A 49,752-nucleotide genomic window follows, 5' to 3' on the forward strand; every position below is an offset into this window, starting at 1 on the left:
GCCGTTTGTGATAGGTCGCAAGAACTTCCTGTTCGCGAATACACCGCGCGGGGCAAGGGCGAGCGCCATTGCCTACAGCCTGGTGGAGACAGCCAAGGAGAACGGGCTGGACCCGTATCTGTACCTGGAATACCTGTTCGAGCGGTTGCCCAACATCCGAACGGACGACCGGGCGGCGATGGATGAGTTACTCCCGTGGTCGGACCGCCTGCCGGAACGGATCCGCAGGCGCGGGAAAAAAGCATAGCATGAGAAATCGCCCCGCTGGGTTCCCTGGCGGGGCTGATTGTTGCTGTGCATGACTCTCGCACGAAGTCTGGAGAAGCGCAAGGTGTGAGGGGTTTGACGCTTACCAAGACACGACGTTGATAATTGCGGCATGTATAACGAAGAAATCAGGCAGGCATTACAAGAATTTTTCCCGTCCATACCAAGCCGTTGCGAGGAATTGGGTGTAAAAATCCACTTTGCTGCGATGGGTCACCCAGACCATGTTTTCTATTTGCTTGTCGAAGCTGACAATTTAACCTCCGTATGTGCATTATTGAGTGCAGTCCCGATGAAGCAGGAATTTGATATTAAACCAGTGCGCTTGATGGAATTAGGGATGCCGAAATACTGAGGTCAATGCGTTCAGCAACGATACATTCTTCCGTCTGACATCAAAAGGTGCTGTCTGCGTCTTTCGGCAACTCCCTCAACCGCAGCAGGTAGTTTGTCACGTTTTCGTCATCCGTCACCGGATAATCGTAGCCAAACCGATGGCCCACAGCCGTCGCGAGCTTCCGAAAGAGGCCGCACAGGACGAACAAGGACCTCCACATGTTTTCGTATGTCCCATTGGGGAATGTCTGAACATATTCGGTCCAGATGCGCGGATCGAGATATTTTTCAAAGTATTTGCCGCAGGCGCCAACATTCACCGCAAAGTTGGTCTGCATCCCGATATACCATTTCAGCATCAACGAAAGCATGCTTCGGACGGGATGCTCCAGCATGAAGTTCGCATAGGGCAGTTGCTCACGCCACACTCCTTTCGCGACATATGTACAGGTCCACCAAAATTCATTACAGCAGCAAGCGAATTGCTCCTTTGTCGGTGGTGAGATTCTGTAATCGAGGTCACTGGGTTCTGGAAGAGGATGCAGAAGGTTGTCCTTATCCATCAGCACCACGCTGAGACTGTCGGGCACGTACTGGTCTTTTTTCTCCACCGGGTATAGGGTGAGGTCAATACGATTGCCATCTTCAAAAAGCATGAGAAACGCAAAACCGTCTCTGTTGTTTGGAAACAGTACGTTCTCATCGGGCGTTTGCATGATGATCAGTTTTCCAAAATGCTGAATCCAAGTCCGATCACGGATGAAGGCATCGAGGCGGGACACGAGGAAGACGACGTCGTAGTCTTGCAAAATATCGCGGGGGATGCTCGAATTCACCCTCGAACTGTTCATGATGACCGCCCTAACCCGCTCGTCTTGTTCGGCGAATGTGCGTATCAGACCCATCATTTCTCGTTCATTTCTCACAGTGCAGTCCCCCTTGACGTCACTACACAGACTTTCCACACCTTCCCGTCTGTTCCTGTCGGTTTGCATGGGTTGTCGCGCATCGTTTCCGTTCGGGGGGAGTCAGCGCATGCTCGACAGAGACCGCCCGCGCCGACGGCATCTGTGCGACCCGTCATATCAGAGGCAGACCGGTGATGCGGGCGACGTCGGGATCCCATGCCACGAGGTCGTCCGCTGTCACCTCGTGAAGTGAATGCTTGCCGAGCGCCCGGGCGCCCACCTTCATCTCTTCCACACAGCTGATGAGGAATTTGTGCAGGCTCTGTGCGCCCTCGTCTTCATCAAACCGGTGTCTGAACCGGCCTTTGGCCCAGGCCAATGCGGTGGGGGGTTCAAAAGGAATGGATTTCACAATCTGCGTATGCGTCGCGGCAAATAGTGCAGCGGTGCCAATGTACACCGCGTCGGCGCCGAGCGCCAACGCTTTGAGCATATCGCCGGGCGTCCGCAGACCACCGGAAATGACGAGGTCGACGCGATGTCGCAGCCCTTGGCGGATTAGGTAGCGCTGTGCCCGGCAGAGGGCGGCCAAGGTGGGAAGGCCGAAGTCATCGACCAGGATGGCCGGGGAAGAATGCGTACCTCCCTGTGCACCGTCAATGACGATAACATCCACCCCAGCGGAGACCACCAGTTGCAGGTCGCTTTCCAATGCATGTCCGGCCGGAATTTTTACGGCCACGGGGACCCCGCCGCTCATACGCCGCAGTGAATTGACCAGCTTTCGCAGGGAACGCGAGTTATGCACGCCGGGGATGCCGGCTGGAATATAGCTTCCGGTGTTCATCGCATCAGGGACTCCCATATCCTGGGCGATTTCCGGGGTCAGGTCGGAACTGTGCACAACCGTTCCGCAGTTGACGTTGGCACCCTGGCCGAAGCGGATTTCAATCATGTCGGCGGACCGGAAGGCGACTTCCGGCGGACACCAGGGGGCGGCGTGAAATTGAACCACCAAACGGTGCGCGAGCTCCCGAAACTCCGGCAACCAGGGGCCCTGTCCGGAATTGGCCGAGGTACCGGCCAAGGCTGCGCCCTTCATCAATGCTCGGACAAACGGTTTGCTTAAGGCTACGCCATATCCCATGGCGGAGATCATGATGGGCATGGACAACACCATGGGGTGGCGCGCTCGCTTCCCGATGATGGTCTCCGTCGCAACCGGCTGCCCATGGTCCACGGCCCTTCCCGGGAGGGGGACGGGGGAAAACAGCAATCCGTCGAAGTGCGGAAAATGCCGTGTGGTTCCGATGGGCTTTGCCAGTGGCACGCCCTCGTGAGACCGCAGTTCGTTTTCAATGACCCACTGGATACCAAATTTCCGTACACCGGTGAGACCTTCCGCAATGTTGTCCGTATACGGTTCTTCAAACAATTTTCTGACGGCGTCTCGGAACACACGTAGGAAAATCCACCGGCCCCAGAGGGGGGCGGTGAGCAACGCGAGCAGTCCCAACGTCGCCCATATCACCAGCTGCATCCCCACGAACCAAATCATGTGCACAGGCCTCCGCGTCTGAATACATTCAACCTTCGCGCATGGACAGGGTGTTTCCCACATGCGAATCATTCCTGGATAGTTTGACCCACATGCTGCGTTACACACATCGGGACAAGATGGCTCTTTGATACAGATTGGGGAGGACGGATGTGCCGGCGATGGAAGTGAAGGGACGACGGGGGTTTGAGGAAAATTGCGCCGGAGGTATCCCGCCATGGAGGATGCCTCCGGCGGTGTCACCGACTGCTGAGCGGCTGCGGACCTTCCGGCTCGGACGGTGTGTCACTGTCCTTGACCAGGCTGGTATACCAGCCGTAGCTTGTGTCTGTCGCGTGCATGCGTTCAGCATTTCGACGAGGCCCGCACTCTGCAGAGCTCCCTCTGACTTGGGGGTGTTCAGCGGCCATGTCGTCAGGATCTCCGACAGCATGAAAGGGCTTGACAATCACGCTGGTCGTCCGCGCATGGATTCCGCGTTGCTCGTTGTCTGTAAACGAATCGGACATCATCCGCTCCCTCCTTTGACTCGTTTGCTATCTTCGCCAAAGCGAAGCGGGTCCATGCAGGGAATGGTGTGGAGATGGGAGAAAGACATGCATCACGCGAGACGAATCAGGAGCGGTCCGATTTCTACCGTCGACGGGAGGGGAAGGATTGTCCGATGCGGCCAGTGGGGCAGTACCACATTGTCAGAGCACTGAACAACAATGTTCTCGTCGTTTTGACCGAGGGGCGAGAGGAACAGATTCTGATTGGCAAAGGGATTGGCTTCGGGGCGAAACGTGGACAGTACATCGACGGTACGGATCCGCGAATTGAGAAACGTTTTTCCCTGATGACTCAGGACAACAAAGATCACTTTGAACAACTGTTCTCCGTCGTTGCTCCGGAGGTCGTGGGGGTGGCGGAGGAACTCATCGCGCTGACTTTGCACGTCCTGCAAAGACCGCTGCATGAACACATCCACGTGGCGCTTCCGGATCACATCGGGTTCGCCCTGACCCGGTTGCGGGGCGGCCTGAACATTGAGAATCCGTTTCTGGATGAGATTCGTCTTTTGTATCCCCAGGAGTGGAACATCGCAAAAACCGGAGCGGAGTGGATTGCGGAACGGTTTGGCGTTCCCATCCCCGATGAAGAAGTGGGATTTCTGACGCTGCATATTCATTCTGCGACGCATGAGCGCGGTTTATCGGAGACGGTGCGGGTGACAGATGCCGTCAATACCGCGGTGCGGGCGATGAAACACGCCTTGCGGGCGGAACTTCTGAAAGATCGATTGAACTATACGCGATTGGTCATCCACCTGCGCTTTGCCATCCAGAGAATCCTGCGGGATCAACCGATTCACCACCCACTGGCCGACGCAGTCGCTGAAAAGCTGCCGGAGCCGTACCGTATGGCAAAGTGGGTGGCCGAGGTGTTAGAGGCGCGCTTGAAGAAACGCGTACCGGAGGATGAAGTCTCTTACCTCGCGATGCACATAGCGCGGTTCACCGCGGGCCACCTGGACTAACGTTCGTCCACCACACTGCATTGCATTATGTTCGAATATTTTGTATTATTGGTCTTGGAAAGGCGTGCGACTGCGAGGAATAGGCAGGCATGAGCTGAAATGGCTCTTGTCTGCCTATTTTTCTGTTTTCGCACCGGATTGCCAAGTTGAGCACAGGGGGGACTTGGATGTCAGCAAAAGTAAGTACGTTTTCGCCTATCCTTTTGGTGGTTGCGGTGGTGCTTGGGATTGGTGCCATTCTCTATTGGCTGGGGTTGCCGACAGTGCTTCACGTTCCGTTTCTGGTCTCCGTCGGGTACGCCATTCTATCGAACTATGCGGCCGCTCTGGCGATTGGGATTGCCGTCGGTATGGCGAAGGAGCATCAAGGGGCGGCGGCTCTGGCGGCGTTTCTCGGGTATGAGGTCATCATTCAAGGCGCGAGCGCGCTCTCCAAGTCCATTCCTACGGACGATAAGAGCGCATTCATTTTGGTGGCCGGGCTCACGGCAGGCGTTCTCGCGGGTGTCATGTACAATCGCTTCTACAGGACCAAGCTTCCGGCTTGGCTTGGATTTTTCGGTGGACGGCGATTTGTGCCGCTCGTCACGGCGCTGGCCTCCTTGTTTGTCGCGCTCATTCTCGGCCATACGTGGCGGTGACGAATCGTGCCAATGACCGTAATGGATTTCTCTGCGAACTTTTCTCGAAACGTTCCATCACGAGGAGGATGGTTATGCTGGGTCAACTGCAGCGAATTGGCAAGGCACTGATGCTCCCCATCGCCGTTCTGCCGGTGGCTGGTCTGCTGCTGCGATTGGGGCAGCCGGACACGCTCAACATTCCGTTCATGGCCGCCGCGGGCAATGCGGTGTTCAATTTCCTTCCCGCCATTTTCGCCATTGGGATTGCGGTCGGATTGGCCAAGGACAACCATGGTCTTGCGGGCCTTGCCGGATTTGTAGCGTTTCAAGTCCTCTCTTACGGATCACAGGCGATTCACAGCGACAACAATCTCAGCTATTTGGGCGCCATCGTGGCCGGCCTGTTGACCGGATGGCTATTCAATCTGTTCAGCCGGGCGCGCGTTCGCGGATTGGACTTCTTAGCTGGGGGACGCGGTCTGGCGGTGATTCTCATCACCCTGACGTCCGTCATGTTGTCGCTGGTGTTCGGCGTGGTCTGGCCGTTCGTTCAGGACGCGTTCAACACGTTGGGACATTGGTTGGCGGCCACGGGGGCCGTCGGCGCCGGGCTGTACGGGTTGTTGAACCGTCTGCTGATACCGTTCGGCCTGCATCACGTCATCAACACGTACATTTGGTTTGTTTACGGCTCCTATCACGGAGTCTCCGGAGACCTGAACCGCTTCTTTGCGGGAGATCCAACGGCCGGAGGCTACATGGCGGGATTCTTCCCCATCATGATGTTCGGTCTGCCAGGGGCCGCGCTGGCCATGATTTTGGCCGCCCGGCCGGAACGACGGCAGGCGGTGGCTGGCGTATTGGGCAGTGCGGCGTTCACCGCGTTTTTAACCGGGGTGACCGAACCGATTGAATTCGCGTTCATGTTTCTTGCGCCGCTCTTGTTCGTCTTGCACGCCGTTTTGACAGGACTGACCCTGATGGTGGTGTACGCACTGGGCATTCGCGACGGATTCACGTTTTCTGCCGGGTTGATTGACTACATCCTCAACCGGAATCACGCTACGCACGGTTGGTGGCTCATTCCCATTGGGTTGGTTGTCGGTGTACTCTATTTTGTGGTGTTTTATTTCAGCATTCGGATTTTCGACATCAAGACTCCAGGACGTGAACTGGAAGGCGCGGGTACCGCAGGTGGGGGATTCATTCTCGACGAATACCAGGTCGGCGCTGCCACATCGCGTGAAGATGAGGAAAACACGACGTCCATCTTTGGACGTTCATCAGAGCATCGGGCGCTGGAGTACGTGCGCGCACTCGGAGGTGCGGAGAACATCCTGGAAATTGAAGCGTGCACGACACGGCTGCGGTTGAACGTGAAAGATGTCGAGAAAATTGACGAGCTTTGGCTCAAACAGTTGGGAGCCAGCGGTGTGATGAAGCTCAATCGGCACAATGCGCAAATTGTGGTCGGGACCATCGCGGATCTGTTGGTGGATGAGATAAAGCCGCTGCTGTGAAAGGGAGGGCTCCGCGGCGCGGGGCTCGAGCGGTCTCAAATGGACAGTAGAGGTACACGACCGCATGGAATGGTGCGCCGAAGGGAATGGATCGGGAGGTGAGGACATTTGACCGTTCAGAATGCGTCGCTGTTGCTCAAGAATGCGAGGCTGGTGACCGGCGCCGCGACGTGCCAAGCCGGATGGATCCGCTTGGAGCGCGGTATGATCACGGAAGTCGGGGATGGTAAGCCACCTGAGGACATGGAACGGGCGGTGGAGACGGTGGACGTGGACGGGGAATGGGTGGTTCCGGGGTTCATCGATCTGCACGTCCATGGCGCGGATGGCGCCGAGGTGATGGATGGCACGCCCGCCGCGCTGCGGAGGATTGGACGGTTTCATGCGCGGCACGGCACCACCGGCTGGCTGCCCACCACGCTCACTGCACCGGTGGCCTCCATCCTCCAAAGTTTACAGGCGGCGCGGAGGGTGCAGCAAAGCCCGTCGCCGGATGATGGCGCGCGGATTTTGGGCGTGCACCTCGAGGGTCCCTTCATTTCACCGCGCAAGGTGGGGGCGCAGAACCCGGCGCATGTACTCGCCCCGTCCGTCGAGGTGATGCGGGCGTTCGAGCATGTGTCGCCAGGACTGGTGAAAAAGGTCACCCTGGCGCCGGAGCAGCCTGGGGCGCTGGCGTTGGTCCACTGGTTGCGGGAACGCGGAATCATCCCATCCATTGGTCATACGGAAGGGACGTTTGCAGAGATAGTCCGGGCGATGGAAGCAGGAGCGACGCAGGCGACCCATCTGTTCAATGCGATGACCGGTTTGCACCACCGCGAGGGCGGCGCCGCAGGGGCGTGTCTGCTCGCGGACGATGTGACCTGCGAGTTGATTGCCGATACGCTTCACGTGCATCCCGATGTGATGAGACTGGTGGTTCGTGTGAAAGGTCCGGATCGAATTGCCCTGATCACCGACGCCATTGCAGCAACCGGTAGGCCGGACGGCCGGTACCGACTCGGTGAACTGGAGATTGTCGTGACGGAGGGCAAATCCTTGTTGAAGGACGGGCATACGCTGGCGGGCAGCACGTTGACCATGGATGCGGCGGTGCGAAACATGGTCTCCCGCGTGGGCGTCTCCCTCGAAGATGCCGTCATCATGGCCAGCACCACACCGGCGCGGGAATTGGGACTCGGAGACCGGAAGGGCGCCATCGCCGTCGGATACGACGCGGATCTGGTGGTGCTGGATGAAAATCTGACGGTGGCGCGAACCTTTGTGCAGGGGAGAGAAGTGTATTGTCGGCGGTGACGATTCGACGGCAACGCGTTGAATGGGTGGTGGCTGCAGATAGGTCGCACTTGCATGAACTGGCGGCCAACGTGATCCTGGACGTCCTGAGAAACACGGAGCGCCCCGTGTTCGGCTTCGCCACCGGCGGGACGCCGCTCGGGCTCTACGAACAGTTGGTGCGCCGATCGCTGGAGAATCCTCGACTGCTCACCCGGTGGCAGGACGTAACGGGGTTTAATCTGGACGAATACGTGGGATTGTCGCCGGAACATCCGCAGAGCTACCATCACTACATGTGGCGGTATGTGTACCGGTATTTGCCGGTGCGGCCGGATCGCATGTTCATTCCAAAGGGGATAGGAAACCTGGAGGATAACTGCCGAAGTTACGATGAAAGCCTGATGAAGTACGGATGGCCGGACGTCCAGATCCTCGGAATTGGAAAGAATGGCCACATCGGATTCAACGAACCGGCCCGCCGACTCGCGATGAACACGCATGTGACGCGGCTCAGTGAATCCACGCGGTTGGCGAATGCCCGCTTCTTTCCGAGTGCCAGGGACGTCCCGGAGCAGGCCATCACGATGGGGATGGCAGGTATTCTGCGTGCCAAACAGATTGTATTGCTCGCGTTTGGCGAAGCGAAACGCGACGCGTTGATCCGCGCGTTCTCAGGGTGGCTGGGAACGGACGTGCCGGCGTCGCTGCTCCAACTCCATCCCCATGTCACCGTGTTTACGGACCAGGATATTTTCGGTGATCTGAGCTGACGTGGAGAGGAGGGCCTCCGCTTTGGGAGACGGCGCTCAGACATCACCTGCGGATTCGGATAGAATTTGCTGCCATTCCTCGTCGGTAAAACCGCGTGAACGGGTCAGAAAGCGAATGCCTTCGGGACTTTCGACGGAAAATCCACTGCCGCGGCCCGGCACCACGTCGATAATCAGCTGTGTGTGCTTCCAGTACTCGTACTGCGCGGCGCCAATGTAAAACGGACATCCGCCAATGTCGCCGAGATAAACATCCTGCGGTCCGACTTTGAATTCTCCGAGTGGGTAACACATGGGTGCGCTGCCATCGCAACATCCGCCGGACTGGTGGAACATGAGCGGCCCGTGTTTGGCCCGGAGTTGTTCAATCCATGTCAGCGCGGCATCGGTGGCGACGACTCGCCGTGTGTCCATCGGTCATTCCCCCCTGATCTCGTCGATGCGGATTTGCAGAGAGGGCAGGAACCCTTGGTTCCCGCCCCCTGCTGCAGGCTTCAGAACAATCCCGGACCCTGGCTGCTGTAGTCGACCAGCACGCACTTGGTCTGCTGGTAGTGTTCCAGCATCATCTTGTGCGTTTCTCGACCAATGCCGGATTGTTTGTAACCGCCGAACGCGGCGTGTGCCGGATAACTGTGGTAGTTGTTCACCCATACGCGTCCCGCCTGAATCGCGCGACTCATGCGGAAGGCGAGGTTCACATCGCGCGTCCAGACCCCGGCACCGAGCCCGTACAGCGTATCGTTGGCGATGTCCACCGCGTTCTGTTCATCGGTAAACGACGTGACCGAGACCACGGGACCAAAAATTTCTTCCTGGAAAATGCGCATTTTGTTGTGGCCTTCAAACAGGGTGGGTTGAATATAGTATCCGCCGGCCAGATCGCCCGGCAGCTCGGCGCGTGCACCGCCGCACAGCAATTTGGCGCCTTCCTGTTTGCCGAGTTCGATATAGGAGAGGATCTTCTCCAACTGGTCTGTCGACGCCTGCGCGCCAATCATGGTTTCCGTGTCCAGCGGATTTCCCTGAACAATCTTCTGGGTGCGCGCCAGTGCGCGTTCTATAAAGTCGTCGTAGATGCTCTTTTGAATCAGCGCGCGGGACGGACACGTACAGACTTCGCCTTGGTTGAGCGCGAACATGGTGAATCCTTCGAGCGCTTTGTCGACGAACGCATCCTCCTGTGCGAGCACGTCCTCGAAGAAGATGTTCGGCGATTTTCCGCCCAACTCCAGCGTGACCGGAATGATGTTGTCGGACGCGTACTGCATGATGAGGCGTCCCGTCGTCGTCTCTCCGGTGAACGCCACTTTGTTGACCCGCTTGTTGCTGGCGAGCGGTTTTCCGGCCTCAATGCCAAAACCGTTGACCACGTTGACGACACCCGGAGGCAGCAGGTCGGCTATCAACTCCATCAGCACCATGACGCTGGACGGGGTTTGCTCCGCTGGTTTCAAAACCACGCAGTTCCCCGCCGCCAATGCCGGGGCCAGCTTCCATGTGGCCATCAGGAGCGGGAAGTTCCAAGGGATGATCTGCCCCACGACGCCGAGGGGTTCGTGGTAGTGGTAGGCGATGGTGTTGTGGCCGATTTCGCTGATGGTCCCTTCCGCAGCGCGGATGGCTCCGGCGAAATAACGGAAGTGGTCGATGGCCAGCGGAATGTCGGCGGCCAGCGTTTCGCGAATGGGCTTGCCGTTTTCCCAGGTTTCCGCCACCGCGAGCATTTCCAGATGGGCTTCCATTCTATCTGCAATCTTGTTCAACAGGTTGGCCCGGTCGGCTGGGGATGTCTTGGACCAACTCACCTTGGCTGCGTGGGCGGCGTCGAGCGCCAGTTCAATGTCCTCGGCGGTGGAGCGCGCGACCTCGCAGAACGGTTTTCCGTTCACCGGAGATACGTTTTCGAAATATGCGCCTTTGACCGGGGGAACCCATTCGCCGCCTATGAAGTTGTTGTAGCGGCTGCGAAAGGTCACCTTGCTGCCGGGCAAACCCGGCTTTTCGTACAACACAAAGATCCACCTCCACGGACGTGTAAGCGATTGCATTAAATCGGTAGATATATACGGTGGACAGGATTCAAATATGCGATGTTCGCCGTCATTCCAGTGTGAGGACGACCCTGCCGTTGATTTGGCCCTTCTCCATTCGCTCGAATACGTCGTTGATCTTCTCCAGGGGTTGGGTTTCAATAATGGTTCTGACCTTGCCTCGAGCGGCGAAGTCCAGGGCCTCCTGAAGATCTTTGCGAGTTCCGACGATGGAGCCTCTGACCGTGACTCCGTTCAACACGGTGTCAAAAATGGGGATGGGGATGTCTCCGGTGGGGAGTCCAACCACCACCAGCGTACCGCCGCGTCGTACGGATTGATAGGCTTGTTCAAACGCTTTCGGTGTGACCGCGACACTCACCGCAGCGTGCGCGCCGCCGACGAGACGTTCAATCTCTGCCACGGGATCTACCTGGCGGCTGTTGACGGTGAAGTCGGCCCCCAGTTCATTGGCCAACTGGAGCTTTTCATCGTGAATATCGACCGCAATGACGTTTAGTCCCATGGCTTTGGCGTACTGCAAAGCGACGTGGCCCAAGCCGCCGATTCCGAAAATTGCCACCCACTCTCCGGGTTTGGCCTGGGTGACCTTCAACGCCTTGTAGGTGGTAACGCCTGCACAGAAGATGGGGGCCGCTGCTTCAAACGTCAATTCGTCGGGGATTTTTGCCACGTAGGCGGCGGGAGCCTTGCAATACTCGGCATAGCCTCCGTCGACCGAGTAGCCGGCATTCAACTGATGCTTGCAGAGTGTCTCCCAACCGGTGAGACAGTAATCGCATTCACCACAGGCCGAGTAAAGCCACGGGATACCCACTCGATCTCCAACTTTCAGAGATTTTACGCCTTCTCCCAACTTGACCACGGTGCCAACGCCTTCGTGACCGGGGATCAAGGGAAGCTTGGGTTTCACAGGCCAATCCCCATGGGCTGCGTGGAGGTCTGTATGGCAAACCCCGCAGGCTTTGATCTTGACCAGAACTTCCCCGTAGCCAACCTCTGGCACTGGCACCTCCTTGATCTCCAGTTTCTGATGAAACTGATTCACGACTGCAGCTTTCATGGTCATGTCCCCTTTCTTTCAGAAAGTGCTTGGTGTTGCGGAGAGATGTATGAGCAAGAATGATGCCAATGTTGTTTCTTGTTGAAAGATTGAGTTTTCAAGTCGTATACTTCTAATGACTGGTAATCAAGCGTCGATTCTTCGGTGCATTGGACAAAAAATCGGCCGGTTGAACGTTTTTTCGGCGGGGGAAAACCAAAGGTTCAGGGGGGAAGAGCGTGCGGATCACGAAATTCGTAACTCCTGAAATCATCTTTGGGGCTGGAGCTCTTTCACAGGTAGGAGAGTGTCTGCTGCGGTTGGGCGCTCGGAAAGTGTTCATCGGCAGCGATCCAGGGGTATTGGCGCATGGATGGGTTGAGCGAGTGGTTCATCACTTGAAACAACACAACCTGGAATATCATTTGTGGACAAGCGCTTCTCCGAATCCAAAAGACTTCGAAGTACATGCAGGCGTTGAAGCATACCTGAACGCGGAATGCAACGCGGTGCTCGGCATTGGTGGAGGCAGCGCGATCGATGCGGCGAAAGCGATTGCACTGCTGGGCTCCAACGGGGGAACCATTCATCAATATGAGGGCGTGGACAAAATCAAGTCGCCGCTGCCCCCCATGGTGATGGTGCCCACCACGGCTGGGTCCGGATCGGAAGTGTCGCAGTTCTCCATCATTGTGGATACAAACCGCAGCGTGAAAATGACCATTGTGTCTAAATCGTTGATCCCCGACATTGCCATTGTTGATCCGGAAACCCTCACGACGAAAGATCGGCGGTTGACGGCGAATACAGGAATGGATGTGCTGACACACGGGATTGAGTCCTATGTATCGCTCGCCGCAACGCCGCTCACCGAGGTCTATTCTCTTCAGGCCATACGGTTGGTGGCGCGTTACCTCCGACCGTCTACCGCATGTCAATCCAATCACGAGGCGAAGGCGGCGATGGCCATGGCCAGTCTCCAGGCAGGCATGGCTTTTTCCAACGCCATCCTGGGGGCCGTTCACGCCATTTCCCACCAGTTGGGCGGAATGCTCGATACTCCGCACGGTGAGGTGAACGCCATTCTGCTGCCGTATGTGATGCAGTACAACTGCATCGCATGTCCTGAAAAATATGGAAAAATCGCAGAGGCGTTCGGCGAACCCGTCGCGGGATGCAGTTCCACGCAAGCCGCCAAACGGGCTATCGAAGCCGTGCGGGAGTTGGCGGATGATTTGGACATTCCAACGACGCTGTCCACGTTGGGGTTGAGGGACGAACAGATTGCCATTCTGAGTCACAATGCGGTGAAGGATGTGTGCATGGTGACCAATCCGCGAGACATGTCAGAGGATGACGTGGCGGCACTTCTCCGTCAGGCGATGTAGGATAAGGGGTTTAGCCAGATGGATCGAAAAGAGGAGATTCTTGAAAAACTGACGGGCATTCAATCGTCGCGGCTGAGCTACTACGCGGAGTTGACGCGCGCGATGGAGGAAATGAAAAAGAAGAGCAACCAATTGCGGATTCTCAATCAGCTCACCAAGATTCACGTGAACGAGTCATGGGAGGGGATTAGCAGGTATCTCGCGTCGCAGCTGCGTCAGGCATTCGATTTCGATGTCTTCATTCTGTCGCTCTGCGATGCGTCCGTCGTGGCCAACCACATTTGTTGGATGGAAAATGGCCAATGGTTGAGTCGAACCCAAGCGATGGGAGATGCCAGCCGGGCGGACATGAGTACAGATGTGAGTGATTTGATTCCATGGGGCCGCGAACCGCAGAATCGTCTGTCCGTTCCTTTACAAAATCAACTGGGTCAAAGAGTTGGCGAATTGATTTTACTCAATCACGCGGCATTGCAATATTCGGAAGAGGAGTTTTCGTTTCTGCAGGTGGCCGCGGATTATGTGGGCGTGGTCATTGAAAATATTCTGTTGTTCAAAGACTTGAGCAAGAAGGTAAATCTGGAAGCCCAGCTGATTCAGTCTGCGAAATTGGCTGCGTTGGGCGAGATGGCTGCCGGGGTTGCCCATGAACTGAACAGCCCGTTAACGGCCATTCTCGGCAATGTTCAACTGTTGATGAGAGGCAGCAGCGGTGAAGCGGCGGCGCAAATGCTCGAGGATATTTATCGGTGTGGTCTGCGTTGCAGGAAAATCATTCAGAACCTGCTCACCTTCGCGAGACAGGATGAGTATGCCTGGGAGTCGCTGAACCTGAACGAGGTGGTCGGCGGCGTCCTCGAATTGATTGGATATCAACTGCAGGTCTCTGGAATTACTGTACAGACCCGACTCTCTGATGACCTTCCCCCTTTTCAGGGCAGCCGCCAGCAAATTGAACAGGTCCTCATTAACCTGTTGCTGAATGCGAGAGATGCGACCCTGCACAGGGAAGGCGCCCGCATCGAGGTGGAAACGGGCACCACCGAACTGGATGGAATGGAAGTGGTGTACGTAGCCGTATGGGACAACGGGACAGGTATCAAGGAAGAGCATTTGTCGCAAATTTTTCATCCGTTTTTTACAACCAAAGAAAGATTCAGAGGCACGGGGCTCGGTCTCTCGGTGAGTCACGGAATTGCCGAGTCCCATGGCGGTAAATTGCTCGTGGAAAGCGAAGAGGGTGTCTTCAGCAGGTTCACACTGGCGCTTCTCCGGCAGAACGTGAGGTGAAATTGATGGGGGACACACCGATTCTCATCGTCGATGATGAACAGGAGGTTACGACTTTTTTCAAGCATCTGTTGGCGGGAAAGCAGTGCCAAGTGCACATCGCCAACGATGCTGCTGCGGTGGACCGATTCCTGTCCGAAGGAATTCCGTTTCGCCTTGCTTTGGTGGATCTGAAGCTTCCCGACGCCAACGGACTGGACATTCTGTCGAAAATCAAACAGCGAACCGCTGCCTGTGACGTGGTGATGATGACCGGCTACAGCACCGTCAAGTCGGCGGTGGCCGCCATTCAGGCAGGTGCTCGGGACTACTTGGAGAAGCCGTTCGAAAACATTGATGAGTTGGAATCGCTCTTGGATCAATTCCTGCAAAGACAGTCATCGGACGATGAGTCTCTGCAGAAGCTGGCGGCTCAGTACGGCATCATCTGTGCTCCAGGCAGTCCCATGCACGCCATTCTCGCCATTGTCAGGAAGATTGCAAGAAGCAGATCAACGTTCTCATTGAAGGTGAAACCGGTACGGGCAAGGAACTGATGGCACGCTTTATTCACGGATTGAGTTTGCGATCCGCTCATCCGTTCGTCGGCATCAACTGCGGCGCCATCTCCGAATCTTTGCTGGAGAGCGAGCTGTTTGGCCACGAGCGGGGAGCCTTCACGGGCGCGATGAAACCACGCAGGGGATTTTTTGAACTCGCGGACAGCGGGACGCTATTCTTGGACGAAATCGGAGAAGCGCCGATGTCCATTCAGGTGAAGCTGCTTCGCGTACTGGAGACCGGTGAATTCATGCGGGTTGGCGGAGAGCAGATGATCAAGGCGAACGTCAGAGTGGTGGCAGCCACCAACCGTAGCCTGGAATTCGAAGCCACCACGGGCCGCTTCCGAGAAGACCTCTTGTACCGCATCGAGGGAATCAAGCTGACCATTCCCGCTCTGCGGGACAGACCGAACGACATTCCCGCGATTACCCGCCACTACCTGAGTACGAAACTAGAGGTGGACATTGACGAAGCAGCCATGCAGGTGCTGACGGCGTTCGATTGGCCAGGCAATGTGCGGCAGTTGATCAACGTTTTGAACCAAATCGTCGCCGTCCATGACTGTCCAGTGATCAGAGAGCAGCATCTTCCCGCTTGGCTCAGAGATAGATTGGCTGCCGACGCCGCGCTGAGCTCCCTTGCCCCATCCGCGGATTGCCATCTCGAACGGGAGATGGAACGATTCGTGGACAGCGTAATCCATCAGGTGGGATCCGTGGATGAGCTGGATTTCAGATCATTCATGAAAAAGGTCAAGAAGTTGGAAGTCATGATGGCCAGGCGGTTGGTGGAGAAAGGACTGTCCGAGACGGGGGGCAACCGGAAGGTGTTGAGTCAGAAGTGGAATGTCACACCGCGTATGCTTCGGTACATTCTCAATGAAAGGCAATCGTAATGGGCCCGTCCATCGTTGAGTGCCATGGGTCGGGACCGCGCGAGTCTCCCCGGGACGGAAATGGCATACTTCTCGTCATGCGTGAATTGTGTTACCCTATTCAACAAATAGTACACACAATTTGCGGGAGGTTAACGGCGTGAAAACGATTATTGTGTGTCAGGATTGTGCGGAAGTGATTGACTACATGGATGGCGAGAAGGTGGAAGTGCTGTACGGAAAATGTCGGGATTGCCATGGATCCGCGGACGTGGAATGGCTTGACGGCGTTGCGGTGAACGAGGAGATCCGGCTTGGCACCATCGGTGCCTAGCACGGCACACATCATCGCTACAGGCATGGAAGATACGGCACCCGCAGGACGGTTGTGCAACCGCCGCGGCGTGCCGTATTGTGTGTTGATGAAGCTCAGAACGGGACGAGTGGGTGCTGCATCTCGAACTGTTGGGCAAGAACTAGGTGGAGGCGATGCGCTGTGTCGGAACAACCGGAGCGCGGTGACGGAGGGATGAGGCCCGGTTTGGCGGCGTGGTTCGTGGCCACGGCCGGGATCAACTTCGCGGGTGGGGCAGCCCTCGGCGGATGGATGGCGGCCAATCCGTCCGTCTGGCCGTACATCGGCGCCGTCCACGGTTCCTGTACGCGATGTTGATTCTACAATCGGTGAGACGCGCGGAACCCATGGGAGCCATGCGCGGTTTTGTCTGTCCGCTCACGCGTACCTGCTGGTGGCGGTCACGCTGGCGTGGATGCTGGTCCTGGCAACGGAGTGGCCGCGGCGCTCGGTATGGTGTGCGCATGGTCCTGGTTGACGCGCGTGGGCTGCGGGGCAGTGGCCATGGCGGTGATCATCTTCTGCGTTCAAATGCTGCGCGTGATGCGTTTGCGGGATTTGCGAAAGGAACTCTGGGAACGGGAGGTGCGACATACGGTGTGACACCAGGGTAGCGACCAGCGTGAGTGAGCGTGAGCTTGTTCAACGGGCTGTATGCTTGAATATACGCTGTCTGGCGCTGTGAAGCGGCCGTTGCAAAATCGGGCCCCGTGAAGATATACTCACCAAGGAATCTTGTCCGACTGCGCTGACAGGGGAGCGAGGAGCCAGTGGACCGCACCTCCGTGAGAGCGAGTTATGTGGTCGCCCGCACTCAGTTTCGTCTCAGAGCGGTGCGCTGGATTGGATTTCAAGGGTGTGTTTGTTCATACTTTGCGGATATGAGTTCATGGAATTCTCTTGTGAATGACGATACATAGATAGATAGAAAGCAGACGCGTTTCACGGGCAATGGGAGCAATCCATCGTTGTGCGTTTGGCGGATTGAGTGCACGGGTGTGCGGACTTGCCGTTCGTTCCAGAACATGGCGCGAAGGGAAAGGAGCATGACGACGTGCACATTGTTTTTGATTTGGGAACCTCCACTTTCCGCGCTGCGGTGCCCGGCCAGGGAGAATGGATCAGTGAACCTTCGGTGGTGGCGTTTGACGAGGCCGGACGCTGCATGGTCGGTGCGGAAGCGGCGGAGATGATAGGCCGAAATCCGCAAGTGGTCCGGGTGGTGCGCCCCATTCAGGCCGGTGCGGTGGCCGATTTTGATGCTGTGGTGCAGTTGATGCAACGCCAGATGGCCCGGTTGAGTTCCGCCGGATGGCGTCGGCGATGCACGGTGACGCTGTCCATCCCCGCGGAATTGACGCAGGTGGAGCGCAAGGCGCTGGCGGAGGCGGCGACGGCGGCCGGAGCCAAACAGGTGGAGTTCATGGAAGCGTGCGTGGCGGCGGCGATTGGGACGGAGTTGCCGATTGGCGAACCCACGGGCTGTTTCGTGGTCAACCTCGGTGCCGGGATCACCGAGGCCGCCATCCTGTCGATGGGTGGAATTGTAAACTATCAATTCATGCAATTCGGCGGTGCGGCGATTGACGCGGCATTGATGGAGCGATTGAAGAAGGAGTATGGATTTCTCATCGGTCAGCTATCGGCAGAGCGCCTGAAGCGGGCGTGTTCCACCCGCGATGACGGCATGGCCGAACTCGTGGTGAAAGGGCGAAACCTCTCCACGGGGTTGCCGGATCAGCGTCAGGTGCCGGTCTCGCTGGTGCATGAACAATTGGATGCGTATGCCGACATGGTGGTGGATCTCATGGTGCAAACGCTCACCTCGTGTCTGCCGGAACTGGTCGGGGACATCATGGATCGCGGGATTGTCCTCGTGGGAGGCGGAGCGGAATGCCCTCGTCTCGTCGAGCGCTTGAAACATCGGACGGAGGTGCCGATGGTGGTGGCAGACAATCCTTTGGATTGCGTGATTCGGGGGTTGCAGCAGCACCGTCCGCGCCGCAGCATCGCGGGCTGGAAGCGAGCCTTGGGATGGAAATAGATGTTCAAAATGTGTTCAATGAATTTTTGCTAGAATGAACATAGTGCAAGGTCGAGGAGGGGACATGTGAAAGCGAAAGTTGTAGGTGCAGTGATTGTTCTTTTGGTGGTTGCGCTGGTGTTGGTGCAGTGGCTGCGGCCGCTGCCAAAGCCGGTTGAACAATTGACCGGATCGGCGCAAACGGTGGTTCCCGGGACGATGAATTTCTCGTTCCCGAGCGAGGGGCAGGCTGCGGTGGCGGTGACCGGAGTCGGCCTGATGGCGGCTACGCCGGATCAGTCCCCGGTGCCCATTGCCAGTCTGACCAAGATGATGACCGCTTATGTGGTGCTGAAACACCACCCGCTGACAGCCGGCAACGATGGCCCGACCGTGACCATGACGGCGGCGGATGTCAATCTGTACAACAAGGACAAGGCAGCCGGTGATTCCGTGGTGAAAGTGGTGGCCGGAGATAAATGGACCGAGCGCCAGATGCTCGAAGGTCTATTGTTGCCGAGCGGAGACAACATGGCGACGAAGCTCGCGATTTGGACGGCTGGCAGTGAGGCTGCGTTTGTCCAGGAAATGAATCAAACTGCGAAAGCACTGGGTATGACAAACACAAAATATGCCGATGCGTCCGGTGTCAATCCGGATTCGCAAAGCACCGCGATTGACCAGTTGAAGGTTGCCGACGCCGCCATGCAGGATCCGGTGTTTCGGAGCATTGTCGCCGAAGCACAGGCGGATCTGCCGGGCGCGGGCCGCGTGTACAATGTCAATTCCTTCGTTGGAAAAAACGGTATTGTCGGCGTGAAGACGGGGAGCACGTCGCAGGCCGGTGGCTGCTTCGTGTCCGCTATGTACCACAACGTCGGCGGCAAACAGGTGTTGACGCTCGGTGCGGTGCTCGGGCAGCGGGCGACGCCCATGCTCCAGGCCGCATTGGAGGCAAATTTGACTTTGTTGAAACAAGCGGGTCAGTATCTGTCCATGAAGACCGTTGCGCAGGGACAGGCGGTTGGAACGGTCAGCGTGCCGTGGCAGTCACAGGTCACCCTCACCACCTCCCAGTCCGCAAGCTACATTGCGTTCCCTGGCATGCAGGTGAAACAGTCGCTGGTGGGCAACACGCTGGTGGTGGCCGCCGGCGAGCAGCGTATCAAGGTGCCCGTGACACAGTCGGCGCCGCTTGGGAAACCATCGCTCAAATGGCGTCTGCTGCGACTGTGACGAACCATTTGGGCCAAAGCAACAACACCCCGGAGCCTCACGATGAGGCGTCCGGGGTGTTTTGTCTTGGTCAGCCCAGTTGAAGTGTGGTTACTGTCGATCCGGCAGATGTTCCAGGTACACCGTGGACATCGCCTCCAGTTCCTCCACGCGGGCCGAAATCTGCTTCATCAAAGGCGTGGTGGGCACCACGTTATGCGTGTTCACATCCACCGCCACGGTCGTTGTTGGGTTGTACAACACCTGATTGTCTTCATACGTGCCGTCCGGTTCATAGTACCGGAACCCGAGCAGATTCTGGGACTGATTGAGGACGTCCTCGCCGAAATGAATCTGGTTGAGGCGAATCCCGAGCAGGTTGGCCACTGTCGGCAGTGTGTCGATTTCTCCGCCCGGCATCTCCACGGTCTGATGCTTCATACCGGGGACGTGCAGAATCCCCGCAATGTTGTACATGTCCACAATGTTCTCCGGATGTCCCACGGCCGATGTGAACGCAGCCTGTTCCGCGGCGTTTTTCTGGTACCATTCGTCGGGGAACGGGAAATGGTCTCCGTAGATGAGCACGACCGACTGATTCCACAGACCGTCTTCCTTCAACTGGTTCACGAAGCGCCCCAGCGCCGCGTCGGCGTAGTGGGCTGCGACGAGGAATTTGCCGACCTCCGTTCCGGCCATGTCGGCGGGAAGCGGCAAAGTCTGATACTTCGCGGGCAGCTCAAACGGCTCGTGGCTGGACAATGTCACCATGAACGCGTAGAAGGGCTGGTGCTTGGCCTGCAGTGCGGTGAACAGCGGCAGACTCTTCTGGTACAGCACGTCGTCCGAAGCGGCATAGGCAATTTTGTCCTCTGTCCCGAAATACTTCATGTCGTAGAATTGCTGGAACCCCAGGGATGGATATACCACGTTGCGGTTGTAGAACTTGATGTCGTTCGTATGCAGAGCCATCGTCCGATATCCCGCTTGATTCAGCAGTTTTGGCAGGCTCGGAAAATCCTTGGTTGGGTCGGCTTGGAACAGGCTCCCCTCCTCCAGCGGATACAACGACGTGTTCGCGATGATCTCGGCGTCGGACGTGTGCCCTTGGCCGATTTCCGTGGTCCAGTTTCGGAAGTACACGTCAGATTGGGCGAGACTGTCCAAGGTGGGGGTGACTTCCACACCGTTGACCTTGGCGCCAATCACAAAATTGGGAATGGACTCCATTTGAATGATGATCAAATTCTTTCCCTTGGCCATCCCGAAGTAGCGAGGGTGCGTCGGCTCGGAAATGCCCTTGAGGCGGTCGATGGCGGACTGGGTGATGGTGGACAGCGGAATGTTGGACTGTTTCTGACTTTCATATACCTGAAACGCTTCGGCGTTGAGGATGCCCGCGTCGTCGGCGAAGGCGGTCACGTCGTTGGAATACTTCGATCCAATCACCATGTTGATGAGGGACAGCACAACGCCGCAAACCGCGGTCCACGTCACCGGTTTCCACGAGGCGCGTTGCGCCCGGCCAATGGGATACCTCCGGCAGAGGGCGAGCACGGCAATCACGGCCAGGTCGGCGAACAATAACAGATACCAGGCGTGAAAGAACATGCCCATGGTGCCGCCGTCCGTGACCGATCCCAGCATCTTGATTTCGGTCAGCGCATGGTACGTGTAGATGCGCGAAAAGGCGTTGAAATACATGAGGAGGGAAAAGAGAAACACGGAACACAGGGCGTTGTACACGAAATAGGCTGCCGCGACCCACCGCTTTTTGCCGAATAAAAGCTCGATGATGGCCGACAGAATGACAATGCCTCCGATTTCCACAAAGATGTCGCGCAACACGTTGACGCTGTCGAACAGCGCGTAGCGAACCAGCGCGAATTTGGCCACCAGGAGCACGGAGACAACCACGAAATGACTGTTGAGACGCTGCAACCCAAGTTTTTTCATATCTATCACCAACTACTTATGATATCTTCACTGATTCCTGGGCCACAATGCGCTCCACAAAAACAACACATTTCGGGACTCTGGCCCATGTCCCGGACGGCTCGGTTCACCGTTGTCCGATAGACCTTGCCGCCCTGCACGAAAAGCGGCGAAAACGGGCTTGTCTGCCGATTGTCATTCACAAATTGGCCATATAAAATTAACAGAAAAGTCACACATTTAGGAGGCGGTACCGATGGGGCTGTTTTTCAGTTTGTTCATCGGTCTCTACATGTTCATGTCGTATACGTACTCCTGTGTGTATCAGAAGGCTGGCGTCAGCAACATATTTCTGGCGTACTTCCCGATTTTGCAATTGTTGCCGCTGTACAAGATCATTGGCAAGAGCGGTTGGAATGTTCTCTGGCTCTTTGTTCCCGTTGTGAACATATGCTTCGTCGTGTATTGGACAGTCCTGTTCTTCCGGGCGTTTCGAATGAGTCCCTGGTGGACGTTGTTGGTGTTTTTTACGCCGTTTTGGTTCCTGATTATCATTTACATGGCGTATTCGCCAGACGTGGTGCATCGTACAGCACGTGTTCCCGTGGCAACGCCCGCTGTAATGTAAACGCTTGCGATGGGGCGCGGGTTTTCCCCGGCGGGCAGGAAACATCGCCCGCCGTATCTGTCGGTTCCATGACGGTCCATCGGTGGCTGTCCGTCCGCCGCATTCAATCTGGCGAGCGGCGCAGCAAGATGTGGGAAACCACCCGCAGCCATGGACGTCGACTGCGTTGACGATGATAAAATTCGGCAAATGTCGTTTCCCCGGCAATGACGCGAAACGCGTGTTGGACCATGCTGGGGTGTTTGATGAACAGCCGATGCACCCGTCGAGGCATGGCGTGAAACAGATGGCCGGCTCGACGGAACAGCCGCATCTCCGCCCGCAGTTCCTGTTCCACCCGCTGTTCATAGACAGAGAATGGACAAAGGGGCTCTCTTTCCGCCGCTCTGGGCAATTCTTCCGCAAGGATGTTGGCGCTCCGCAGCGCGTAGTAGATGCCCTCGCCCATGAGCGGATCGACCAAGCCTGCGGCATCGCCGACGAGGGCACAGCGACCGCGGGTGAACGGTTGATGGCCGCCACCCACGCTGAGAAAGAAGCCCTTCTCGCTGCGAATATGTCCCTGAATGGCCTCCCGTTCCATGTACGTCTGGAGACGTTCTTTTAGGAAGTTTCCATCGCGTGTACCGAGTCCAATGCCCACGGACAGGTGGCGGCGCTTTGGGAAAACCCAGGCGTATCCTCCCCGGATGAATCCATAGTCGATGGCAACCGTTCCCTCATAGCGTCGCAGGACCTGTTCCGGAACGTCCACCTCGTATTCCAGCGCCAGAATTTTGTTCTTGTCTTGCATCAGTCCGAGCATGCGCGCAGTGGGACTGTTCACACCATCCGCGCCAATCAGGTAGCGCCCCTGAAAAACGCCCTCCCTCGTGCGCACGCGCACGCCATCATCGTCGCATTCAACAGCAGTTACCGGGTGCCCGAGCCGGGTGTCCACCCCCGCGGCGATGGCAGCATTCAACAGGAGATGGTCAAACTCGTCGCGCATCACCATGTAGATGAGCGGATCATCCCTCCGAAACGTGTGGCGCAGTGTGCCGTCGCAACAGAGATTCATAGCGCGGATTTCACCCTGAATGACGGGGGAGACATCAATGTCCAACTGCTTGGCCGCCCGCAGGGTGAGCCCCCCACCGCACACCTTGTATCGAGGAAATTGAGCCTTGTCCAGCAGCAGAACCCGCCAGCCCTGGACTGCCAGCTTTCTGGCCGCGGTGCTGCCGCTCGGGCCGCCGCCGACGACAATGGCGTCATACATGTCAGAACCTGACAATGGCATCGCCTCTTTCGGAGCAGTCGGGTTCTTTCAGACCCGGGCCGACATGCGGCCGACATCCATTATAACCGTCTCCGCGACAACATCGCACGGACGAGGATGTTGCTTAGCTGCAGTCAAACGCCTGTAGGATCACCTGGTTGGCCATTTGGTTCTTGTGAATTTCCGTGAGCACCCGGGAAGACAGCGAATCCAACGGCGATGTCGGCCATTCCCCGCAGATGTCGGCACCCACCACGCGGTGATGGCGGCGCAGCCAGACCAGCCAGTACAGCAGTTGGCCAAGGTGCAGACTGCCCGCATCCCAGTCGGTGACGGCGTCGGTGGTGCGCAGTACGTCCTTGTCCACGCTCACGTACACGGGCCATGGCCCGATGGCCCGCTGAACCGTTTGCACCAGCCTGCGTTGGGATTCCGCACGCTGTATGGTTTGCTCGTCCACCACGTGCACGCGAGAAGCCTTCAAAGCCTGTTCGGCAAAGGATGCAGCCGGTGGCGAGGGACGCGCACCGACGATGACGACACGGCGCAGCATAGACAGGTTGGACAATGCGAAAGACACCCACGATCCGCAGGAGAGCAGTGCCTCCCCATTGGGGTCGAGGGCCAGATCCGTGTGGTGGTCAAACAGCACCAGGGAGAATGGTTGCTGAATTTCGGATAGCAGGAAGTAGGAGACGTAGTGGTAATTTCCGCTGCCAATCAGGGTCACCCCGCGATGGCGGCGTCGGCCCAGGCGGCGTCGGATTTCCCTGGCCGAAAACGGATCGCATAATCCTCGCGTTCCGGATAGGTCGGAGCAGTCAATCCATTCGTGCGGTACAGAGAGGTGGAAATCCTGCATCTGCAAGGTTCCGTCGAAATTGAGAAACGTCACACCCTGATCTCCAATGTACAACGTGCATCACTCCATCGGTGTCTGCAGTGCGTTGATCATGTGGTAAATCAAAGTTTCCCATCATTATACCACCATCCAATTTGTGGGGCACGAGAGGCTGGCAGATTCCCATGGTTGCGACGCGAGCTGTTGGAGCAGGGAAGGTCACGAGGATGCGGAGATAAGGGAAACATCGGAAGACGATATAACATCATGCCTAATGATGATTAAATAAATCGGATTTATTTGAATTATCATTGAGACACACGCTGCCCGGGCATATACTCTTGCCATCACCGGGCGCGTGAAACTGACAGCGGGTACGGAAGGCAGTGCGCCATGCCGTCACCGACAGGGAAGGTGACGACCAACAACGCAGGGGAAGGTGGATGGATGCGATGACTCAACATCACGAAGACGTAAGCTCTGTGGAGGTTGGGTGGTTCTTGCCCACGTCGGGCGACGGGGCGTTCATCGGTTTGTCGCCCGAGCGTGCACCGACGCTCGATTATCTCACCCAAGTCGCGCAGGCAGCGGAAGACGCAGGATTCACGTTCGCCCTCATTCCCACCGGAAACATTTGCACGGACGCTTGGCTGGTGGGGGCGGCCGTTGCGGCCCGTACCCAACGGTTGAAGCCATTGGTGGCCATGCGGCCGGGGTTGATTGCGCCGGTGCTGGCGGCGCGCATGGCCGATGTCTACCTGATGTGGGCGGAGCCGCTGGACTGGATTCGCACACAGATCCAGGAGGTGGAGTTCTACCGCGCGGAACAGAAGCGCTACGAGGGCATAGATCGGAAGATTCGCTACGGTTTGCGCGCGCAGGTGGTGGTGCGTGAACGCGAAGAAGACGCTTGGGAGGCCGCCCATCGAATGATCAGCCGCGTCAGTCCGGATCTGCTGGAACTGGCCAAAGTGAAGGTGCAGCAAACGGATGCCACCAACCAGAAGCGTCAGAATGAGCTCTGGCGGCAGTCGCAAGAGCGCGATTTCGTCATCGGCCCCAACTTGTGGGCGGGACTCACCGCCGTCCGTGGCGGAGGGGCGGTGGCCGTGGTGGGGACGCCCGAACAGGTGGCGGATCGGCTGCTGGAATTCGTGGACATTGGCATCAGCTCGTTCGTCTTGTCCGGGTACCCGCACCTGGAAGAAGCGACGCGTTTTGGCGAGTTGGTGTTGCCACGGTTGCGAGAGAAGCTGGCGCAGCGGCAGACTGCCGCGCCGGTGGTTTGAGACGACGCGCCAGGCAGGAGTGGAGGGAAACGAGTGAGTGACCGGCAGGAGCTTGTGATTCGCGGATTGCACAAGTCGTTCGACACCGCGCAGGGGCCGCTGCAGGTGCTGCGAGACATTCATTTGCAGGTGCCGCAAGGGGAATTCGTGGCCATCATCGGGCCGAGTGGGTGTGGCAAAAGCACGCTGCTGCGGGTCATCGCCGGGCTCGATCCGGACTATGACGGGGATGTGACGCTCGATGGGGAGCGAGTACAGCAACCCGGAGTGGACAAGGGCTTCGTGTTTCAGGAGCATCGGCTGTTTCCATGGTTGACGGTGGCGGAGAACATTGCCGCCAACCTATCGCTGAAAGATCGCGCCACGCGGGAGAAGGTCAAGCAGCTCATCCACTTGGTGCACCTCGATGGCTTTGAGCAAGCGTATCCCCGCCAACTGTCCGGCGGCATGGCGCAGCGCGTGGCCATTGCCCGGGCGCTCTTGCGCGATCCGAAGGTGCTGCTGATGGATGAACCGTTTGGCGCGCTGGACGCGTTCACGCGGGCGCATATGCAGGACGTCATGCTCAACGTCTGGCTGCAGAACCGGACCACGGTCATTCTCGTCACGCACGACATTGATGAAGCGATTGTGCTGGCCCAGCGGGTGGTGGTGATGCGGGCCAAGCCCGGGTCGGTGCAGACCATCGTGCCGGTCAACCTGCCGTATCCCCGCAAACGTTCCGACACGCGGTTGCTGGAGTTGCGGCGAGAGGTGCTGCGCCAACTGGAAAGTCATATGGTGGAATACACCCCGGTGTCTGTTCCCCGGGACACAGAACGAAGGAGGTCGTATTGATGAAGTCGTGGCTGCACAAACAGTTCTTCCGGGTGGCCGCCCCTATGCTGGCGGTGGCGGTGTTGGCCGGGTGTGGGGAAAATGCGGCGACGAACGCAGCTAATGGAACGGGTGCAGCCCAGGATGCAGGCGTGACCGTGAACATCGGCACTCAGGCGTTGGTTGGCCCCATGTACTTGGCCGAGAAAAAAGGGTGGTTTGAGCAGGCCTTCGCCAAAGTGGGCGCCAGGGTCAAGTGGATTCGTTTTACCAGCGGCCCGCCCTTTTTCCCCGCGATTGCTTCCAACCACATTGATTTCGGTCAGGTCGGCAACGCGCCTGTGTTGGTGGGGCAGGCGGCCAACGTCGACTTCAAGGAAATTGATGTGGACAGCAGCGGCAAGAACGGGGACGCGCTGCTCGTGCCCAAAGGGAGTCCGATTCACAGTCTGCAGGACTTGAAGGGCAAGAAGGTGGCGGTGGCCAAAGGGAGTTCCGGCTACAACCTGTTGTACCGTGCGCTGGCGAAGGCAGGTCTCAACGCCAACGAGGTGCACATCATCCAATTGCAGCCCAATGAGGCGCAGCCCGCGTTCGAATCCCATGCGGTGGACGCCTGGGCGACGTGGGATCCGTACGTGACCGAGGAAGTGGTGGGCCACGGCGCGGTGGCGCTGGCGACAGAACAGTCCCTGCACACGTTGGCGCCGGGATTTACCATTGTGCGGACGCAGTTTGCAAAGCAACATCCGGACTTGGTGGTGTTGTTCTTGAAGGTGTATCAGCAGGCACTGGATTACCAGAACAGCCATCTGGACGAAGCGGTGCAACTCTATGCCCAGTCCACCCACCTCAGTCCTGACGTGATTCGGCAGATGCTGAAAAACGCGGAAGAGGAAAACGCGCCGATTACGCCGGACATCATCAAGCAACAGCAGGAGACTGCCGATTTTCTGTACCAGGAAGGTGCCCTCGACGCGAAGGTCGACGTGTCCAAAGTCGTGGATAATCAGTACATTCAGCAAGCTCTGCAGTGATCAACCGGCCCATCCGTCCTGATAGAGCGAATGGGCACGGTGGCAGTTGAGGAGGAAATGGACGTGCAGAATGTGGAGATGCAGAGTTCCAGCCCGGATGTTCCCGTGGTGGGGCAAAGCGTGGGGGGCCTGGAAGCGCCGGTGCCAAAGGCGCGCTCACGCCGGCGGGGGAACCGGCGGACGTGGCCGTTCGTCGGTGCCTACCTGCCCGTGACGGTGTTGGTGGTGTGGCAGGGGGTGTGCAGTCTGCAGCTCGTGGTGCCTGCCATTCTTCCCTCGCCAATCCAAATCGCGGACGCGTTCATTCAGTTGACACGCACCGGAGAACTGCTTGCCGATCTGAAAATCAGCCTCATCCGAGTGATCCTTGGCTTTCTGCTCGGGGCGGGGCTCGGACTCATCTGCGGTATCCTCGCCGGGATGTACCGCCGATTTGAAGAAATCGTGGATCCGACCGTGCAGATGCTGCGCACCATACCGCATCTGGCCATCACGCCGCTGTTCATTCTCTGGCTGGGGCTTGGTGAATGGTCGAAAGATGTGCTGATTGCCACGGGCGCCTTTTTTCCTATGTATATCAACACCTTCATGGGCATTCGCAGCGTGGATGCGAAGTTGTTCGATGTGGCCCGCGTTCTTCAGTTCAGCAGGTTGCAACAAGTGTCAAAACTGGTGTTGCCAGCGGCGCTGCCCAATCTTCTCCTCGGGTTGCGTCTGTCCATCGGCGTATCGTGGCTTGGCCTGGTGGTGGCGGAATTGTTGGGATCTAGTTCTGGTGTCGGGTATCTGATCTTGAACGCCCAGCAATTTTCCCAGACGGATGTCGTCTTTGTGGGGCTCATTGTGTTTGCGGCCGTTGGCAAATTATCCGATTCATTGGTGCGGGTGCTCGAGCACCGGTTGCTGCGGTGGCGGGACAGTTACACTGGGTAGTTGGTGCGCGCGTTTCACAAGCTGAGGGGGAGAAATCGGCCGAGCCATTCCGTGCGGGGATGGTTCGGCCGCTCCCTTTGTGGTACGCGCGGTTCTGTTGGCGGTTGTGCTTGGCACCTCTCCCATGTCGCACGGTTCTCCGTCATCTTGAAGGCGAATTCATCCCTGACGTTTCAGGACTCCGGTGCGCCGGCCGCCTTCAGGGTCAGGGCGTGGAACAGGTAACCGGTACGGCCGATGGCCACACTCGGCAGCGACAGGCCTGTAATCTCCGGAACCTCCTCCACCAGGCGGGACAAGCGCAACAACAAATCTGCCAGACAGCCGGCATCCGCTGCCGATACGTTTGGGTACCACCGAACCATTTCTTCCACGGCGGCTATCGCGTCCAGGTTGGTCAGCGGCGTGATGCGCACGACAGCTTGGAGAGGCATCGCGGCTTCGTCCACCACACCGTCGTACAGGCGCACGGCCCGAATTACGGGACCGAACAGCGGGTCGGGGGTGACGTCAATCCGGACGCGGAACAAGGTGTCCTCCGGTGTGAGCGCGGTTTGTACAATGCCCATGTGATCGCACACCTGCCGGCAGATCTCAGGAGGCAGTACGTTCGCTGCCAGGTGCTTTCGCACCAGCGTGCGGGCGAGCTCCGGATTGGCACCTTCCAAATCCGGAACGTAGCCGCTGTCTCTGGCCAGGTACTCGGCGTACAGCGTCACTTTCGCAAGGGCCCGAACCGCCTGTTCGGGAAACGGGTAAACTGGGATGTCACCATGGTTGGTCGGCAGGCTGTGCACAAAATAGGTCCCTGTTTCCATCACATTGGCGACGATGGGTTTCCCCTGAATGCCTTCGCTGTACGCCTCGTCCACCGCCTCCGCGATGGCGCTGGCGATGGCGTCCCGCTGTGTGTCTCCAACCGGAATGTACAGGACGACCACCGCGTCGACCGATTCGTCCCGCAACACCTGAGGCAGCACCTTGCGGTATCCTTCCGCCAAAGCGTTGAAACCGAGGTCCACCACCGGCTGGACGAACGTGAAGCCGTCCTTGAGGAGCGCGTCTGCCGTGATGACCGCACCTCCCGCGGAGTTGGTCACGATGGCCACCCGACGTCCCCGCGGCAGCGGCTGATTGGCCAGCAGAACGGCGACGTCGAACATTTCCTGCAGCGTGTCAATTCGGATGATTCCGGTCTGCTGAAACAGCGCGTCCACCACGCTTTCCGCCGCGTTCGACGGTGCGGTCGCGGGCAGGCCGGAAATGGCGCGCGTCATCGGAGACTGTGCGCCTTTTACCACGAGGATGGGTTTCTTCCGCGTGATGCGGCGGGCCAGGCGTGAGAACTTCCGCGGATTGCCGAACGATTCGATGTACAGCGCGATGAGATGGGTGTTCGGATCATCTTCCCAATACTGGATGAGGTCATTGCTTGAGACGTCCGCCTTGTTGCCCATACTGACAAAATGCGTGACGCCGACGCCCGCGCGACTGGCGTATTCGAGAATCGCAATGCCGAGCGCACCCGACTGACTGGCGATGGACAGCCCCTGCACGGTCGGGATGTCGCGTGCAAAGCTGGCGTTCAGTTGGACGTCTTTGGACGTGTTGACGAGACCCAGAGAATTGGGGCCAATCAACCGCTGTCCGCCGCTCCGCAGGACTGCCGTGATCTGGGCTTGAAGCTCCGCGCCCGCCGGGCCGCGTTCCGCAAAGCCGGCGCTGAGAATCATGACGGCCCCGACGTTGGCCTCCACGCACTGGCGAACGACGTCGAGCACGTCCGCCGCCGGAACCACCACCACCGCCAGATCCACCGGCTCCGGCACGTCCATGAGCGTCTTGTAGGCACGGACGGAGACCACCGTCTGTGCGCTTGGATTCACAGGGTAAACGGTGCCTTGGAAACCACCGTTGAGGATGTTGCGGAAGACTAGGTTTCCGAGTCCGTGCGGATCGCGCGAGGCGCCGATGACGGCAATCGCCTTCGGCGCGAAGAACGGCATGAGGGATGCCTGCGTGGCCAACTTGTCGCGCGTGGCCCGGAGTGCGCGCACCCGCTCCGTGTGCGTCAGCGGCAGAACCAGGTGCATGGCTCCGGATTCGCTGGTCTGCTGCAGTTGGTATCCGCTGGACCGAAACACCTGCAGCATCTTGTAGTTCCCGTCCATCACATACGCTTCGAATCGTTTGAATCCTCGCCGCCAGGCCTCCTGCGCGAGGTGCTCCAGCAGCAGGGTGCCGAATCCTTTGCCGTGCAATTCGTCGTCGACGAGAAAGGCCACCTCCGCCGTTTCGTCGTCGGTTCGCACGTAGGTGCCGATGCCGAGTGCTCTATCGCCGGCCAGACACAGCAGGGAGAGGCGGTCATAGCCGTCGCCGTCGAGCATTTCGTGAATTTGCTCGTCGCTCACTTCGCGAACTGTGTGGAAAAACCGATAGAACAAGCTGTCCGATGACGCGCGGTCAAACAGCGCTTTCACCCGCGCATGGTCCGCCGCGTCGGGGTGGGCGCGGCGGAGTTCAGCCACGCGGCCGTCTCGCAGAATCACTTGCGTCATGGGGCATCCCTCTCCGAACATGGTCAACTGCTTTCATTGTACTGCGAACGACGCGCTTTTTCGTAAGCGGATTCGTCCGTCTGTGCCAATTTTGTGATAGGTTTCAGTGACTGCTTGCGGTACAATGGATGGCGAACAGACGGAGGATCTGCGAATGTCAGGGTAACGCTGAGACCCAGGGGGGGGGAGCACCGTGCAGACTCAAGCGGTGGGAACATTACGTCAACTGATTGAAACCGCTTCCGATATTGTGGTGCTCACCGGTGCCGGCATGAGCACCGAGTCCGGCATTCCCGATTTTCGATCTGACAATGGCGCCTGGCAGGACGAGACGTTGGCGGAGGCCATGTCCGATACGTACCTGCACGAGCAGCCGCACGCGTTTTGGCAAAAATTCAAGCAGGTGTTCCTGCGCGAGGAATTTCTCTCGGCACGTCCAAACCCGGGGCACCTGGCGCTGGCGGCGCTGGAAGCCATGGGAAAGCGCGTCCGCGTGTTCACACAGAATGTGGATGGTCTGCATCAACAGGCGGGCAGCAGTTACGTGGTGGAACTGCACGGCAGTATTCGCAGGGCGGTGTGCCCGATGTGCCAGCAACGGTACGGCTTGGCGGACATGCTGGCGGAACCGGTGCCCACCTGCCACTGGACGAATGTCAAAGGGGCCGAGTGCGGATTCGTCCTGCACCCGGATACGGTTCTGTTTGGTCAGCCGGTTCGCCAATTGTCGGAGGCCGTGCTGGCTGCGGCGCACTGCGACCTGTTCTTGGTGCTGGGTACGTCTCTGTTGGTCGATCCGGTCGCGGAACTGCCGAACTACGCCCTGGCGGCGGGACATCCGGTGGCGGTGGTGAACCTGGAGGATACGTACATCGACGGCCGGGCGGCAGCGGTGGTTCGCGGCAAAATCGGCGAGGTGCTGCCGCTGGTCGTCGCGGGCGAAGGTTGAATGGCTGCGTGCTCCGCGGCGCGGGAGGGACACGCCTTCGCGCCCGGAGTGCCGCCTTCCCTCTATCGGAGGAGGTTTGACGTGTATTACATCGGTGTGGATCTCGGGGGTACAAAAATCTGCACAGGACTGATGAACGAAGCGGGAGAACTGCTCCATGTGGTGGAGTGTCCCACGCGTGCGACGGAAGGTCCAAAAGCGGTTCTGCAGCGCATTGTGGACAGTGTACGGTCGATTCGGTGCGCCGAGCCCGAATTGCCGGTGAGCGGCATCGGCATCGGCGCTCCGGGACCGCTGAACCCCCATACGGGGACGTTGCACAACCCGCCCAACCTGCCGGGGTGGGACGGCTTGCCGCTCCGCGAGTGGGTGCATGAGGCCACCGGCCTCCCCACGGTGTTGGACAACGACGCGAATGCCGCAGCGGCGGCGGAACACTGGTTCGGGGCCGGTAAAGGCACTCGCAACATGGTGTACGTCACCGTCAGCACGGGCATCGGTGCGGGCGTGGTGGTGGATGGACAAGTTCGGCAGGGGACGGCCGGCAATTTCGGAGAAGTGGGGCATATCATTGTCCATCCGGGCGGGCGGCGCTGCAAATGCGGAAACGCGGGATGTCTCGAAGTCCTCGCGTCCGGAACCGCCATCGCAGAGCGGGCGGCCGCCGTTTACGGGCAGCCGCTCTCGGCGAAAGACGTGGCGGAGCGAGCCGCGTCCGGAGATGCGGTGGCAGAGGCCATCCTCCGCGACGCGTTTCGCTACCTCGGCATTGGCATGGTGAATTTGGTCAACCTGTTCGATCCGGAAGTGATGGTCATTGGCGGCGGCGTCGCGCAAATGGGGCGTCCCCTGTTCGACAGTGTGCGTCAGGCGCTCTGCGACAACCACTTCAATCCGCGGTCTGCGGAGATTCCTGTGCTGCCGGCGCTGCTCGGGACGAAGGCGGGCGTCATGGGCGCCGCTGTTCTCGCGCTGCACGCGTTCGGTTCGCCGAGGGTTGGCTGAACAAACCCAGCGGCGGCGGGGCGTGTCCGCGCGCCGCGCTGCCGATTATGGTTGACTCTGGGTCAGGCGATGTCGTATATGAGTTCGTCCTGATCTCTGTCGTAATCCACGCGAAGATTGCCATCGTTGAAAAACCACGCGTCCGATTCACGGACGAAGAACAGAATTCCCTCCGCTTCACAGGCTGCGGCCACCTGCGATGGGCGCTCCACGGTCATCCCGATGGAAAAACCGGGATGAATGCGCGATTGCCCGCCGTACTTGGCAAAAAAGCGCAGCGCATCTCCTTCGTTCAGTCCAACCTCTTGCCGAAACCACTCCAAAGCATCCTGCGTGATCAGGATTTGCATTGCCTCGGCACCTCCCGTTGAAGTCATCTGTTGTCATTACTGTATCACTCTACGCGCACATCGATGTGAGATGTTTACGCGAGAATGTTACACATCTATGAACAGTTCCCGTCTGTTACATAACAGTATACGCGGTGCATCTTGAAAGATGCAACAGAAATTTTTACGGGCCACTGGTGACTGGACAAACGTGGAAGTATAATGGTGTTGACATGGAATTATGACAATTCTGTGTTGCCTCGCGGATGGCATCCAGAAAATTAGATGATACGGCGAGGCAGGACGCGTGCAATCTGGTAAGGAGGAGGATGGAACTTGTCAACCAATTTCTCGACACCGGCGGAGATTGCGAAAGCAGCGTCGGATGCAGGCGCGGTGAAGGTCAAGTACAGCATCGGAAAACTGCTTGTTCTCGGATTTCTTGCAGGCGCTTTCATTGCGCTTGGCGCGCTGTTCGACATCCGCGTCACCGCCGGTCTGCCGGATACCTGGGGCACGTTGAAAAACCTGATTGGCGGCGCTGTGTTTCCGATTGGCCTGATGTTTGTGGTCATTGCTGGCGCGGAACTGTTGACCGGAAACATGATGACCATTCCGATTGCGCTCCACGACAAACGGGTCACCATCGGTCAGCTGTTGTACAACTGGCTGTGGGTCACCATCGGAAATCTCATCGGGTCTCTGTTCGTCGCCTTGGTGTTCGGTGTTTGGGCGCACATGCTGACCGCAGCTCCTTATGACAAGGCGACCATCGCGATTGCGGTCAGCAAGGCGGATCTCGGTTTCTGGCCAACCATCGCGTCGGCGATTGGCTGCAACTGGTTGGTCTGTCTGGCTGTGTGGCTGGCCTACGGCGCCAAGGACATCATCGGCAAGATTTTCGGAATTTGGTTCCCCATCATGGGATTTGTGGCCATTGGTTTTCAGCACGTGGTCGCCAACATGTTCTTTCTGCCCGCAGGTATTTTCGTGGGTGCCCCCGTATCCTGGGGCACGACCATCATCGAATGGATTGGCGCATTCATCGGCAACGCCATTGGCGGCTGGCTGTTTGTCGCCACCGCCTACTGGTTCGTGTATCTGCGCAGCGAATCGGACGCGGTGCGATTCAACAATGAAGCGGCGAAGGGTTGAGCGGTGGTCGGCGCCAGCTGCATGCGGGCGCTGACCCAATGTCTTTCAATGCTCACAATGCGGGGAGGAGATATGAGATGGGTGCCGAGATTCATCTCCAACTGGATGGGCAGCCTGTGGTTGTCACCGAAGGCGGTACCGTGCTCGACGTGATCCTCGGCGCGGGGATGGAACATCCTCATGTGTGCTTCCATCCGGCGCTGGGACCGATTGAGACGTGCGACACCTGCATGGTGGAAGTCAATGGGGCATTGGTTCGGGCATGCAGTACGAAAGTGGCCCCAGACATGGACATTCGCACGAAGTCCGTGCGGGCGAGATACGCCCGCAAGGAAGCCATGGACCGCATCCTGCGCAATCACGAGCTCTACTGCACCGTCTGCGACAACAACAACGGGGACTGCACCATTCACAACACGGCCATGATGATGAAAGTGGAGTCGCAAAAGTACCCCTTCACGCCCAAGCCCTATCCGGTGGACAACAGCCATCCGTTTTATCGATACGATCCCAACCAGTGCATTCTCTGCGGCCGCTGCGTGGAGGCCTGCCAGAACCTGCAGGTCAGCGAAGTGCTGTCGATTGATTGGACCCGGGAACAACCGCGGGTGATTTGGGACAACGACGTCGCCATCAACGAATCCTCCTGCGTCTCCTGTGGCCACTGCGTGACCGTCTGCCCCTGCAACGCCCTGATGGAAAAATCCATGCTCGGAGAAGCAGGGTTCTTGACCGGGATTGATCCGGACACGCTCGGCCGCATGATTGAGGTCACGAAAGCCGTCGAACCAGGCTACTCACAGATTTTCGTCATGTCCGAGATGGAATCGGCGTTGCGGGAAGCGCGCATTGAAAAGACCAAGACGGTGTGCACGTATTGTGGGGTGGGGTGCAGCTTCGACATCTGGACCAAAGGCCGGAAGATTCTCAAGGTCAATCCCCAGATGGAGGCGCCGGCCAACCAGATCTCCACGTGTGTGAAGGGCAAATTCGGATGGGACTTCGTAAACAGCCCCGACCGGCTGCTGCAACCGCTGATTCGGCGCGGAGATGCGTTTTACCCGGCCACGTGGGACGAGGCGCTGGACCTCATTGCCGAACGGTTCCAGGCCATTCGCCGCGAACACGGCGATGACGCGCTGGCATTCATCTCTTCCTCGAAGACGACGAACGAGGAGAACTATCTGATGCAGAAACTGGCCCGGGCTGTGATGCACACCAACAATATTGACAACTGTTCTCGCTACTGCCAGTCGCCGGCGACGGAAGCGCTGCGCCGGACCATGGGTTACGGCGGGGACACGGGGAGCATCACGGACATTGCGGCAGCGGAGTTGGTGGTCATTGTCGGCGCCAATCCGGCCGAGGCGCACCCGGTGCTGTCCACCCGCATCCGCCGCGCGCAAAAGAAACACGGCCAGCGGTTAATCGTGGCCGATGTGCGAAAAAACATCATGGCCGCGCGCGCGGATTTATTCCTGCGTCCTCGACCGGGCACCGATTTGGTGTGGTTGTCGGGCGTCGCCAAATACATTGTGGACCAGGGATGGCAGAACCACGAGTTTTTGGAGAAGTCCGTCGACAATGTGGACGCGTTCATCGAGAGTCTGGCGCCGTTCACCCTCGATTACACAGCCGAGGTGACCGGGCTTCCGAAGGAACAAATCGTCCAAGCCGCAGAAATGATTGCTCGGGCCTCTTCGGTCAGCATCTGCTGGGCGATGGGCGTCACCCAGCACGTGGGCGGCTCGGACACCAGCACGGCCATCTGCAACCTGCTGCTCCTGACCGGGAATGTCGGACGGCCCGGGACGGGGGCGTACCCATTGCGCGGCCACAACAACGTGCAGGGCGCAGGCGACTTCGGTTGCGCCCCAGCGTTCTATCCAGGCTATGAACCATCCTCAGACCCGGCCGTCCGCGCCAAGTACGAAGCGGCGTGGGGCGTGTCGCTGCCGACCAACCCGGGACTCAACAACCATCAGATGGTCGACGCCATTCACGATGGTCGCCTGCGTGGCATGTATCTGGTGGGCGAAGACATGGCCGTGGTGGATTCCAACGTCAATTATGTGGAAGCCGCGTTCGAAAAGCTGGATTTTCTCGTGGTGCAGGATGTCTTCTTCAGCAAGACCGCGCAGTTCGCCGACGTGATTCTGCCCGCCAGCCCAAGCCTGGAGAAAGAGGGGACCTTCACCAACACGGAGCGGCGGATTCAACGACTGTATCAGGTGCTGCCGCCGCTTGGCGATTCGAAGCCCGACTGGCAAATCATCCAGGCGGTCGCCAATCGGCTGGGGGCAAATTGGAACTATACGTCGCCAAGGGAAATTTTCGAAGAAGCCTGCGGCCTAACGGAGTTGATGAAAGGTGCGACCTATGAGAGGCTGGAAGGCTATCGGAGTCTGCAGTGGCCGGTGAAGCCAGACGGAAGTGACACACCGCTGTTGTACACCGACGGGTTCCCACTTCCTGGGGGACGGGCACGGTTCCATCCGGTGGCGTGGACGCCGCCCATCACGGTTTCGGAAGAATACGACCTGGAACTGAACAACGGACGACTGCTCGAACATTTCCACGAGGGCAACATGACCGCTCGGGTGCCCGGCATTGCCGAGAAGGTTCCGGAGACGTTCATCGAGGTATCTCCGGATCTCGCGGCGGAACGCGGGATTACCGACGGTGCGCTGGTGCGCGTGTCGTCGCCGTTTGGGCGCGTGAAAATGCGGGCCGTTGTGACTGACCGCGTGTCCGGACATCAGGTCTACATCCCGCTGTTATCCAGACGCGACGAGGAGGCGGTCAATCGCCTGACCAGCAGCGAGCATGACACCTTCACCTACACGCCGGCGTACAAAGAGATGAAGGTGAAGCTGGAGGTGCTGGAACGGGTGGGGCCATCGCCGCTGGTCAAAGGAAATTTCCGGCTTGGACGGCCCAATCCGCAGCCCGGCGTCAATGTGGAGCAGAAGTGGGCCCGCCCGGACTACCATCCGCTGGTGGCGGCCACGAGCGACGGAAACGGGGAGGCGTGATGCGAGATGGCGCAGGCGATTCAAGCGATTCACCAAGCCGAACGCCCGGAAGCGGAACGAGTCGAGCGGGTGTTGGACGAGGTGCGGCGTCAGGTGGTGGAGGACGCCGACGGCCTCCGCCAGACGCTGCAATTGCTGCAGGCCATGCATGACCGCGGCGTGTTGGAACTGTTCACCGCGCTGTTTGAACGGGGAGACAAGGTGCTCGGACTGGCTGTCCAGGTTCTGAGCGAACCCGAGAACGTTCGGGCTTTGAAAAACGTCATCACCGGCTTGCAATGGCTGACCAGTGTGGATGTGGATGCGCTGCGGAACTATCAGCAGGGGGCGCTGGAAGGCATCAAGCAGGCCAGGGCGGCGGCCTCCGCGGTGTCCGGCGGGGCGCCGCAGAAGCCGCTGGGTGTGTTCGAGCTGATGAAACAGTTGAAAGATCCGGACGTCAGTGCGGCGCTGCGCGTGGGCCTCGCCTTTTTGAAAGGTTTTGGACAGTCCATGCGGCAACCTGACGCCCCTGGCTCAAAGGATGTGTGAGCAAATGACGGATTCGATGGCGGAAGGGTATGATCACCTGCCGCTGCAACAGGAGAGGCAGATCTGGCGGTATCGCGGCGGGGATTGGCAACAGGTGGCCGACCATGTCGCGACCGAATACGCCCTCACGGTGTTCGTCAACGACCAGGAAATGGCGACGGTGGTCTGCACCCCCGAGTACCTGGAGGATCTGGTGGTGGGCTTTCTCGCTTCCGAGGGCGTGATCCGGAAGCTGGATCAAATCCTGGATCTGCAGGTAAGCCGGTTTCGCGGCATTGCCCGCGTCCGGGTCGCATCGTCGGTGAACTTCAATCAGGCGTTTTATAACAAGCGGTACATCGCTTCCTGCTGCGGAAAAAGCCGGCAGTCGTTCTACTTCTACAATGACGCTCACACCGCGCGGCCGGTGACCGATCCCGTCCGCGCAACACCAGACCAAATTGTGGCGCGGATTGACGAGATGGAAGCCTCCGCCTCCCTGTGGGCGCACACGGGCGGCGTGCACATGGCAAGCCTGTGCACGCCGGACGCCATGCTCTGGTCCCGCGTGGACATCGGGCGCCACAACGCGTTGGACAAATTGTACGGCTACGCGCTGCGGACCCATCAGCCGATGGCCGGCAAACTCGTCACGTTCAGTGGCCGATTGTCTTCCGAAGTACTTCTCAAATGTGCAAAAATCGGTGTGGGGATGGTGTTGGCCAAATCAGCGCCTACCGCGCTTGCGCTCGACATGGCGGACGAATTGGGGATTACGGCGGTGGGATTCGTGCGAGCTGGCGGGTTCAACGTCTACACGCACCCGTGGCGGCTGCGCGAAGGCCCCGTGTAACGCCGGGCGCATCCATCAGGAGAGGAGGGAGAGCATTGTCAGAGGAGATCCAAGTCGCGAATGAATTGGCCACCTTTGCAGGCGGCTGTTTTTGGTGCATGGTGAAGCCGTTCGATCAATGGCCGGGCGTGCTGTCGGTGACCTCCGGATACACCGGGGGGCATGTGGAAAATCCGACGTACGAGGAGGTCTGCTCTGGGACCACCGGCCACCGGGAGGCGGTGCAGATTGTCTTTCAGCCGGAGGTGCTGCCCTACGAACGATTGCTGGAGATTTTCTGGCAGCAGATTGATCCCACGGATGCCGGGGGGCAATTTGTGGACCGGGGGCCGTCCTACCAGGCTGCGATTTATTATCACAATGAGCGACAACGGAGGCTGGCAGAAGCGTCCAAGCGCGAACTGGCGGACAGCGGACGGTTTGACAAGCCGATTGTGACCCCGATTTTACCGGCCGGACCATTCTATCCGGCGGAAGACTATCACCAGAATTTCTACCGGACGCAACCGGTGCACTATGAGCGCTACCGGCGCGGATCCGGGCGCGATGCGTTTTTGGAGCGCTATTGGGGATAGCGGGCGATGCGGTTGCAGCTGGTCCCCTGCAAGCGGCAATTCCGGACGGTGTGTCCAGGGATTGCCGTTTTCTTTCGACAACATGGTTACAATGGATGGTGCCAAGTTGAACTGGCTCACAGTGGACGTGAGGACGAGGTGAGCGGATGCAGGAAGCGATTTTGGCCATCGACTTGGGGACGAGTGCGTGCAAGGCGGTGTTGTTCGGCGCGGATGGCAGCGTCTTGGCGCATGCCACGATCCCGTATCCGACGTGGCGACCGGATGCCGTTCGCGCGGAACAGCATCCGAACGATTGGTGGAATGCGGCCACCCTGGCGGTTCGCCGGGTTGCGGCGACGGACGAGCGCGTCTGTGTGCGAGCCATTGTGTTGTCTTCACAACGGGAGACAGTGCTTCCGGTGGATGAGCACGGCAATCCGGTGCGTTCCGCGATGCTGTGGATGGACGGACGCGGTCTTGACGAGATTGCGTCGCTGCGTGAGCGATTCGGAAGGTCCATTCATCGCTGGACCGGCCTGGTTCCCAGTGCGACGTATTCCGCGGGGAAGATTCTGTGGATGCGCTGCCATCAGCCGGAACTGTTCTCCGCAACACGGCACTATCTACAGCCGAAAGACTTCCTTCTGTACCGTATGAGCGGGGTTCTGGCGACCGATGTCACGCTGGCCTCCCGAACCATGCTGTTCAATATGGAAACGCACACATGGCAGCAAGAACTGTTGGACGCCTGCGGCGTGACGGAGAAAGCGTTTCCTCCGGTGTACGCGTCGGATCTGGTGGTGGCCGAACTGCGCCCCGACGTGGCGCTGGATTGGGGATTGCCTTCCGGCATTCCCATTGTTCTCGGGGGTGGCGACAGAGCCTGTGAAGTGCTCGGATCGGGCATTCAAGACGGAGAGGTGATGGAATCGACCGGAACCACGAGTAACATCGCGTGTTCGGTGCTGGCTCCGCGTTTTTCGGAACGCGTCACCTGCTCGTGCCATGTCATACAGGGACAGTGGATTTTGGAACAGGGGCTGTCCACAACCGGGGCCATTGTGGACTGGGTTCGCTATCTGTTGGGGCATGACAATCTGCAAGAGCTGGATGCGGCTATCGACAAATCGTCTCCGGGAGCCGGAGGACTGCTGGTGCTGCCGTTCTTCATGGGCGCGCGGGCACCGCGTTGGAATCCGCTGGCGGAGGGCGCCATCATCGGCTTAACGCTCGCGCACACGCGGGAGGATATCGTTCGCGCGGTGGTAGAAGGCATTGCGTACGAACTGCGTTTCGCGCTGGAAACCTACGGGGAGATGGGAATTCCCGTGGAGCGCATCCGGCTTGTGGGCGGCGGCGCGTACATGGACAAGTGGAACCAGATTAAGGCGACGGTCTACCAAAAACACCTGGCGGCTCCGCGCTGGGTGCACGCGGCGTCGTTCGGCGCCTACCTGTTGGCTGCGCGGCGGCTCGGCTGGATCACTTCGTACGGCGAGGGACAGGCCAACAACCCGTTGACCGCCATCTACCATCCGGATCTGAAATACGTCGACCTGTATGATGAGGGATATCAACTGTACACGCAGTTGAACCACCAGTTGGAGCAGCAGTGGCCCTTGTTGGACGCTCACCGCCGCCGGGTGATGACTTTTTGACAAACGAATGTTGGAATGTGTTGTTTTGTGTTGGATTTTCGTCTATGATCTCTCGTAAACGACGTGGAAGGGAGGGGATGCGGTGCTGGGAGAACTGCGGCAGCAAAAGCTGGTGGACTTGTTGATGACGAAAAAATCGGTCCGGATCAGCGAACTCCGGGAGATGTTCGACGTGTCTGAAGAGACCATTCGGCGTGACCTGAAGAAGCTGGAATCGGACGGTGTACTCAAGCGCACGCACGGTGGTGCCATTTTGGCCGAAGAAGTGCACGTGGTGCCGCCGTTCAGCCAGCGCAGTCAACAGCAGCTGCGCGAAAAGATGGCGTTGGCCGACAAAGCGGCGGCGCTGGTGGGCGAGCGCGCCACGGTGATGTTGGACAGCGGTTCCACCACCCTGGAGATTGCCCGCAGGTTGGCGGGGCGGCATGTCACCGTCATCACCAATGATCTGACCATTGCCATGGAACTGAGCGGCAGTCTGCACGTGCAGTTGATTGTGCTGGGGGGGAGTCAGCAGAAGGGAACCTGCACGCTGGTCGGCCCCGAGTGCGAGGAGACCATTCAGCGGTACCACGTCGACTTCGTGTTTCTCGGGACGGGAGGTATCAGCGTGAAGCAGGGCCTCACCACATCGTCCAGCGCGGAGGCCATCGTCAAACGGGCGATGATGGCCGCGGGGCGAGAGGTGTACTGCGTGGCTGACCGAAGCAAGTTTGGCCGTGCCGCGCTGGTGTCCTACGCCAAACCGGAGGAAATCACCGGCATTCTGACCAATCCGAGCGTGGACGCCGAGTGGGTGCAGCCTCTGCTTGAACGGGGAACGAACATCGTGTACGCGGACGCCTGAGGTCCGGCGATGGGGTCTTGAAATCAACATCCGGGAGAACGGCGGTGCGCAACAACAGGGGGCGAGGAACGTGTACGCAGTTCGGCAATTGCACGAACAGGACGAAGTGGCAGTGGCGCTGCGGCCATTGGCCAAAGGTGAGCAGATTCAGGTTGCGGGGCGGTCGGTTCGCGTGGAGGAAGATATTCCGCGCGGGCATAAGGTGGCGCTGCAGGCGCTCGCGGCCGGTGCGGTGGTCCACAAATACGGTTACGCCATTGGCCGGACCGCGGCCCAGGTTCAGCCGGGGCAGTGGGTTCATACGCACAATTTGAAAAGCGGGCTGGCGGGCAAGGCGGATTATGTGTATCAGCCCGCCGGAAGCTCGGTCGCTCCCGGCAGTTCGCCGTCCACGCGGACGTTTCTCGGCTATGTGCGCGAAAACGGAGACGTGGGCATTCGCAATGAGCTGTGGGTGCTCAATACGGTCGGATGTGTGAACAAGACGGCGGAACGCCTGGCGAAGATGGCGCATGCTGAATGGGCGGGCGACGGCATCGACGGTTTTTACCATTTTCCCCATCCCTACGGCTGCTCTCAATTGGGAGACGATTTGGTGTATACGCAGAAGGCTTTGGCGGGCCTGGTTCGGCATCCCAACGCGGCGGGGGTGCTGGTGATTGGTCTTGGCTGCGAAAACAACCGGCTGGATGCATTTCGGCCATTGCTGGCGGATGTGCCTCCGGAAAAAGTGCGCTACTTGGCGGTTCAGGAAGTGACCGACGAGTTCGAAGCGGGCATGTCGCTCCTCGCCGAACTGGCGGCGTACGCCCGAACCTTCCAACGCACGCCGGTACCGGTGTCGAGGCTGCGGATTGGCATGAAATGCGGCGGATCGGACGGGTTTTCCGGCTTGACCGCCAATCCGCTGGTGGGCCGTGTGGCCGATTTGCTGGTGGCCGAGGGCGGCACGGCCATGTTGACCGAGGTGCCGGAGATGTTTGGCGCCGAGACCATTTTGATGGAACGGGCGGTGAACGAGTCGGTGTTCCGAGACGTGGTTCACCTGATTGACGACTTCAAGGACTACTACACCCGGCACGGCCAGGTGATTTATGAAAACCCGTCGCCAGGAAACAAGGACGGCGGTATCACCACCCTCGAGGAGAAGTCGCTCGGGTGCATTCAGAAAGGCGGACGAGCCGCGGTGTCCGGCGTGGCGTTGTACGGAGAGCCGGTTCGCAGTCCGGGATTGCAGTTGGTGCAGGCACCCGGGAATGACATGGTATCCGTGACCGCGCTGGTGGCGGCCGGCGCACACATGGTGCTGTTCACCACGGGGCGGGGGACGCCCATGGGGGGAGCCGTACCCACCGTCAAAATCTCGACCAACACGGAGTTGTACGAAAAGAAACCGAGCTGGATTGATTTCAATGCCGGATCCCTCGTGGCCGGAGCGGATATGGACGACCTGGCCCAACAGCTGTTTGAACACTTGCTGCAGGTGGCGAATGGCGCCATCCGAACCAAGAATGAGCAGAACGACTTTCGAGAAATCGCAATTTTCAAGGACGGCGTCACGCTGTGACACTCCCACTGAAATTCACAAAATTCCACATCGTGGCGCGCGCCAATACAGGGAGGTAGACATCCGTGTTTCTACTAAAAGCAAACCTGCAATCCGGTTACCAGGCGATTGTCACGAAGGAGAATGCCGCAGGGCTGAAGTGGCTCGAATTCGCCATGCTCCGTTTGGCTCCCGGACAGTCCCACAAGGCGAACACCGGCAAACTCGAGACCGTGTTGGTGCTGCAGCAGGGGAAATGCCAGATTTCCGCCGGTGACGAGCACTACGGCGGCCTGTCCCGCGAGAGCGTATTTGCCGAAAAGGCGTCCGCGGTGTACGTGCCCATTGAGACCGACTACGTTGTCGAAAATGTTGGAGACACGACGCTGGAGGTCGCGGTCTGCATGGCGCCGGCGGACACCAAGCACGCGCCGTTCTTAGTGCGGCCCGACGATGTCTGGGATAGGACTGTGGGCCGGGACAATTTCGCGCGCCAGGTGCACGATATCGTGGTCAAGAACGCGGAGGGCCGGGTTCAGCGGATCATCGTGGGCGAGACGTTCAACCCGCCGGGGAACTGGTCCAGCTATCCGCCGCACAAGCATGACGACTACAAGCCCGGTGTGGAGGCGTGCATGGAGGAAGTATACTTCTACCGCCTGCACCCCGAACAGGGATTTGGCCTCCAGTCCATCTACACTGCGGATCGGAAGTTGGACGAAACGTATCGCGTGGAGCATGGAGACACCTTCCTCATCCCCTACGGATACCATCCCGTCTGCGCCGGTGCGGGTTATCAGTTGTACTATCTGTGGGTGATGGCGGGAGACATCGACCGGGTGATGATTCCCAATGACGATCCGGCCCACACCTGGGTCCGCCAGTAACGCTGCGGACAGCGCGGGGCGCGGGCGGAAGTCGGTGAACAACAAGAAAAGTGGGGATTTCCAATGAGGCTGTCCCGAGCAGTGCTTGACGCAACATCGAGAGCGGTCGCCGACCGCATTGCCGCGTACCCCGAACGGGTGATTCAAATTGGCGAAGGCAACTTTCTGCGGGGGTTTGCCGACTGGCTGATTGAACAGTTGAATCGACACCGATTGTTCCAGGGACGCATTGTGGTTGTGGCCCCCCGGCCGACAGGTGCCGCCAATATTGAACGGCTCAACGCGCAGGACGGGTTGTACACGGTCTGGCTGCGCGGGCTGGTCAACGGACAGCCGGTGGATGAACGGCAGATTGTCACTTCCATCAGCCGCGGGATCAATCCGCACACGGACTGGGACGCGGTCTTGGCCTGTGCCGAGAATCCGGACATCCGCATCGTGCTGTCGAACACGACGGAATCCGGCGTCCGTTACCAGCCGGAGCCGCGTCCGTTGGACCAAGCGCCGCTGTCGTTTCCCGGGAAACTGACCGCGTACCTATATCATCGATTCGCGCACTTTCAGGGCCATCCGGACGCGGGGATGGTGGTGGTGCCCTGTGAACTCGTGGACGACAACGGCGCGAAGGTCCGGGAACTGGTGCTCCGGTATGCGGCGGACTGGCAGCTTCCCGAATCGTTCGCAGAGTGGGTGACGGCGCACAACCGTTTCTGTAACACGCTGGTGGACCGCATCGTCACCGGATTTCCGCAGGGCACCTGCGCAGAGGACTGGGAGGACGTACTGGGCTACGCGGATGAACTGTTGACAGTGGGAGAACCGTTTCACCTGTGGGTGATTGAAAACGCCGGACCGCTGGCGCAATGGTGGCCGTTTGACCGAATTGGGCTGAACGTGCACTACGTGGCGGATGCAGCCCCCTACCGCGAACAGAAGGTGCGGATTCTCAACGGCAGTCACACAGCCATGGCAGGGCTGGGACTGCTGGCGGGCCTGCGAACGGTGCGCGAAGTCGTGGAACACCCGGTGCTCGGTACGTTTGTTCGGCGACTTCTGGACGACGAGGTGTTGCCGGTCCTCGCATCGCCGCCCGGGGGCGCGGCGAACGCTCATCGCGCATTCGCGGACGCCGTGCTGGAGCGCTTCCGAAATCCTTTCGTTGATCATCAACTGGCATCGCTCACACTGAACGGCACGGCGAAAATTCAGGTGCGCCTCCTGCCCATCCTGCAGTCGTACACGGCGCGGTTCGACCAGTTGCCCGCGCTCTTGGTGTGTGCATTGGCGGGCCAACTCTGGCTGTACAGAGGTACCTCCGCAGAGGTGCTGGGAGACCATCCGGCCACGGTCGCCGCCGTGCAGAACGTGTGGGCGGAGGAGCGGCAGGTGGGGTTGGCCCGGACCGTGGAACGCCTGCTCGCCCTGACGTCGCTCTGGAAATGGGATCTGAACGAAGTTCCCGGCTTGGCAGCAGAGCTCACCCACCTGCTGCAGATGCTGCGGAACCACGGCGCGGTGCATACCGTGACCCGCGTGCTGGACCGCTGCGGTGTGCGCGTCGCCATCCGGACGGAGGGGACGAACCATGCTGAATGACGGTGTACCGGGCGCGCTGGCGGTATCTCCACGCCCTCTCCATATTTTCTCCACCCCTTCTCCACCTGTGGGCCATATACTTACAGACAATACCAGGGTTCTGCGATGTACGGTACCGGGATATATCGTGTATCATGTGTTTCGAAAGTAGAACGATTTCTATGGTGTCCAACGTCCGGTATGTTGGTCGTGAACCATGGCATTCGGCGATAGAGAGGGGGAAGCCGTTTGCGATTCACGCAAACCTATTTATTTCGGTGTGCCAACAATCCATACATACGGTATCCCAAGCCCTGGGACACGTACTTCACGCTGCCGATTTCGGTGCCGGTATCCGAGTGGCTGTGTCGAACTCGCCTGACGCCGAACGGGATTTCCGTCATTTCTCTGTTGATCGCCTGCGTCGCCGCAGTGTTTTTTTATCGGGGCGATTGGCTCTCGTTGGTGATTGGGGCACTGATCTTTCACGTCTCGTATATTTTAGACTGTGCCGACGGGTACAAGGCCCGCAAGATGAACATGGCGTCGCAGCTCGGTCATTGGTTGGACCACACGTTCGATGAAGTGAAGAAACCCATTCTGTTGATTGCGCTGCTGTTGGGTCAGGATGCGCTGGACGCCGGCGACTGGTGGGGATGGGCGGCTGCGCTGCTGTACATATTCTCACGGGTGTTGGTGAAAACGGACAGCACGGTCAAGCGCAATTTGGGACAAACGCGCACCGACCTCCAGCAGGCGGGGCAGTCTCAAATGCCGGTGAGTCCGCGGCAAAAGTGGTTGTTTGAGCATTTCGGCGTGGTGGTGCTGTTCACGTCCATTGAAGCGCAGGCCCTGGCGTTTGTGGTCGGGCCGCTGTTGAACGCGCCGCTGATGGGGATTGCGTTGGCGGCGACGCTGTCGATTCTGTGGTTTATTTATGTGGACGGGATCCGATTTTGGAAACGGACACTGCGCGACGCTGCGCGGTGACACCGCAGATATTCCAGGAGCACTCGGTGGCCCCGACTGGAGAAGCCGAGTGCTATTTTTGTAGATTCGGACATAGATTCGTGGAGAGGAGTGAGTCCATTCGGAGGTGGGAAAATGCGTTATGTGGTGCCTGTATTGTCGGCGCTGGTTGCGCTTGTCTGTGCCTGGCAGTCGTTCGAGCTGGCTTCGGTTGGCGTGACCAACCAAATCCCGCAGTTGGAAGGCGATGGCGGCGCGGGCATGGTGTTTTCAATCCTCTGCCTGCTGGCGGGTGCGGTGGCGTTGTGGAACGGTCGCGTCGCCGGAGGCGGATATCTGCTGGCGGGGATGGAAGGATTTTGGACCGGGTGGATGTACAGCGATATTGAAATGTTCTGTTTCGCATGGGTGGTGTTTGGCCTGGGTACCGCCGCGTGGTGGCTGAACCGGCGCCGGTCGCCGTTGCGCCGACGGTGGCGAACACCGCAACACTCCGGCGGTCGAGCCTAGCCCGGTCGGCGCGATGGAGGGAAGTCTCCGCTGCGCCGACGCCCGGACGATGGCACTGTGGCGAGAGCGTTCACAGTTCCTGCAGGAACGCCTCAATCTGCTCAGGCGTTTTGGTGTACTTGCTGTGCAGGTGCGCAACCTTTTCGCCGGCGCGGAACACCAGCAGACTGGGAACCCCTCGCACCTCATACTGCTCGGTCAGGTTCGGCACGTCCTCGCCGTTGATTTCATACCATCGCAGGTCGCTGTGCTTGGCGATGATGTCGTCAATGAACGTGTTCAGACGTTTGCAGTCCGGGCACCACGTGGTGAAGAATTTGACAACGGACAGTGAATCCGGACGAATGGCTTCCTGAAATTGCGCTTCGGACTGTAGGTGAATCACGGGTCTCATCCTCCTGTCTAGGCGCAGTATAGCACAATCGGCCGCGCCCCGTCTTGTCTGCGGCTGCACGGGTCAGCGCCGCAGTCGGGGGGCTCGTTCTGTTTTCCGATCGGATCGTATCACAATCGACGGTGGGATGGCGCGTCATCCTGTCCTGCTTCGTGCCCGGAGACCGGGCAGCATCATGCGTAAAATGTCAGTAAATATATGTGAACTCATTGCAGAAACCTATCCAGATCTCGTGTTTAACACGATCATCCGCCGTAAGGCAGCTACCGGTCGTCTTCCCATCTATGGTCTCGGAGAAGCGAATCCGGAAATAAACGAAGCGTTGAATCAGTATGAAGAACTGTTCGAGGAGATCATGCAGCGTGTCCGCTAAAACCAACCACAAGGATGCGATCCGACAACGGAATCTCGCGGCACGAGCGATGCCGGTCTTCATGGAACCACAGAATACTGAACAACCGATTCAAGAAACGACTGCTCTGAATTCTGTGCCGGAGACTATTCACCATACTGAACAGAATAATAAACATGATGTTGTTCATGCTCAGAATCCTGAACATGTTATAGAACAGACATCAGAACAGAGCGAAGGTCTTATGACTTTCGTTCGGGAATTGGCCGAGGACATCGGGAAGACACGTGTCGAAGACACGCACACTAGGAGCGTGTCCGAGTAATCTTTGAGTCAGTTTCCAGAAGGAAATTTCCGGATCAATGGCGAAACCTAACGGCAACAGCGTTGAGGAGGCTTCGCCATGCCACGAAAGAAGTACCGTGGTCACAACCACGACCAACTGCTCCTGCTGCCGCCGGACTTGAACGAGTGGTTGCCGGAAAACCATTTGGCACGGTTTATCAGCGATGTTGTAGACCGGCTGGATACCTATGCCATTACGGAACCGTACGAACGGGAATTGCGGGGGTACCCGCCGTATCATCCTGTGATGTTGCTGAAGGTCCTCATTTATGCCTACTGCAAGGGTGTGTTCTCATCCCGGAAAATCGCAGCTGCGTGTGAGGACCAGGTGGCTTTTCGGTGGTTGTCCGCCAATCAGTGCCCGGACTTTCGCACCATCAGCGACTTTCGGAAGCGGCATCTGCACGTGTTCAAGGAGTTGTTCCTTCAGGTACTCCAGATTGCCCAGAGCGCTGGCATGGTCAAGATGGGGCATGTGGCGTTGGATGGGACGAAGATTCGGGCGAATGCTTCCAAGCACAAGGCGATGAGCTATGGGCGGATGAAGCAGGAAGAGCAGCGCCTGCGTCAGGAGATTGCGGAGATGGTGCGGGAGGCAGAACGGACGGACCGACGGGAAGACAAGCTGTACGGCGACGCACGTGGCGATGAGTTACCGGAGGAGTTGGCCCGTCGACAGAGCCGGTTGGCGAAGATTCAGGAAGCCATGGCTGCGTTGGAAGCTGAAGAGAGAGCCAAGGCAGAAGCCGAGCAGGCGCAACCGGACGATGATGATGACGAGGGTCAGTCCGGCGGCGGGCAATGCCATGGACGGAAAGGGGTCGGTCAGCTGTGAAGGCGGTCCCCAAGGACAAAGCCCAGCGAAACTTTACGGACCCGGAATCTCGTATCATGCCGTCCAAGGATGGTTTTGTACAGGCGTACAACGTGCAATCCGTGGTGGACGAAAAGTGTCAAATCATCGTGGCAACTGAAGTGACCAATTCACCCAATGATGCTGGGGTACTCAGGACACTGGTGGAAATGGCGGAGCAGAACACGGGAAGGGTGCCAAAGAAACTGTCAGCTGACGCAGGCTACTATGCGCAGGACGATGTGGTGTGGCTGGAGGAGCGAGGGGTGATGCGTATATTGCGACCGGACGTCAAAAACACGGCGAGATCCCGGTATGTCCCAGGGGTCGGATTTCGAAGTCGTATACACCGAAGCAACGGATGGCACGGAAGCTGATGACCAAACGAGGCCGGGCGATATACGCCAAGCGGAAGGTCATCGTGGAGCCTGTGTACGGCCACATCAAGGCGTGCATGGGGTTTGTTCGCTTCTCCTTGCGTGGGCTGGCTAAGGTGCGAGGGGAATGGTCCTTGGTAGCGATGTGCCACAACCTCCTGAAGATATTCCGGTATGGA

General features: G+C 58.7%; 48 protein-coding genes and 1 pseudogene. 37 read left to right on the plus strand and 12 right to left on the minus strand.

The window, feature by feature from the left end:
* The coding region (locus G463_RS0110835; protein WP_211227411.1) for a transposase domain-containing protein at positions 1-247 on the plus strand (247 nt) is incomplete at its 5' end.
* Positions 248-379: 132 nt separating this feature from the next.
* Positions 380-622 (plus strand): hypothetical protein, encoded by a 243-nt coding sequence (locus tag G463_RS22845; protein ID WP_156900174.1) that lies wholly within the window; start codon positions 380-382, stop codon positions 620-622.
* A gap of 40 nt (positions 623-662) precedes the next feature.
* Here G463_RS22845 and G463_RS0110840 read toward each other — a convergent pair whose 3' ends face one another.
* From G463_RS0110840 to G463_RS0110850, 3 genes are all read right to left on the minus strand, one after another.
* A complete protein-coding gene (locus tag G463_RS0110840) occupies positions 663-1,529 on the minus strand; it encodes an aminoglycoside 6-adenylyltransferase (protein ID WP_026975186.1) in 867 nt (288 codons plus the stop codon).
* Positions 1,530-1,683: 154 nt separating this feature from the next.
* A complete protein-coding gene (locus G463_RS0110845; protein WP_035486935.1) occupies positions 1,684-3,069 on the minus strand; it encodes an FMN-binding glutamate synthase family protein in 1,386 nt (461 codons plus the stop codon).
* 239 nt (positions 3,070-3,308) lie between these two features.
* The gene (locus tag G463_RS0110850; protein ID WP_156900175.1) at positions 3,309-3,578 is read right to left on the minus strand and encodes a hypothetical protein; all 270 of its coding nucleotides are present in this window, start codon (positions 3,576-3,578) and stop codon (positions 3,309-3,311) included.
* 155 nt (positions 3,579-3,733) lie between these two features.
* Between G463_RS0110850 and G463_RS0110855 the strand changes: the two genes are divergently transcribed.
* The 5 genes from G463_RS0110855 to G463_RS0110875 all read left to right on the plus strand — a co-directional run bounded on the left by G463_RS0110855 (position 3,734) and on the right by G463_RS0110875 (position 8,782).
* Positions 3,734-4,588: a PRD domain-containing protein gene (locus G463_RS0110855; RefSeq protein WP_035486914.1), complete on the plus strand. Its 855-nt coding sequence runs from the start codon at positions 3,734-3,736 to the stop codon at positions 4,586-4,588.
* Positions 4,589-4,755: 167 nt separating this feature from the next.
* A complete protein-coding gene (locus G463_RS19995; RefSeq protein ID WP_051322208.1) occupies positions 4,756-5,229 on the plus strand; it encodes a PTS transporter subunit EIIC in 474 nt (157 codons plus the stop codon).
* A 74-nt stretch (positions 5,230-5,303) separates the two neighbouring features.
* On the plus strand, positions 5,304-6,731 hold the full coding sequence (locus G463_RS0110865) for a PTS transporter subunit EIIC (protein WP_026975190.1): 1,428 nt from the start codon (positions 5,304-5,306) through the stop codon (positions 6,729-6,731).
* A 108-nt stretch (positions 6,732-6,839) separates the two neighbouring features.
* Entirely contained in the window at positions 6,840-8,030 is a 1,191-nt protein-coding gene (gene nagA, locus G463_RS0110870) for an N-acetylglucosamine-6-phosphate deacetylase (protein WP_026975191.1), read from the plus strand.
* A complete protein-coding gene (locus G463_RS0110875) occupies positions 8,027-8,782 on the plus strand; it encodes a glucosamine-6-phosphate deaminase (RefSeq protein ID WP_245575874.1) in 756 nt (251 codons plus the stop codon). The genes nagA and G463_RS0110875 overlap by 4 nt, the downstream gene beginning before the upstream one ends.
* Before the next feature lie 36 nt (positions 8,783-8,818).
* Here G463_RS0110875 and G463_RS0110880 read toward each other — a convergent pair whose 3' ends face one another.
* The 3 genes from G463_RS0110880 to adhP all read right to left on the minus strand — a co-directional run bounded on the left by G463_RS0110880 (position 8,819) and on the right by adhP (position 11,899).
* The gene (locus G463_RS0110880) at positions 8,819-9,196 is read right to left on the minus strand and encodes a DUF779 domain-containing protein (protein ID WP_026975193.1); all 378 of its coding nucleotides are present in this window, start codon (positions 9,194-9,196) and stop codon (positions 8,819-8,821) included.
* An 80-nt stretch (positions 9,197-9,276) separates the two neighbouring features.
* Positions 9,277-10,797, minus strand: coding sequence for an acetaldehyde dehydrogenase ExaC (gene exaC / locus G463_RS0110885; RefSeq protein WP_026975194.1), 1,521 nt, complete (start codon positions 10,795-10,797; stop codon positions 9,277-9,279).
* Between the two features lie 88 nt (positions 10,798-10,885).
* Entirely contained in the window at positions 10,886-11,899 is a 1,014-nt protein-coding gene (gene adhP / locus G463_RS0110890) for an alcohol dehydrogenase AdhP (protein WP_026975195.1), read from the minus strand.
* A 218-nt stretch (positions 11,900-12,117) separates the two neighbouring features.
* On the opposite strand from adhP, the gene G463_RS0110895 reads away from it, so the two are divergent.
* The 9 genes from G463_RS0110895 to G463_RS0110930 all read left to right on the plus strand — a co-directional run bounded on the left by G463_RS0110895 (position 12,118) and on the right by G463_RS0110930 (position 19,587).
* On the plus strand, positions 12,118-13,266 hold the full coding sequence (locus G463_RS0110895) for an iron-containing alcohol dehydrogenase (protein ID WP_026975196.1): 1,149 nt from the start codon (positions 12,118-12,120) through the stop codon (positions 13,264-13,266).
* A gap of 18 nt (positions 13,267-13,284) precedes the next feature.
* A complete protein-coding gene (locus tag G463_RS20000; protein ID WP_035486917.1) occupies positions 13,285-14,556 on the plus strand; it encodes a sensor histidine kinase in 1,272 nt (423 codons plus the stop codon).
* A gap of 5 nt (positions 14,557-14,561) precedes the next feature.
* Positions 14,562-15,092 (plus strand): response regulator, encoded by a 531-nt coding sequence (locus G463_RS23590; protein ID WP_245575859.1) that lies wholly within the window; start codon positions 14,562-14,564, stop codon positions 15,090-15,092.
* Positions 15,059-15,994 (plus strand): sigma 54-interacting transcriptional regulator, encoded by a 936-nt coding sequence (locus G463_RS20005; RefSeq protein WP_245575878.1) that lies wholly within the window; start codon positions 15,059-15,061, stop codon positions 15,992-15,994. The genes G463_RS23590 and G463_RS20005 overlap by 34 nt, the downstream gene beginning before the upstream one ends.
* A gap of 139 nt (positions 15,995-16,133) precedes the next feature.
* Positions 16,134-16,307 (plus strand): GapA-binding peptide SR1P, encoded by a 174-nt coding sequence (locus G463_RS24045; protein ID WP_084171555.1) that lies wholly within the window; start codon positions 16,134-16,136, stop codon positions 16,305-16,307.
* A 162-nt stretch (positions 16,308-16,469) separates the two neighbouring features.
* A complete protein-coding gene (locus tag G463_RS22850) occupies positions 16,470-16,646 on the plus strand; it encodes a hypothetical protein (protein ID WP_156900176.1) in 177 nt (58 codons plus the stop codon).
* A 93-nt stretch (positions 16,647-16,739) separates the two neighbouring features.
* Positions 16,740-16,931 (plus strand): hypothetical protein, encoded by a 192-nt coding sequence (locus G463_RS0110920; protein WP_026975197.1) that lies wholly within the window; start codon positions 16,740-16,742, stop codon positions 16,929-16,931.
* 451 nt (positions 16,932-17,382) lie between these two features.
* Positions 17,383-18,372: a rod shape-determining protein gene (locus G463_RS20010; protein ID WP_051322209.1), complete on the plus strand. Its 990-nt coding sequence runs from the start codon at positions 17,383-17,385 to the stop codon at positions 18,370-18,372.
* Positions 18,373-18,438: 66 nt separating this feature from the next.
* The gene (locus G463_RS0110930; RefSeq protein WP_026975198.1) at positions 18,439-19,587 is read left to right on the plus strand and encodes a D-alanyl-D-alanine carboxypeptidase family protein; all 1,149 of its coding nucleotides are present in this window, start codon (positions 18,439-18,441) and stop codon (positions 19,585-19,587) included.
* A 90-nt stretch (positions 19,588-19,677) separates the two neighbouring features.
* Here the strand turns inward: G463_RS0110930 and G463_RS0110935 are convergent, their stop codons facing one another.
* A complete protein-coding gene (locus G463_RS0110935; RefSeq protein ID WP_026975199.1) occupies positions 19,678-21,522 on the minus strand; it encodes an LTA synthase family protein in 1,845 nt (614 codons plus the stop codon).
* A 235-nt stretch (positions 21,523-21,757) separates the two neighbouring features.
* Between G463_RS0110935 and G463_RS0110940 the strand changes: the two genes are divergently transcribed.
* Entirely contained in the window at positions 21,758-22,129 is a 372-nt protein-coding gene (locus G463_RS0110940) for a DUF5684 domain-containing protein (RefSeq protein WP_026975200.1), read from the plus strand.
* 103 nt (positions 22,130-22,232) lie between these two features.
* Here the strand turns inward: G463_RS0110940 and G463_RS20015 are convergent, their stop codons facing one another.
* Both G463_RS20015 and G463_RS0110950 read right to left on the minus strand, forming a co-directional pair.
* On the minus strand, positions 22,233-23,405 hold the full coding sequence (locus tag G463_RS20015; protein ID WP_169725468.1) for a geranylgeranyl reductase family protein: 1,173 nt from the start codon (positions 23,403-23,405) through the stop codon (positions 22,233-22,235).
* 109 nt (positions 23,406-23,514) lie between these two features.
* Positions 23,515-24,306: an arginase family protein gene (locus tag G463_RS0110950; RefSeq protein WP_245575861.1), complete on the minus strand. Its 792-nt coding sequence runs from the start codon at positions 24,304-24,306 to the stop codon at positions 23,515-23,517.
* Positions 24,307-24,683: 377 nt separating this feature from the next.
* On the opposite strand from G463_RS0110950, the gene G463_RS0110955 reads away from it, so the two are divergent.
* From G463_RS0110955 to G463_RS0110970, 4 genes are all read left to right on the plus strand, one after another.
* Entirely contained in the window at positions 24,684-25,520 is an 837-nt protein-coding gene (locus G463_RS0110955; protein WP_026975202.1) for an LLM class flavin-dependent oxidoreductase, read from the plus strand.
* A gap of 33 nt (positions 25,521-25,553) precedes the next feature.
* Positions 25,554-26,357: an ABC transporter ATP-binding protein gene (locus tag G463_RS20020; protein ID WP_051322211.1), complete on the plus strand. Its 804-nt coding sequence runs from the start codon at positions 25,554-25,556 to the stop codon at positions 26,355-26,357.
* Entirely contained in the window at positions 26,357-27,373 is a 1,017-nt protein-coding gene (locus G463_RS0110965; RefSeq protein ID WP_035486919.1) for an aliphatic sulfonate ABC transporter substrate-binding protein, read from the plus strand. The genes G463_RS20020 and G463_RS0110965 overlap by 1 nt, the downstream gene beginning before the upstream one ends.
* A gap of 78 nt (positions 27,374-27,451) precedes the next feature.
* On the plus strand, positions 27,452-28,306 hold the full coding sequence (locus G463_RS0110970; protein WP_156900180.1) for an ABC transporter permease: 855 nt from the start codon (positions 27,452-27,454) through the stop codon (positions 28,304-28,306).
* A gap of 173 nt (positions 28,307-28,479) precedes the next feature.
* Here the strand turns inward: G463_RS0110970 and G463_RS20025 are convergent, their stop codons facing one another.
* A complete protein-coding gene (locus G463_RS20025; RefSeq protein ID WP_051322212.1) occupies positions 28,480-30,867 on the minus strand; it encodes a GNAT family N-acetyltransferase in 2,388 nt (795 codons plus the stop codon).
* A 193-nt stretch (positions 30,868-31,060) separates the two neighbouring features.
* Between G463_RS20025 and G463_RS0110980 the strand changes: the two genes are divergently transcribed.
* Positions 31,061-31,816 carry an NAD-dependent protein deacylase gene (locus G463_RS0110980; RefSeq protein ID WP_035486926.1) on the plus strand — a complete coding sequence of 252 codons (756 nt, stop codon included), beginning with the start codon at positions 31,061-31,063 and terminating at the stop codon, positions 31,814-31,816.
* 81 nt (positions 31,817-31,897) lie between these two features.
* On the plus strand, positions 31,898-32,821 hold the full coding sequence (locus G463_RS0110985; protein WP_026975206.1) for an ROK family protein: 924 nt from the start codon (positions 31,898-31,900) through the stop codon (positions 32,819-32,821).
* Positions 32,822-32,883: 62 nt separating this feature from the next.
* Here the strand turns inward: G463_RS0110985 and G463_RS0110990 are convergent, their stop codons facing one another.
* Complete coding sequence (locus G463_RS0110990) at positions 32,884-33,171, minus strand: HesB/YadR/YfhF family protein (protein ID WP_026975207.1); 288 nt, start codon at positions 33,169-33,171, stop codon at positions 32,884-32,886.
* A gap of 315 nt (positions 33,172-33,486) precedes the next feature.
* On the opposite strand from G463_RS0110990, the gene G463_RS0110995 reads away from it, so the two are divergent.
* The 12 genes from G463_RS0110995 to G463_RS0111050 all read left to right on the plus strand — a co-directional run bounded on the left by G463_RS0110995 (position 33,487) and on the right by G463_RS0111050 (position 47,252).
* Positions 33,487-34,305 carry a formate/nitrite transporter family protein gene (locus G463_RS0110995; protein WP_026975208.1) on the plus strand — a complete coding sequence of 273 codons (819 nt, stop codon included), beginning with the start codon at positions 33,487-33,489 and terminating at the stop codon, positions 34,303-34,305.
* A 77-nt stretch (positions 34,306-34,382) separates the two neighbouring features.
* Complete coding sequence (gene fdhF, locus G463_RS0111000) at positions 34,383-37,340, plus strand: formate dehydrogenase subunit alpha (RefSeq protein ID WP_026975209.1); 2,958 nt, start codon at positions 34,383-34,385, stop codon at positions 37,338-37,340.
* 6 nt (positions 37,341-37,346) lie between these two features.
* On the plus strand, positions 37,347-37,871 hold the full coding sequence (locus G463_RS0111005) for a helical membrane plugin domain-containing protein (RefSeq protein WP_026975210.1): 525 nt from the start codon (positions 37,347-37,349) through the stop codon (positions 37,869-37,871).
* Between the two features lie 4 nt (positions 37,872-37,875).
* Entirely contained in the window at positions 37,876-38,703 is an 828-nt protein-coding gene (gene fdhD, locus G463_RS0111010; protein WP_245575870.1) for a formate dehydrogenase accessory sulfurtransferase FdhD, read from the plus strand.
* Between the two features lie 47 nt (positions 38,704-38,750).
* On the plus strand, positions 38,751-39,278 hold the full coding sequence (msrA, locus tag G463_RS0111015; protein WP_035486960.1) for a peptide-methionine (S)-S-oxide reductase MsrA: 528 nt from the start codon (positions 38,751-38,753) through the stop codon (positions 39,276-39,278).
* A gap of 146 nt (positions 39,279-39,424) precedes the next feature.
* A complete protein-coding gene (locus G463_RS0111020) occupies positions 39,425-40,918 on the plus strand; it encodes a xylulokinase (RefSeq protein ID WP_026975213.1) in 1,494 nt (497 codons plus the stop codon).
* 82 nt (positions 40,919-41,000) lie between these two features.
* Entirely contained in the window at positions 41,001-41,765 is a 765-nt protein-coding gene (locus G463_RS0111025) for a DeoR/GlpR family DNA-binding transcription regulator (RefSeq protein WP_026975214.1), read from the plus strand.
* Positions 41,766-41,835: 70 nt separating this feature from the next.
* Positions 41,836-43,332 (plus strand): UxaA family hydrolase, encoded by a 1,497-nt coding sequence (locus tag G463_RS0111030; RefSeq protein ID WP_026975215.1) that lies wholly within the window; start codon positions 41,836-41,838, stop codon positions 43,330-43,332.
* Between the two features lie 65 nt (positions 43,333-43,397).
* Positions 43,398-44,198 (plus strand): 5-deoxy-glucuronate isomerase, encoded by an 801-nt coding sequence (iolB, locus tag G463_RS0111035; protein WP_026975216.1) that lies wholly within the window; start codon positions 43,398-43,400, stop codon positions 44,196-44,198.
* A 63-nt stretch (positions 44,199-44,261) separates the two neighbouring features.
* Complete coding sequence (locus tag G463_RS20030) at positions 44,262-45,794, plus strand: tagaturonate reductase (protein WP_084171567.1); 1,533 nt, start codon at positions 44,262-44,264, stop codon at positions 45,792-45,794.
* Positions 45,795-46,022: 228 nt separating this feature from the next.
* Positions 46,023-46,763 (plus strand): CDP-alcohol phosphatidyltransferase family protein, encoded by a 741-nt coding sequence (locus G463_RS21780; RefSeq protein WP_026975217.1) that lies wholly within the window; start codon positions 46,023-46,025, stop codon positions 46,761-46,763.
* A 114-nt stretch (positions 46,764-46,877) separates the two neighbouring features.
* A complete protein-coding gene (locus tag G463_RS0111050) occupies positions 46,878-47,252 on the plus strand; it encodes a hypothetical protein (RefSeq protein WP_026975218.1) in 375 nt (124 codons plus the stop codon).
* 70 nt (positions 47,253-47,322) lie between these two features.
* Here G463_RS0111050 and G463_RS0111055 read toward each other — a convergent pair whose 3' ends face one another.
* Entirely contained in the window at positions 47,323-47,637 is a 315-nt protein-coding gene (locus G463_RS0111055; protein WP_156900178.1) for a thioredoxin family protein, read from the minus strand.
* A 371-nt stretch (positions 47,638-48,008) separates the two neighbouring features.
* Here G463_RS0111055 and G463_RS23175 point away from each other — a divergent pair, with 371 nt between their 5' ends.
* Positions 48,009-48,323 (plus strand): hypothetical protein, encoded by a 315-nt coding sequence (locus G463_RS23175; protein ID WP_026975221.1) that lies wholly within the window; start codon positions 48,009-48,011, stop codon positions 48,321-48,323.
* 78 nt (positions 48,324-48,401) lie between these two features.
* Positions 48,402-49,752: pseudogene (locus tag G463_RS23840) on the plus strand (IS1182 family transposase); the annotation flags it as partial.

It is taken from the genome of Alicyclobacillus contaminans DSM 17975 (genome assembly GCF_000429525.1).
Lineage (GTDB): Bacteria > Bacillota > Bacilli > Alicyclobacillales > Alicyclobacillaceae > Alicyclobacillus_A > Alicyclobacillus_A contaminans.

What these genes read in the sequence shown, in the direction of transcription:
- G463_RS22845 (WP_156900174.1), top strand. Translation starts at nt 380, where the DNA reads ATGTATAACGAAGAAATCAGGCAGGCATTACAAGAATTTTTCCCGTCC.
- G463_RS0110845 (WP_035486935.1), bottom strand. Translation starts at nt 3,069, where the DNA reads ATGATTTGGTTCGTGGGGATGCAGCTGGTGATATGGGCGACGTTGGGA.
- G463_RS0110850 (WP_156900175.1), bottom strand. Translation starts at nt 3,578, where the DNA reads ATGTCCGATTCGTTTACAGACAACGAGCAACGCGGAATCCATGCGCGG.
- G463_RS0110855 (WP_035486914.1), top strand. Translation starts at nt 3,734, where the DNA reads ATGCGGCCAGTGGGGCAGTACCACATTGTCAGAGCACTGAACAACAAT.
- G463_RS19995 (WP_051322208.1), top strand. Translation starts at nt 4,756, where the DNA reads ATGTCAGCAAAAGTAAGTACGTTTTCGCCTATCCTTTTGGTGGTTGCG.
- G463_RS0110865 (WP_026975190.1), top strand. Translation starts at nt 5,304, where the DNA reads ATGCTGGGTCAACTGCAGCGAATTGGCAAGGCACTGATGCTCCCCATC.
- G463_RS0110880 (WP_026975193.1), bottom strand. Translation starts at nt 9,196, where the DNA reads ATGGACACACGGCGAGTCGTCGCCACCGATGCCGCGCTGACATGGATT.
- adhP (WP_026975195.1), bottom strand. Translation starts at nt 11,899, where the DNA reads ATGAAAGCTGCAGTCGTGAATCAGTTTCATCAGAAACTGGAGATCAAG.
- G463_RS20000 (WP_035486917.1), top strand. Translation starts at nt 13,285, where the DNA reads ATGGATCGAAAAGAGGAGATTCTTGAAAAACTGACGGGCATTCAATCG.
- G463_RS23590 (WP_245575859.1), top strand. Translation starts at nt 14,562, where the DNA reads ATGGGGGACACACCGATTCTCATCGTCGATGATGAACAGGAGGTTACG.
- G463_RS0110935 (WP_026975199.1), bottom strand. Translation starts at nt 21,522, where the DNA reads ATGAAAAAACTTGGGTTGCAGCGTCTCAACAGTCATTTCGTGGTTGTC.
- G463_RS0110940 (WP_026975200.1), top strand. Translation starts at nt 21,758, where the DNA reads ATGGGGCTGTTTTTCAGTTTGTTCATCGGTCTCTACATGTTCATGTCG.
- G463_RS0110955 (WP_026975202.1), top strand. Translation starts at nt 24,684, where the DNA reads ATGACTCAACATCACGAAGACGTAAGCTCTGTGGAGGTTGGGTGGTTC.
- G463_RS0110965 (WP_035486919.1), top strand. Translation starts at nt 26,357, where the DNA reads ATGAAGTCGTGGCTGCACAAACAGTTCTTCCGGGTGGCCGCCCCTATG.
- G463_RS0110970 (WP_156900180.1), top strand. Translation starts at nt 27,452, where the DNA reads ATGCAGAGTTCCAGCCCGGATGTTCCCGTGGTGGGGCAAAGCGTGGGG.
- G463_RS20025 (WP_051322212.1), bottom strand. Translation starts at nt 30,867, where the DNA reads ATGACGCAAGTGATTCTGCGAGACGGCCGCGTGGCTGAACTCCGCCGC.
- G463_RS0110990 (WP_026975207.1), bottom strand. Translation starts at nt 33,171, where the DNA reads ATGCAAATCCTGATCACGCAGGATGCTTTGGAGTGGTTTCGGCAAGAG.
- fdhF (WP_026975209.1), top strand. Translation starts at nt 34,383, where the DNA reads ATGGGTGCCGAGATTCATCTCCAACTGGATGGGCAGCCTGTGGTTGTC.
- G463_RS0111005 (WP_026975210.1), top strand. Translation starts at nt 37,347, where the DNA reads ATGGCGCAGGCGATTCAAGCGATTCACCAAGCCGAACGCCCGGAAGCG.
- fdhD (WP_245575870.1), top strand. Translation starts at nt 37,876, where the DNA reads ATGACGGATTCGATGGCGGAAGGGTATGATCACCTGCCGCTGCAACAG.
- G463_RS0111020 (WP_026975213.1), top strand. Translation starts at nt 39,425, where the DNA reads ATGCAGGAAGCGATTTTGGCCATCGACTTGGGGACGAGTGCGTGCAAG.
- G463_RS20030 (WP_084171567.1), top strand. Translation starts at nt 44,262, where the DNA reads ATGAGGCTGTCCCGAGCAGTGCTTGACGCAACATCGAGAGCGGTCGCC.
- G463_RS0111050 (WP_026975218.1), top strand. Translation starts at nt 46,878, where the DNA reads ATGCGTTATGTGGTGCCTGTATTGTCGGCGCTGGTTGCGCTTGTCTGT.